This window comes from Thiocystis violacea (assembly GCF_016583575.1).
Taxonomy (GTDB): Bacteria; Pseudomonadota; Gammaproteobacteria; order Chromatiales; family Chromatiaceae; genus Thiocystis; species Thiocystis violacea.
The window spans coordinates 56908-113753 of record NZ_NRRG01000002.1; the positions used below are offsets into that span (position 1 = coordinate 56908).

Annotated in this window: 50 protein-coding genes and 6 tRNA genes (2 of these 56 only partly in view); 18 read left to right on the forward strand and 38 right to left on the reverse strand. The window is 64.8% G+C overall.

Annotated features, from left to right (window positions below; all coding sequences use genetic code 11):
• From rplK to CKO27_RS01495, 8 genes are all read right to left on the reverse strand, one after another.
• On the reverse strand, positions 1–262 hold the 5' portion of the coding sequence (gene rplK, locus CKO27_RS01460) for a 50S ribosomal protein L11 (RefSeq protein ID WP_200373065.1). The gene continues 173 nt to the left of window position 1, outside the view; the window shows 262 of its 435 coding nt (coding positions 1–262); its start codon is at positions 260–262; its stop codon lies beyond the left edge, outside the window.
• A 159-nt stretch (positions 263–421) separates the two neighbouring features.
• Entirely contained in the window at positions 422–955 is a 534-nt protein-coding gene (gene nusG / locus CKO27_RS01465) for a transcription termination/antitermination protein NusG (protein ID WP_200373067.1), read from the reverse strand.
• A gap of 2 nt (positions 956–957) precedes the next feature.
• Positions 958–1335 (reverse strand): preprotein translocase subunit SecE, encoded by a 378-nt coding sequence (gene secE / locus CKO27_RS01470; protein ID WP_200373069.1) that lies wholly within the window; start codon positions 1333–1335, stop codon positions 958–960.
• Between the two features lie 31 nt (positions 1336–1366).
• Positions 1367–1442: transfer RNA gene (locus tag CKO27_RS01475), tRNA-Trp, on the reverse strand.
• 66 nt (positions 1443–1508) lie between these two features.
• The gene (tuf, locus tag CKO27_RS01480) at positions 1509–2699 is read right to left on the reverse strand and encodes an elongation factor Tu (RefSeq protein ID WP_200373049.1); all 1191 of its coding nucleotides are present in this window, start codon (positions 2697–2699) and stop codon (positions 1509–1511) included.
• 67 nt (positions 2700–2766) lie between these two features.
• Positions 2767–2842: transfer RNA gene (locus CKO27_RS01485), tRNA-Thr, on the reverse strand.
• 26 nt (positions 2843–2868) lie between these two features.
• Positions 2869–2942, reverse strand: a tRNA-Gly gene (locus CKO27_RS01490).
• A 136-nt stretch (positions 2943–3078) separates the two neighbouring features.
• Positions 3079–3163, reverse strand: a tRNA-Tyr gene (locus CKO27_RS01495).
• Positions 3164–3385: 222 nt separating this feature from the next.
• Here CKO27_RS01495 and CKO27_RS01500 point away from each other — a divergent pair.
• A complete protein-coding gene (locus CKO27_RS01500; RefSeq protein WP_200373071.1) occupies positions 3386–4723 on the forward strand; it encodes a UDP-glucose dehydrogenase family protein in 1338 nt (445 codons plus the stop codon).
• A gap of 48 nt (positions 4724–4771) precedes the next feature.
• Here CKO27_RS01500 and CKO27_RS01505 read toward each other — a convergent pair whose 3' ends face one another.
• The 7 genes from CKO27_RS01505 to CKO27_RS01535 form a co-directional block, all read right to left on the reverse strand.
• A complete protein-coding gene (locus CKO27_RS01505; protein ID WP_200373072.1) occupies positions 4772–6253 on the reverse strand; it encodes an OmpP1/FadL family transporter in 1482 nt (493 codons plus the stop codon).
• A gap of 547 nt (positions 6254–6800) precedes the next feature.
• Positions 6801–7385: an aminoacyl-tRNA hydrolase gene (gene pth / locus CKO27_RS01510; protein WP_200373258.1), complete on the reverse strand. Its 585-nt coding sequence runs from the start codon at positions 7383–7385 to the stop codon at positions 6801–6803.
• 140 nt (positions 7386–7525) lie between these two features.
• Positions 7526–8131, reverse strand: a complete 606-nt coding sequence (locus CKO27_RS01515; RefSeq protein WP_200373073.1) for a 50S ribosomal protein L25/general stress protein Ctc — start codon at positions 8129–8131, stop codon at positions 7526–7528.
• A gap of 119 nt (positions 8132–8250) precedes the next feature.
• Positions 8251–9204, reverse strand: coding sequence for a ribose-phosphate diphosphokinase (locus CKO27_RS01520; RefSeq protein WP_200373074.1), 954 nt, complete (start codon positions 9202–9204; stop codon positions 8251–8253).
• A 43-nt stretch (positions 9205–9247) separates the two neighbouring features.
• A tRNA-Gln gene (locus tag CKO27_RS01525) sits at positions 9248–9322 on the reverse strand.
• A 43-nt stretch (positions 9323–9365) separates the two neighbouring features.
• Complete coding sequence (ispE, locus tag CKO27_RS01530; protein ID WP_242470673.1) at positions 9366–10268, reverse strand: 4-(cytidine 5'-diphospho)-2-C-methyl-D-erythritol kinase; 903 nt, start codon at positions 10266–10268, stop codon at positions 9366–9368.
• The gene (locus tag CKO27_RS01535) at positions 10265–12070 is read right to left on the reverse strand and encodes a tetratricopeptide repeat protein (protein WP_200373075.1); all 1806 of its coding nucleotides are present in this window, start codon (positions 12068–12070) and stop codon (positions 10265–10267) included. Before CKO27_RS01535 ends, ispE begins: the two co-directional genes overlap by 4 nt.
• A 308-nt stretch (positions 12071–12378) precedes the next feature.
• On the opposite strand from CKO27_RS01535, the gene hemA reads away from it, so the two are divergent.
• Genes hemA through prmC form a run of 3 tightly spaced genes read left to right on the forward strand, consistent with a single transcriptional unit; the run spans position 12379 to position 15598 of the window.
• Positions 12379–13656 (forward strand): glutamyl-tRNA reductase, encoded by a 1278-nt coding sequence (gene hemA, locus CKO27_RS01540; protein WP_200373076.1) that lies wholly within the window; start codon positions 12379–12381, stop codon positions 13654–13656.
• Positions 13653–14732: a peptide chain release factor 1 gene (gene prfA / locus CKO27_RS01545; protein ID WP_200373078.1), complete on the forward strand. Its 1080-nt coding sequence runs from the start codon at positions 13653–13655 to the stop codon at positions 14730–14732. Before hemA ends, prfA begins: the two co-directional genes overlap by 4 nt.
• Positions 14732–15598 carry a peptide chain release factor N(5)-glutamine methyltransferase gene (gene prmC / locus CKO27_RS01550; RefSeq protein ID WP_200373080.1) on the forward strand — a complete coding sequence of 289 codons (867 nt, stop codon included), beginning with the start codon at positions 14732–14734 and terminating at the stop codon, positions 15596–15598. The genes prfA and prmC overlap by 1 nt, the downstream gene beginning before the upstream one ends.
• Before the next feature lie 40 nt (positions 15599–15638).
• Here the strand turns inward: prmC and CKO27_RS01555 are convergent, their stop codons facing one another.
• On the reverse strand, positions 15639–16394 hold the full coding sequence (locus tag CKO27_RS01555; RefSeq protein WP_200373082.1) for a lysophospholipid acyltransferase family protein: 756 nt from the start codon (positions 16392–16394) through the stop codon (positions 15639–15641).
• A gap of 89 nt (positions 16395–16483) precedes the next feature.
• Here CKO27_RS01555 and CKO27_RS01560 point away from each other — a divergent pair, with 89 nt between their 5' ends.
• Positions 16484–16894, forward strand: coding sequence for a hypothetical protein (locus CKO27_RS01560; protein WP_200373084.1), 411 nt, complete (start codon positions 16484–16486; stop codon positions 16892–16894).
• A 113-nt stretch (positions 16895–17007) separates the two neighbouring features.
• Complete coding sequence (locus tag CKO27_RS01565) at positions 17008–17754, forward strand: HesA/MoeB/ThiF family protein (protein WP_200373086.1); 747 nt, start codon at positions 17008–17010, stop codon at positions 17752–17754.
• 89 nt (positions 17755–17843) lie between these two features.
• On the opposite strand, the gene CKO27_RS01570 is transcribed toward CKO27_RS01565, so the two are convergent.
• Positions 17844–18482 carry a transposase gene (locus CKO27_RS01570; RefSeq protein ID WP_200373088.1) on the reverse strand — a complete coding sequence of 213 codons (639 nt, stop codon included), beginning with the start codon at positions 18480–18482 and terminating at the stop codon, positions 17844–17846.
• 105 nt (positions 18483–18587) lie between these two features.
• Positions 18588–18956 carry an IS110 family transposase gene (locus tag CKO27_RS01575; RefSeq protein ID WP_200373090.1) on the reverse strand — a complete coding sequence of 123 codons (369 nt, stop codon included), beginning with the start codon at positions 18954–18956 and terminating at the stop codon, positions 18588–18590.
• 509 nt (positions 18957–19465) lie between these two features.
• On the opposite strand from CKO27_RS01575, the gene CKO27_RS01580 reads away from it, so the two are divergent.
• Positions 19466–19609: a hypothetical protein gene (locus CKO27_RS01580; RefSeq protein ID WP_200373092.1), complete on the forward strand. Its 144-nt coding sequence runs from the start codon at positions 19466–19468 to the stop codon at positions 19607–19609.
• A gap of 6 nt (positions 19610–19615) precedes the next feature.
• On the opposite strand, the gene CKO27_RS01585 is transcribed toward CKO27_RS01580, so the two are convergent.
• Together CKO27_RS01585 and CKO27_RS01590 are read right to left on the reverse strand one after the other, a co-directional pair.
• Entirely contained in the window at positions 19616–19963 is a 348-nt protein-coding gene (locus tag CKO27_RS01585; RefSeq protein ID WP_200373094.1) for an HVO_A0114 family putative DNA-binding protein, read from the reverse strand.
• Positions 19938–20171: a toxin-antitoxin system TumE family protein gene (locus CKO27_RS01590; RefSeq protein WP_207280550.1), complete on the reverse strand. Its 234-nt coding sequence runs from the start codon at positions 20169–20171 to the stop codon at positions 19938–19940. The genes CKO27_RS01585 and CKO27_RS01590 overlap by 26 nt, the downstream gene beginning before the upstream one ends.
• A gap of 394 nt (positions 20172–20565) precedes the next feature.
• On the opposite strand from CKO27_RS01590, the gene CKO27_RS01600 reads away from it, so the two are divergent.
• From CKO27_RS01600 to CKO27_RS01615, 4 genes are all read left to right on the forward strand, one after another.
• Positions 20566–21012, forward strand: coding sequence for a BRO-N domain-containing protein (locus tag CKO27_RS01600; RefSeq protein ID WP_242470674.1), 447 nt, complete (start codon positions 20566–20568; stop codon positions 21010–21012).
• A 21-nt stretch (positions 21013–21033) separates the two neighbouring features.
• On the forward strand, positions 21034–21330 hold the full coding sequence (locus CKO27_RS01605) for a hypothetical protein (RefSeq protein ID WP_200373098.1): 297 nt from the start codon (positions 21034–21036) through the stop codon (positions 21328–21330).
• 116 nt (positions 21331–21446) lie between these two features.
• Positions 21447–21713 (forward strand): helix-turn-helix domain-containing protein, encoded by a 267-nt coding sequence (locus CKO27_RS01610; RefSeq protein ID WP_200373100.1) that lies wholly within the window; start codon positions 21447–21449, stop codon positions 21711–21713.
• Positions 21656–22831, forward strand: coding sequence for a tyrosine-type recombinase/integrase (locus CKO27_RS01615; RefSeq protein WP_242470675.1), 1176 nt, complete (start codon positions 21656–21658; stop codon positions 22829–22831). The genes CKO27_RS01610 and CKO27_RS01615 overlap by 58 nt, the downstream gene beginning before the upstream one ends.
• Here the strand turns inward: CKO27_RS01615 and CKO27_RS01620 are convergent.
• Positions 22820–22896: transfer RNA gene (locus CKO27_RS01620), tRNA-Pro, on the reverse strand. The genes CKO27_RS01615 and CKO27_RS01620 overlap by 12 nt on opposite strands.
• 15 nt (positions 22897–22911) lie before the next feature.
• Complete coding sequence (locus CKO27_RS01625) at positions 22912–23880, reverse strand: polyprenyl synthetase family protein (protein WP_200373102.1); 969 nt, start codon at positions 23878–23880, stop codon at positions 22912–22914.
• 351 nt (positions 23881–24231) lie between these two features.
• Here CKO27_RS01625 and rplU point away from each other — a divergent pair, with 351 nt between their 5' ends.
• From rplU to proB, 4 genes are all read left to right on the forward strand, one after another.
• On the forward strand, positions 24232–24546 hold the full coding sequence (gene rplU / locus CKO27_RS01630) for a 50S ribosomal protein L21 (RefSeq protein WP_200373104.1): 315 nt from the start codon (positions 24232–24234) through the stop codon (positions 24544–24546).
• A gap of 13 nt (positions 24547–24559) precedes the next feature.
• Complete coding sequence (gene rpmA / locus CKO27_RS01635; RefSeq protein WP_200373106.1) at positions 24560–24817, forward strand: 50S ribosomal protein L27; 258 nt, start codon at positions 24560–24562, stop codon at positions 24815–24817.
• Positions 24818–24928: 111 nt separating this feature from the next.
• Complete coding sequence (gene cgtA / locus CKO27_RS01640; protein ID WP_200373108.1) at positions 24929–26047, forward strand: Obg family GTPase CgtA; 1119 nt, start codon at positions 24929–24931, stop codon at positions 26045–26047.
• 24 nt (positions 26048–26071) lie between these two features.
• Positions 26072–27196: a glutamate 5-kinase gene (proB, locus tag CKO27_RS01645; RefSeq protein WP_200373110.1), complete on the forward strand. Its 1125-nt coding sequence runs from the start codon at positions 26072–26074 to the stop codon at positions 27194–27196.
• A 74-nt stretch (positions 27197–27270) separates the two neighbouring features.
• Here proB and CKO27_RS01650 read toward each other — a convergent pair whose 3' ends face one another.
• From CKO27_RS01650 to CKO27_RS01670, 5 genes are all read right to left on the reverse strand, one after another.
• The gene (locus tag CKO27_RS01650; RefSeq protein WP_200373112.1) at positions 27271–27894 is read right to left on the reverse strand and encodes a transposase; all 624 of its coding nucleotides are present in this window, start codon (positions 27892–27894) and stop codon (positions 27271–27273) included.
• A gap of 248 nt (positions 27895–28142) precedes the next feature.
• Positions 28143–29045 carry a 4-hydroxybenzoate octaprenyltransferase gene (gene ubiA, locus CKO27_RS01655; protein WP_200373114.1) on the reverse strand — a complete coding sequence of 301 codons (903 nt, stop codon included), beginning with the start codon at positions 29043–29045 and terminating at the stop codon, positions 28143–28145.
• Positions 29046–29145: 100 nt separating this feature from the next.
• Positions 29146–30141 carry a HupE/UreJ family protein gene (locus CKO27_RS01660; protein ID WP_200373116.1) on the reverse strand — a complete coding sequence of 332 codons (996 nt, stop codon included), beginning with the start codon at positions 30139–30141 and terminating at the stop codon, positions 29146–29148.
• Positions 30138–31145, reverse strand: coding sequence for a peptidyl-prolyl cis-trans isomerase (locus CKO27_RS01665; protein WP_200373118.1), 1008 nt, complete (start codon positions 31143–31145; stop codon positions 30138–30140). Before CKO27_RS01665 ends, CKO27_RS01660 begins: the two co-directional genes overlap by 4 nt.
• 8 nt (positions 31146–31153) lie before the next feature.
• Complete coding sequence (locus CKO27_RS01670; protein ID WP_200373120.1) at positions 31154–33697, reverse strand: DUF3604 domain-containing protein; 2544 nt, start codon at positions 33695–33697, stop codon at positions 31154–31156.
• 423 nt (positions 33698–34120) lie between these two features.
• Between CKO27_RS01670 and CKO27_RS01675 the strand changes: the two genes are divergently transcribed.
• Positions 34121–37609, forward strand: a complete 3489-nt coding sequence (locus CKO27_RS01675; protein ID WP_200373122.1) for a PAS domain-containing protein — start codon at positions 34121–34123, stop codon at positions 37607–37609.
• Positions 37610–37690: 81 nt separating this feature from the next.
• Here the strand turns inward: CKO27_RS01675 and CKO27_RS01680 are convergent, their stop codons facing one another.
• From CKO27_RS01680 to CKO27_RS01700, 5 genes are all read right to left on the reverse strand, one after another.
• A complete protein-coding gene (locus CKO27_RS01680; RefSeq protein WP_200373124.1) occupies positions 37691–41068 on the reverse strand; it encodes a PAS domain S-box protein in 3378 nt (1125 codons plus the stop codon).
• Positions 41069–41195: 127 nt separating this feature from the next.
• On the reverse strand, positions 41196–42161 hold the full coding sequence (locus CKO27_RS01685) for an FAD:protein FMN transferase (protein WP_200373125.1): 966 nt from the start codon (positions 42159–42161) through the stop codon (positions 41196–41198).
• A gap of 9 nt (positions 42162–42170) precedes the next feature.
• A complete protein-coding gene (locus CKO27_RS01690) occupies positions 42171–43448 on the reverse strand; it encodes a DUF3570 domain-containing protein (protein ID WP_200373126.1) in 1278 nt (425 codons plus the stop codon).
• Positions 43435–43665 carry a DUF4266 domain-containing protein gene (locus CKO27_RS01695; RefSeq protein ID WP_242470677.1) on the reverse strand — a complete coding sequence of 77 codons (231 nt, stop codon included), beginning with the start codon at positions 43663–43665 and terminating at the stop codon, positions 43435–43437. Before CKO27_RS01695 ends, CKO27_RS01690 begins: the two co-directional genes overlap by 14 nt.
• An 8-nt stretch (positions 43666–43673) precedes the next feature.
• Entirely contained in the window at positions 43674–44168 is a 495-nt protein-coding gene (locus tag CKO27_RS01700; protein WP_200373127.1) for a TlpA family protein disulfide reductase, read from the reverse strand.
• A gap of 201 nt (positions 44169–44369) precedes the next feature.
• Here CKO27_RS01700 and CKO27_RS01705 point away from each other — a divergent pair, with 201 nt between their 5' ends.
• Complete coding sequence (locus CKO27_RS01705; protein ID WP_200373128.1) at positions 44370–45320, forward strand: acetyltransferase; 951 nt, start codon at positions 44370–44372, stop codon at positions 45318–45320.
• Positions 45321–45453: 133 nt separating this feature from the next.
• Complete coding sequence (locus CKO27_RS25235) at positions 45454–45756, forward strand: hypothetical protein (protein WP_207280551.1); 303 nt, start codon at positions 45454–45456, stop codon at positions 45754–45756.
• Between the two features lie 20 nt (positions 45757–45776).
• On the opposite strand, the gene CKO27_RS01710 is transcribed toward CKO27_RS25235, so the two are convergent.
• From CKO27_RS01710 to pgi, 6 genes are all read right to left on the reverse strand, one after another.
• Entirely contained in the window at positions 45777–46478 is a 702-nt protein-coding gene (locus CKO27_RS01710; protein ID WP_200373129.1) for a hypothetical protein, read from the reverse strand.
• Between the two features lie 122 nt (positions 46479–46600).
• Positions 46601–48442 carry a TIGR03768 family metallophosphoesterase gene (locus CKO27_RS01715; protein WP_200373130.1) on the reverse strand — a complete coding sequence of 614 codons (1842 nt, stop codon included), beginning with the start codon at positions 48440–48442 and terminating at the stop codon, positions 46601–46603.
• A 513-nt stretch (positions 48443–48955) separates the two neighbouring features.
• Positions 48956–50716 carry a sialidase family protein gene (locus tag CKO27_RS01720; protein WP_200373131.1) on the reverse strand — a complete coding sequence of 587 codons (1761 nt, stop codon included), beginning with the start codon at positions 50714–50716 and terminating at the stop codon, positions 48956–48958.
• A 4-nt stretch (positions 50717–50720) separates the two neighbouring features.
• The gene (locus CKO27_RS01725) at positions 50721–51860 is read right to left on the reverse strand and encodes a hypothetical protein (RefSeq protein WP_200373132.1); all 1140 of its coding nucleotides are present in this window, start codon (positions 51858–51860) and stop codon (positions 50721–50723) included.
• Positions 51861–52027: 167 nt separating this feature from the next.
• Positions 52028–56167, reverse strand: coding sequence for a DEAD/DEAH box helicase (locus tag CKO27_RS01730; protein WP_200373133.1), 4140 nt, complete (start codon positions 56165–56167; stop codon positions 52028–52030).
• A gap of 76 nt (positions 56168–56243) precedes the next feature.
• Positions 56244–56846, reverse strand: partial view of a glucose-6-phosphate isomerase gene (pgi, locus tag CKO27_RS01735; RefSeq protein WP_200373134.1) — the final stretch only. Its footprint extends 1047 nt past the window's final position; only the last 603 of its 1650 coding nucleotides appear in the window; the start codon falls outside the window, past its right edge; the stop codon is at positions 56244–56246.

Sequence of the window (56846 nt, forward strand, 5' to 3'; positions counted from 1 at the left end):
TGGCGAGCCCGACCGCCTTCTTGAGGAGGATGGACGCCGGCGGGGTCTTGGTAATAAAGGTGAAGCTACGATCCGAGTAGACGGTGATGACCACCGGGGTCGGCATTCCCTTCTCGAGTTCTTGCGTTCGAGCGTTGAACGTCTTGCAGAACTCCATGATATTGACGCCATGCTGACCAAGCGCGGGGCCGACCGGCGGGCTGGGAGTCGCCTCACCCGCCTTTACCTGCAGCTTGATGTAGGCATTGATTTTCTTTGCCACGATTGCTCTCCAATGGGTGCGAACGCCAGACGGCATTCGCCTGGCTCCCCGTGCATGGCCCCCGCAGGGGCGTTTCTTATAGAGACCGACCCGGAAACGGATTCGGCCAGAATCGATTCAGCGCCAATTCGGCGTCGACGGATGCGGATCCAACGGAACTCAGCCTTTCTCCACCTGGGAGAACTCAAGGTCGACCGGAGTCGAACGCCCGAAGATGAGGACGGACACCTTGACCCGGCTTTTGTCGTAGTCGACGTCCTCGACCACACCGTTGAAATCCGTGAAGGGACCATCGGTCACTCGCACCACCTCGCCCGGTTCGTACAGAACCTTCGGACGCGGCTTCTCACCACCTTCCTGAAGACGACGCAGGATGATTTCGGCTTGGGAATCCGGCACGGGCGCCGGCCTGTCGCCGGTTCCGCCAATGAAGCCCATGACCTTGGGAACACTTTTCACGAGATGCCAGGTCTCGTCGGTCAGCTCCATGTTGACCAGCACATAGCCGGGGAAGAACTTGCGTTCGCTTTTGCGCTGCTGACCGCCGCGCATCTCGACGACCTCTTCCGTGGGAACCAGAATCATCCCGAAGGAATCCTCAAGACCCGCGCGCTTGACGCGGTCTTCCAGCGAGCGCTTAACCTGCCCTTCGAAGCCCGAGTACGCATGGATAACGTACCAACGTTTGGACATTCTCAGCCCCCTTGGCCAGTCAAGAACCGCAAAATCGACATCAGGATCATGTCAAACAACCAGAGGACGATGCCGACGATCAGCACCATCACAACCACGACCAGTGTCGTTTGCAGGGTTTCTTGCCGCGAAGGCCAGACCACCTTGCGAACTTCCATCCGGGAATCAGAAGCGAACTGCCACAGCAACCTCCCCTTCTCCGTCTGGAAGGCAATGGCGGCGGCACCGGCTCCTATCACCAAGAGACCGATCACCCGCAGCAGGGTCGAGATGCCCGAGAAGTAATAGAAGGCAAGAATGCCACCAACCAGCAAGGAAACAGCGACAGCCAGCTTGACTACATCCAAGCTGGCGCCACGGGCCTCTACGCGTGAATTCATGAAATCGCCTGTTAACTAAGCGACGATAAAATGGCAGGCCAGGAGGGACTCGAACCCCCAACCTGCGGTTTTGGAGACCGCTGCTCTGCCAATTGAGCTACTGGCCTAAATCGGAACGACTTGCGATAAGCGGGGCCTGGGACGACCCCACATACCCGAGCCGTTGAACTACTCTACTCGATAACCTTGGAGACCACACCCGCGCCCACGGTCCGGCCGCCTTCGCGCACCGCGAACCGCAGACCCTCTTCCATGGCGATCGGCGCGATCAGCTTGATCGTCATCTTCACATTATCGCCCGGCATGACCATCTCGATGCCCTCGGGCAGCTCGCAGGCGCCCGTGACGTCGGTGGTGCGAAAATAAAACTGGGGACGGTAGCCGTTGAAGAAGGGGGTGTGTCGTCCGCCCTCTTCCTTGCTCAGCACGTATACCTCGGCCTCGAAATGGGTGTGCGGGGTGATCGAGCCGGGCTTGGCCAGCACCTGACCACGCTCGACGTCCTCGCGCTTGGTGCCGCGCAGCAGCGCGCCGATGTTGTCGCCCGCCTGACCCTGATCGAGCAGCTTGCGGAACATCTCGACGCCGGTGCAGATCGTCTTGACCGTGTCCTTGATCCCGATGATGGCGACTTCCTCGCCGACCTTGACGATGCCGCGCTCGACGCGACCCGTGACCACGGTGCCACGCCCGGAGATCGAGAACACGTCCTCGATCGGCATCAGGAAGGCGCCGTCGATGGCCCGAACCGGCTCGGGGATGTAGCTGTCGATGGCGTCCATCAGGCGGTCGATCGACTGGGTGCCGATCTCGGAGTCGACACCTTCCAGCGCGACCTTGGCCGAGCCGGTGACGATCGGGGTGTCGTCGCCCGGGAAGTCGTAGCTGGAGAGCAACTCGCGCACTTCCATCTCGACCAGTTCGAGCAGCTCGGCGTCGTCGACCATGTCGGCCTTGTTCAGATAGACGACGATGTAGGGCACGCCGACCTGACGCGAGAGCAGGATGTGCTCGCGGGTCTGGGGCATCGGGCCGTCGGCGGCGGATACCACCAAAATGGCTCCGTCCATCTGCGCCGCGCCGGTGATCATGTTCTTGACGTAGTCGGCGTGTCCAGGGCAGTCGACGTGGGCGTAGTGACGCTTGGTGGACTCGTACTCGACGTGCGCGGTGGCGATGGTGATGCCGCGCTCGCGCTCCTCGGGGGCGTTGTCGATCTGGTCGTACGCCCGCGCTACCCCACCAAACTTCTTCGCCTGATGCGTGGTGATCGCCGCCGTCAGCGTGGTCTTGCCGTGGTCGACGTGGCCAATCGTGCCGACGTTGACGTGTGGCTTGCTACGTTGGAACTTTTCTTTGGACATGAACGGCTCCCCGCATGTATCAAATCGACGGAACGCACCTCAGGGCACGCAAGACCTTAACATAAATTGGAGCCCATGACCGGAGTCGAACCGGTGACCTCACCCTTACCAAGGGTGTGCTCTACCAACTGAGCTACATGGGCTGAACAAACCTTCCACACGCAAGACTTGGAGCGGGTGATGGGAATCGAACCCACACCATCAGCTTGGAAGGCTGAGGTTCTACCATTGAACTACACCCGCGGGGCGTCAATTCACGCCAGAAACCCGCACAAGCCACAGGGCCACGACAAACATTGACCGACGATCCACGCTCGATGCAAATCACTTAAGCGGACCGGTCCACGCCAAAAGCCGCGCCCCGAAAACACCCTTGAAGTGGTGGAGGGGGGAGGATTCGAACCTCCGAAGGCTGAGCCGTCAGATTTACAGTCTGATCCCTTTGACCGCTCGGGAACCCCTCCAAACGAGCGGCGCAGTATAGAAGGCCGCGAAACCATCGTCAACCACTTCGTTGCACTCTGGGATCCGTCAGGAGCCAGCGCTCCGGCTCCGGAGCCGGCTCGCCACCCCAAAAGCTCTCATCCATCCGGGCGTCGCACGGCAAACCCAGGATCGGCGACTCTCAAGCTGATAACATTCCGTCTTCTATTCACACCCTATCGGCTTAACTCGAGAACCGAGAAATGGACGTAACGATTTTTGGCACGGGCTACGTCGGCCTGGTTACCGGGGCCTGTCTCGCGGAGGTTGGCAACAACGTTCTCTGCATCGACATAGATCCAAGGAAGATCGAGCTACTCAACAATGGCGGGATCCCAATCCACGAGCCCGGCCTGGACGAGCTGGTCCAGGCCAACCGCGCGGCGGGCCGGCTGAGCTTTTCAACCGACGCCGAGGCCGGCGTCAGGCACGGCCTGTTTCAGTTCATCGCCGTGGGCACCCCACCCGACGAGGACGGGTCCGCCGACCTCCAGTATGTGATCGCGGTCGCGCGCACCATCGCGGAACACATGGACTCCTATCGCATCCTGGTCGACAAGTCGACGGTGCCCGTGGGCACGGCCGACAAGGTGGCGGACAAGGTGCGCGAGACGCTGCAAGGCCGTGGACAGGCGGTGGAATTCGATGTCGTCTCCAATCCCGAGTTCCTCAAGGAAGGGGCCGCGATCGAGGACTTCATGCGCCCGGACCGCATCATCGTGGGCACCGACAACCCCAGAACGGCAGAGCTGTTGCGGGCGCTTTACGCCCCCTTCAACCGCAGCCATGACCGCCTCATGCTGATGGATGTGCGCTCGGCCGAGCTGACCAAATATGCCGCCAACGCCATGCTGGCGACCAAGATCAGCTTCATGAACGAGTTGTCCAACATCGCCGAGGCCGTGGGCGCCGACATCGAGAAGGTCCGTGTCGGCATCGGCTCGGATCCGCGCATCGGCTATCAGTTCATCTACCCTGGCTGCGGCTATGGCGGCTCCTGCTTCCCCAAGGATGTCCGGGCACTGGAACATACGGCACGCGACCTGGGTTACGAGGCCCAACTCCTGCAAGCGGTCGAAGCGGTGAATTTCCGCCAAAAGGACGTGCTCTTCACCAAGATCGAGGACTATTTCGGCGGGGAACTGGCGGGCAAAACCATCGCGATCTGGGGGCTCTCCTTCAAGCCCAACACGGATGACATGCGCGAGGCTTCCAGTCGAGTGTTGATGGAGTCGCTATGGGCGGCCGGGGCCAGGGTACAGGCCTACGACCCGGTCGCGATGGAGGAAACCCAGCGGATCTACGGCGAACGCCCCGATCTGATCCTGGCGCCAGAGGCCATGGCCGCGCTGGATGGAGCCGATGCCCTGGCGGTCCTGACCGAGTGGTCGCAATTCCGCAGCCCCAGCTTCGCCATCCTCAAGGCCAGGCTACGGGCCGCCGTCATTTTCGATGGCCGCAATATCCTCGACGGCCAGCTCGCCAAGGCGGCCGGCCTAACCTACATCTCCATCGGCCGAGCCCCCCTGAGCCCCGATTGAAACCGGCACCCCGGCCGGGAGCGCGCTCGACGCCCCCGGCCGTCCCGGTCAGAAGCGCCGACTCCAGCCGAGGCTGATCTCGTACTGCTCCATGTAGAGGCTACCCGATTGGGTCTGGGTTAGGGTTGGACTGGTTCCGTCGAAGGTCGCCTCCGGCATGTAGGCGAAGGACAGCGAGAACTCATCGGCCTTGGTCGCCTTGTAGGCCGCGCCCAGCGTCCAGTGCCAACGCACCGTCGCCGGGGAGAGGACATTGAAGAGACCCTGCCGATCCGACTTCAGAAAATCGGTGTTATAGCTCACGCCCGCCAGCAGGCTCAGACGATCGTTGGCGTCATAGCTCAGCCCCAGCTTGAGGATATCCATGCTCTCCCAGCCGAATCCAACGCCGCTGTTACCGCCGAGACAGTAGGAAGGCTTTGGACCGCCCCCCTGACAGGCCGTGAGATCCGCGTCGTTGGAGTTCGCGATCGAGTGGGTCTCGTCGTAGAAGATGTGCTGATAATCGAAGGCCAGCGTCAGATTCGGTTGAGCCCTATAAGACAGTCCCAGGTTGAACATCGCCGGGATATCGAAGGCGCCGCCGTCGGCGAACAGACCGGCGTAATCGTCGAATTTGGACATCCAGACCGTGGTTCTGTAGGAGGCACCCAAGGCAAGCTGGTCCGAGACCTGCCCGTACCAACCGAACTGAAGACCCGCCCCGTAACTCAAGTCCACCCCATTGTTGGTCACCTTGTCCGGCCGCAACGACATCTGCTTGAACGGCTCCAGTCCGGTCGCCTCGAAACGCTGGATCGCGAACACCGGGGCGATGCCAACGGACTGGCTTCCACCACCGAGTTTGACGGTATAGGGAATCTGGATGAAAAGCTGTTCGAGATTGATTCCGGTCGGCGTCGTGGCGCTATAGATACCATTCGGGTTGCCGTTGACCGTTCCCGCCACCGCCTCCGTGACCGGCGCCGGCTGCCCCGAGGAAAAATCGAAGAAGGGGCCGAAGCTACCGTCCGGATAGGCCCCTACGCGCTGATTGGGGTAAACGGAGAAATTCTCGAAGGGTGCCCGATCCTTGTAGCGCGTATTCATCCCTCCGTTACCGTAGACCGCGATACCGACGGTGCTGCGCTCATCGAGCTGCCGGTTGTAGCCAAAACTCGGAATCAGGAACCAATCATCACTGCTGTCGTATTCACCCGGCGTAACGAAACCACCCGCCGGCATGGTGAAATTGCCATTGGGCGACTGGACCTGCTGCGTCGCGTAATCGTTGTTCGCCGAGTATCCACGCGGCGATGGGCTGAACAAGGAAACGCTCGCATCGAAGCTGTTGCCGACAAAGGCCATGCCCGCCGGATTCGTGGCCGTGACCAGGGTATCCTGCGGCAAGGCCGTCGCGACACCCGCCATGGCCTTGGACCGGACACCCCAACCGTGGGCAAAGAAGCCATTGGTCGCGGAAGCCGTGACCGGAATCGCACTCGATGTCGCCAACGCGACAACCAGCACACGCCTGATGCTTGAATTCATGATTGGAATGTCCCCCTGCGGGTTTTTATGGGCTTATCAGCTCTTGTAATCATCGATCCAATCACGCGAATCCCTGTTGGATATCGCGCGACAAGAGCCTCGGCGGAATCCTCGAATGGTACCCGTCCAGGGCCAGACCGAGACATTGAAACAACCGTGGCATCTTTGATGCGATGTTCGACCGAGGAAGACATATTGTCAAAATGAATTCATATCAACAAATTCATTACATTAGAAATTTATAAAATACCGATAAATGGGCGCGAATACCGGAACGAAGCGCCCGCCTTATTCGACCTTGGGCGTCATCGGTCCGACGGCGGCGCGCCAATAGACCCGAAACCTCTAGGCATCACCCCACAACGGCACGAGACCAGGGAATCGAGGACGAGTGGATAAGCGGCAGGCGGTCAGGCGGAAAACCGATCGCTCGCCCGTGGCACGCTCGCCCGAAAGCCGGAAGGCTATCGCCTAACGGGGCCGGAAGCGGCTGACGGCCTTTTCCGGATGATGTAAGACTTGGAGAGCCGAAGGCTCGTGGGAGGCGCTAACGCTGGCTGTGCAGCTGATTCATGGCCGGCTGATAGCGGGAGACGACAAGATCGGGCAGAAGGCGCTCGGCGTCGTTCAGCGCATCACGGATGCGCCCGTCATCGTCGCGGGATGGACGCCCGAGGACATAGCCCGTCACCAGCGTTCGATCGCCTGGATGGGCGATGCCGATGCGCAGACGCCAGAAATCGCGAGAGCCCAGAGCGGCGATGGTATCGCGCAGACCATTGTGACCGGCATGGCCACCACCCTGTTTCAGGCGAATCACCCCAACGGGCAGGTCGAGTTCGTCGTGGGCCACCAGAATTTGCTCTGGGGCCACATCGAAGTAGCGCGCGACGGCCGCGACGGCCTGGCCGCTGCGATTCATGTAGGTGGAAGGCTTCAGCAAGCGGACATCGCATCCGCCAGCCGTGATCCGACAGAGTTCACCGTGGAACTTCGGCTCCAGCCGGAAGGGCTCGCGATAGGCACCCGCGACGGCCTCGGCGAACCAGAACCCGACGTTGTGGCGCGTCTGCTCGTACTGCGCCCCAGGATTTCCCAAACCCACGATCAGACGGATGCCGGTCTCTGCCATCGTCTCGGTCCATTCCGCGAAGAGGCGTCGGTGGTCGGCAAGAGCCCGTCTGGACATTGGTCCAGGATCCACCGACGGCGACCCAAGTAACCGGCGCGGGAGCGGCGCCAAACGACACCCGCCCCACGCCAATGGAGTTATCAGGCGCCCTCGCCTTCCTCTTCGTCCTCGCCACCGGCGTGCGCGCCATGGATCACGACCACGGGCTCGTCCGGATCCGGCGCATGCGCCAGCGTGACGCCGGTGGGCATGGGGATTTCAGACAGGTGAACGATACCGCCGATGTCCAGACCCGTCATGTCGATGCCGATGAACTCAGGCAGATCCTGGGGCAAGCAGAGGATCTCCACCTCGGTGAGATGGTGAGACACCTGACCACCCAGCTTGACACCCACGCTCTTCTCCTCGTTGAGGAAATGCAGGGGCACCGTCATGCGCAGCTTCTCGTCCTGGGAGACGCGCATGAAGTCGACATGCAGGATAAAGGGCTTGGCGGGATGCCGCTGCATGTCCTTCAAGACCACCTTGGTGACCTGATCGCCAAGCTTGAGATCGAGCACATGCGAGTAGAAAGCTTCGCTCTCCAGGTGCTTGAGCAGCTCGTTGTGCGAGACCGAGACCGTCTCGGGGTCTTGATGGGCACCATAGACGATGGCCGGGACCAGCCCCTCGCGGCGCAGGCGGCGGCTCGCACCCTTCCCTGCCGCCGCGCGAGGCTGGGCGTTGACGTCGAAATTTACGCTCATTGGCGTTCTCCAGTTAAACGGTTCTTGATACTTGTAAATGAATACGCCGGAATCCCGCGACCAGGATTCCGGCGCCATTGGCTTGGGGCCGCGCAAGGCCCCCTCATGGCTCGCGCGCGTCAGTCCACGAACAAGGAACTGACTGACTCCTCGTTCGAGACCCGGCGCATGGTTTCGGCCAGCAGTTCGCCGATGCTCAACTGCCGGATCTTTCCGCAGGCCTTGGCCGCCGGGGTCAGGGGAATCGTATTGGTGACCACCAGTTCGTCGAGCACCGAGCCCATGATATTGTCCACCGCCGGCCCGGACAGGACCGGATGGGTGCAGTAGGCCACCACCTGGCGCGCCCCATGATCCTTGAGAGCCTCCGCGGCCCGACACAGGGTACCGGCGGTGTCGACCAGGTCGTCGACGAGCACGCAGGAGCGTCCTTCCACATCGCCGATGATGTTCATCACCTGCGCCTCGTTGGCGCGCGGGCGACGCTTGTCGATGATCGCCAGATCCGCGTCGTCGAGCCGCTTGGCGAGCGCGCGCGCGCGCACCACGCCGCCGACATCGGGCGAGACCACCATGATGTCATCGTATTTCCGACGCCAGACATCCCCCAGGAGGATCGGCGAGGCATAGACGTTGTCGACCGGGATATCGAAGAAGCCCTGGATCTGGTCGGCGTGGAGATCCACGGTCAGCATGCGATCGGCGCCCGACTGACCGATCATCTTCGCGACCAGCCGGGCCGTGATCGGAACCCGGGCCGATCGTGGACGTCGATCCTGGCGGGCATAGCCGAAATAGGGCACGACGGCGGTGATGCGTTTGGCCGACGCCCAGCGCAGGGCATCGATCATCACCAGAAGCTCCATCAGATTGTCGTTCGTCGGCGCGCCGGTGGGCTGAACCACGAAGACATCGCGACCGCGGACGTTCTCCTGGATCTCGGCCATCACCTCGCCATCGCTGAACTGGCCGACGACGGCCTTGCCAAGGGGCAGACTCAGATGACTGGCGATTTCGGCGGACAGCTCCGGGTTCGAATTCCCGGAGAAGACCATTAGTTGGCTGGCAGGCATGGGTTCATTCCTGTCCGCGGGAACGCGAGATGAAGCTGGAGAATGGCTGGGGCGCCAGGATTCGAACCTGGGGATGCCGGGATCAAAACCCGGTGCCTTACCTCTTGGCGACGCCCCAAATGTGTGGATGACCGAAGCGACCTCGGGAACCGGCCCGAAGCCTAATCGCCCCCGGCCTGAAGCCCTTCTTGCAGCCGATCGAACAATGGCGAACGGTTCAGACCTTGGGCAACGAAACCGCGCATCCGTGCCGGCGATTGACGTAGCGCCTCCATCGCGCTTTCCTGATCGCCGAAAACGGCGAAAACGCAGGCACCCGTGCCCGTCAATCGACCACCACCCCAAGCCGAGAGCCATTCGAGTGCCACGTCGACGTCCGGATATCCGTGACGCACGACGGAGAGACAGTCGTTCGAGGCATCCCCGCTCAGGAAGTCCGCTAGTGTGATGACCTGTGAATCCCTTGTCAATTCAGGATGTGAAAAGACGTCTTTCGTCGACACGGCGCACGGCGGCGCCAGAATCAGATACCAGGGCTCCGGCAGCTCGACCGGAACCAACCGCTCACCGACGCCCTCGGCCCAGGCCGCCCGCCCTCGCACGAAGACAGGCACATCGGCGCCGAGCGGCAGCGCCAGCTCGGACAGGGCCTCCTCGTCCAGGCCGGTTCCCCAGAGGTGATTGAGGGCGACCAGCGTGGTGGCGGCATCGGAACTCCCGCCACCCAGTCCGCCACCCATGGGCAGATTCTTTTCACAGCGGATGTCGACGCCACTACGACAGCCCGTCGCCCGCTGGAGCGCGCGCGCGGCCCGGACCGTCAAGTCATCCCGCTCCTCGACGCCCTCGACCGGGGCGGGACGCCGGATCAAACCGTCATCCCGAACGTCGAACCAGAGGCGGTCGCAACGATCGATGAACTGAAAGACGGTTTGCAGCTCATGGTAACCGTCGGCGCGCCGACCAACGACGCGCAGCATCAGATTGAGCTTGGCCGGCGCGGGCCAGGCCAGGGCGGCATCCATGGCCATCACCCGCGCTTGCACGCTTTCGGCCAGACTCATCGGTCGCCCCCCTTCGGAACCGCCGGCGCCAGGCCATCGACACCAGACTCGGTCCTGGATACGCGGTAACGTCCGATGACCTCCCGCAGATACTCGTGCTCCGGGTACGCCTTGATCGCATCGTCCCAGACTGTCCAGGCCTCCGACCGTCGCTCCATCGCCCAGAGAACCTCGCCCAGGTGCGCGGCGACCTCGCCATCCTTGAGCTGGTCCTGGGCCTGGCGCAGGTACTCCAGCGCCTTCTCGAAATCGCCGAGCCGATAATGGACCCAACCCAGGCTGTCGAGGATCGCCGGCTCGTCGGGCTTCAGGACATGGGCGCGCTCGATCAGGACCAGCGCCTCCGCGTGGCGATCGGTCCGGTCGGCCAGGGTGTAGCCGAGCGCGTTCAAGGCGTCGGCGTGATTCGGATCGGAGTCGATGATCTGGCGCAGATCTCGCTCGCCCTGCTCGATGCGATCGCGCTTCATGGCGAACAGGCCGCGCGCGTACAGCAGCGTATCGTCGCCGGGGAAGAGGGCGAGCGCCGTGTCGTAGACGCTCATGGCCTCATCGGGCCGGCCGATCTCCTGGAGGATCTCGGACTCCACCATGAAGAGCGGGATCGCGTTGTCGGGAGAGCGATCCCGCAGTCGCTGGAGGATTTCACGCGCCTGCGCCACCTCGCCCGTCTTGGCGCGCAGGAAGGCCATGCGTACTTGCGCGTCGTCGAGGTTCGCGCCATCCACCTTCCCGTACCAGTCGAGCGCCGATTTGGTATCCGCGGCGCGTTCGGCGGTCTGACCAAGATAGAAAGCCGCCTCGTCCTTGCGCTCGCCGGTGTCGTAGAGACGACCGAAATGGAGACGGGCGCCTTCCAGATCGTCGAGTTGCAAAGATAGGATACCGACCGCGAAGAGTACATCGGGCGCCTTCGGCTGATTGCGCAGCAGGCGCTCGAAGACCGAGCGCGCGCTCGTGAACTCCTGCTCCTCGACCAGAAACTGGCCATAGAGCATGCGCAGGGCCTGGTCGTCCGGACTGGCGTCGACGAAGCCTTCAAGCAGGGATCGAGCCTCCGCGCGCTGACCATCCGACAGCAGCAGCCGGACCAGGAAGAGCCGGGGGGCGTTCCACTCGGGCCGCAACTCCAGCGCGCGCCGCGCCGCCTGTTCGGCGACATCCGTTCGCGAGGAACTGGCCGCCACCATCGCGAGCGATTGACGCGCCTCCGCGCTTTCGGGAAAGCGATCGACCAGGGCCTCCATCATGGAGACGCGATCATCCGGACTCGGCAGGCGCGCGATGATGGCCGCCGCCTTCGCGAAGGCCGTCTCCACCCCTTCGTCGGAAAGCTCGACCAGGCGCTGGAGATGATCCAACGCCCCGTCACGATCCTCAACCTTGATGCGCAGAAAGGCCGCTACCTGATAGGCGGCGGGCGAGTCTGGAGCGATCGCGAGCCAGAGCCGGATGCCCCGGGCGGCCGCTTCGTCGTCGTCGCCGCTGATGGCCGCGCGCACGGCCAGTTCCGCCATCCGCTCGGAGCGGGTCAGCTCGGCCGCTTCCAGGTAATGGGTGAAGGCGGTCGCCATGTCGCCCCGCCGTCCCGCGATCTCGCCGACCAGCACGGCATAGATCTGATCCGGCGCGAGCCCAGTGACCGGCACCGGGACCGCCGCCGCGGGCGCCGATTGAGCGCCGCCCGCGGGGCTCTCGGGCGGTGGCGAGGCGGGCTCGGTGAGGGCCGAGGCCAATCCGACCTGGAGAAGCAGACCGGCCAGAAGACCAACCGATCCTAGGCGCGAAGATAAAGAAGGCATGACTTGGAGTCCGAAAGTAGCTGCGACGATGACCGACCTTGAATCTGGGATTTCAGTATACCCAAGTGGTTCCGTTGGCTTGAAGCGCCGTGACGACGCCCACCAGTCACGGGGGCGCCAGATGACGCGGGAACCATTGAGTCAAAAAAATTGGTAACATTAGCCTGTTTTGCATCTCATGGGTGCGTCATTGAAGTCAAGGCGGCGCGGGTCGACACGGGACTCGCGCCGAGTCCAGCACCGTCTTGCGGACGATGTTCGCCAACGTCGCCCTTTTCATTCAACAATCAGAACGACACGACATCAACATGAAGCTGCTTGTCCTCGGACTCAACCATAAGACCGCCCCGATCGATATCCGCGAACGACTGGCCTTTGGTCCGGACATCATGGCCGGTGCGTTGCGTGACCTGACCAAGTGCGACGGCGTTCTCGAAGGGGTCATCCTCTCCACCTGCAACCGCACCGAACTCTACGGCGCCGTCCAGGACGGCGCGGAGGAGAGGATCCGCCACTGGCTGAGCGGCTTCCACGGCATCGAGCACGAACGGGTCAACCCCTTTCTCTACGCGCACGCCGACCGCGATGCCGTCGTTCACCTGCTGCGCGTCTCCAGCGGTCTGGACTCGCTGGTGCTCGGCGAGCCCCAGATCCTCGGTCAGGTCAAGACCGCCTACCAGACCTCGACCGACTGCGCCGCGACCGGCAAGCTGCTGGGGCGACTCTTCCAGCATGCCTTCTCGGTCGCCAAGACGGTGCGCACCGAGACGGCGATCGGCAGCAGCCCGGTCTCGGTGGCCTTCGCCGCCGTCAATCTGGCGCGCCAGATCTTCAGCGACCTATCCCAGCAGACCGCGCTCCTGATCGGCGCCGGCGAGACCATCGAGCTGGCGGCCCGTCACCTGCACCATAACGGCGTCGGGCGCATCATCGTCGCCAACCGCACCGTCGAGCGTGCGCACGACCTCGCCGCCCAGTTCGACGGCTTCGCCATCTCGCTCACCGAGATCGCCAATCACCTGCCCGAGGCCGATATCGTCATCGCCTCCACCGCCAGTCCATTGCCGGTGCTCGGCAAGGGCACGGTGGAACGCGCGCTCAAGAAGCGCAAGCACCGCCCCATCTTCATGGTCGACATCGCGGTTCCGCGCGACATCGAGCCCGAGGTCGGCGAGCTGAGCGACGTCTATCTCTACACCATCGACGATCTCCAGGGCGTCATCGACGAGGGGCTGCGCTCCCGTCAGGCCGCCGCCGAGCAGGCCGAGGAAATCATCACCTTCCACTCCGGCGAGTTCATGGCCTGGCTGCGTTCGCTAGACGCCGCCGGACTCATCCAGGATTATCGCCAGCGTGCCGAGGAGTTGCGCGACGAGGTGCTGTCGCGCGCCAAGCGCCAGCTCGACGCCGGCAAGCCCCCGGCCGAGGTTCTGAGCTTCCTCGCCCACACCCTGACCAACAAGCTGCTGCACGCGCCCAGCTCGCGACTGCGGCAAGCCGCGCGCGAAGGCGATGCCAGCATCCTTGAGGCCGCCAACGAGCTGTTCCAACTCGACCAGACCCGAATCCAAGCCGACAACCCATGACCCCATCCATTCGCGGCAAGCTTGAGCGCATCGCCGAGCGCTTCGGCGAGGTCATGGCCCTGATGGCCGAGCAGGAGATCCATTCCGACCAGAACCGCTTCCGCGATCTCGGGCGCGAATACGCCCAGCTCGAACCGCTCATGCATTGTTACGAGCGGTATCTGACGGCCGAGCGCGACGTGGCGGCGGCCGAGGAGATGCTTGGCGACCCCGAGATGGCCGCCCTGGCCAAGGACGAGGTCACCGCCGCGCAGGCGCGACAACAGGCCCTTGAGCCGGAACTGCAACGCCTGCTGGTACCGCCCGATCCCAGCGACCAGCTCAACGTCTTTCTGGAGGTCCGGGCCGGAACCGGAGGCGCGGAGGCCGCCCTGTTCGCGGCCGATCTGGTGCGCATGTACATCCGTTACGCGGAGATCATCGGCTGGCGCACCGAGCCCGTCTCGGAGAGTGCCGGTGAGCTGGGCGGCTACAAGGAGGTCGTGATCCGCGTCACCGGCGCCGGGGTCTACTCGCGACTGAAATTCGAGCCCGGCGCCCATCGCGTCCAGCGCGTTCCGGAGACCGAGTCGCAGGGCCGCGTCCATACCTCGGCCTGCACCGTCGCGGTACTCCCGGAGGTCGAGTCGATCGACGCCATCGACATCAATCCCAACGATCTGCGGATCGACACCTACCGCGCCTCGGGCGCCGGCGGACAGCACATCAACAAGACCGACTCGGCGATCCGCATCACGCACATACCCTCTGGAATCGTCGTGGAGTGCCAGGAGGAGCGCTCGCAGCACAAAAACCGCTCCCGCGCCATGTCGCTGCTGCATGCCAAGCTGCTGGCCGGGGCGCGGGAGACCCAGGCGTCCGAGCAATCGGAGTCGCGCAAGCTCCAGGTCGGTAGCGGGGACCGCTCCGAGCGCATCCGCACCTACAACTTCCCCCAGAATCGGCTCACCGATCACCGCATCAACCTAACGCTCTACAAGCTCGACGAGATCATGACCGGGCAGCTCGATCAGGTCATCGAACCGCTGCTGGCCGAATATCGCGGCGAACAGCTCGCGGCCATGCTGAACGGCTGATGCCGGAGCGGGAATCCCGGCGAGAACGCACCGTCGGCGACCTGCTTCGCTCCGCCACCACCCACCTGGCGGAGCGACCGGAAAGCACGCCCAGGTTTGAGGCCGAACTACTGCTGAGCCAAGCCACCGGTCTTTCACGCTCGCACCTGTTCGCCTGGCCGGAACGGCTGGTCGGTTCCGCCGAAGGCGCCGCCTTCGACGCACTCCTCGCCCGTCGCCTGGACGGCGAGCCCATGGCCTATATTCAAGGCCGGCAAGCCTTCTGGACCCTGGACCTGAAGGTCTCCAGCGCCACGCTCATCCCACGCCCGGAGACCGAGCTACTTGTCGAGATCGCGCTAGAACGGCTCGCGCCCGCCGCGCCCCTGGCGGTCGCCGACCTCGGCACCGGCTCTGGCGCCATTGCGGCGGTGCTGGCCAGCGAGCGTCCCAACTGGCGACTCATCGCCACCGATCGCTCGGCGGCGGCCCTGGCCATCGCCAGGGAGAATTTCCGGACACTGGACCTGGACCGGATCGCGGTCCTTCAAGGCACCTGGCTCGATGCCTTCGCCGACGGCCGCCTGGACGCCATCGTCAGCAATCCGCCCTATATCGCCGGGGGCGACCCGCATCTCGCTCGGGGCGATCTGCGTTTCGAGCCGCCCTCGGCGCTCTCGCCCGGAGGCGACGGACTGGACGCGATCCGCGCCATCGCCCGCGAGGCCCGCCGCTGTCTGCGCCCTGGCGGAGTGCTTATCGTCGAGCACGGCTTCGACCAGGGCGCGGCGGTCAGAGTCCTCTTCCGCGAGCGGGGCCTGGGCGATCCGCGAACCTGGAAGGATCTGGCCGGCCAGGAGCGCGTCACACTGGGCGTCGCCACCTGATCCGATCGCGCCGCTCGCCCCCGGAGCCAGGACTCGCCGGCTATCCTCGGCCGTCCGCCGGAGTGGACATCAAGGTCGTCGCCGTCTCGCGAATCCACTCCTCGGTCCTGGTGATCAGCGCCTCGGGACCGGCGTCGCAGTCGATCGGCTCGCCGATCACCAGCCGGATCCGTCCCGGCCGGCGCAGCAGCGAGCGCGCCGGCCAACAGTCGCCAGCGTTGTGAGCGATGGGGAGCACCCGCTTTCCGGCATGACAGGCGAGCTTGGCGCCACCGGCATTGAAGCGCCCGATTCGCCCTGGCGGCTGCCGCGTCCCCTCGGGATAGATGACCACGCTGACGCCCCGATCGAGCCGGCGCTTGCCCTCCCGCAGCAGGGTCTTCATGGCCGACACCGGCCGGCTCCGGTCGATCGCGATCGGCTGAAGCAAGGCCAGCGCCCAGCCGAAAAAGGGAACCCAGAGCAGTTCGCGCTTGAGCACCGTCGCCTGCGGCGAGATCAGCAACTGGAGATAGAAGGTTTCCCACTCGCTCTGATGATTGGACATGACCACCAGGGCCTCGCCGCGCGGCAGGTTCTCCAGTCCGCTCACCTCGATCTCGATCCCGTTCAGACGCCGCAGCAGCCAGAGGCTCGCCCGCGTCCAGAGGTTGACGAAGCGATAGCGTTGCTCGAAGGTCTGAAAGGGCGCCAGGGCGAGACTCAGGAGGCTATGGGCCATACCCATCAGATTGTAGAGGATGAAAAACAACAGGCTCCGCAGCCGGATGCCCAGGGTGGCTTCGCGATGGGTCATCGTGCGTCCCCGCTAGAGATGGATGGATCATGTCGTAAGGGCAAAATTCGGCTTGATTATTTCGGTTCCCGGATTAGCATAAAGAAGCTATGGACATTGACGACGCCGAGCGCATCAAGCACCGCGAAATCGCGTTTCACCGGATTCATCCGAATCCCGACCAGGCGCGAACGGCGGCCCTGTTCCTGATCGAGGTGGATGGCATCCTCAGCGCCGATCCGGCCTCTCCCTTCCTGCTGCGTGTCCGCTACGACGTCCTCAAGACCACGCTGCTGGAGATCGAGGAGGCGTTGAGCGAGTTCGGTCTGCATCTCGACACCAGCCTCTTCAACCGTCTCAGGCGCGCGCTTCATCACTATACCGAAGAGACCCTGCGCGCCAACAGCGGCCTGCCGGAGGACGAAATCAACTCGACCCGTAAACTCTTCGCCAGGCGTTACGAACTGATCGAGCACGGCTGCCGCGACGAACGCCCCGAGCATTGGCGGCGCTATTTGTAGGCGCCAGCCTTGAACCGCCAATGACGGCCGGATCCCCCGTCATCCCGCCATGACCTCCCGCGCGGCGCTCCGCGATACCATGGGCGCCTCCAAGGCTTGAGTCCCCAACGACGATGAACGACCAAGAGCTACTGCGCTACAGCCGACAGATTCTCCTGCCCGGATTCGGCGTCGAGGGACAGGCGCGCCTGAAAGCGGCGCGCGTGCTCATCGTCGGACTGGGTGGACTGGGCTCGCCCGTCGCCATGTATCTGGCGGCGGCGGGCGTCGGTCGGCTGCTGCTCGCCGATTTCGATGCCGTGGATCTGTCCAATCTGCAACGCCAGATTCTTCACACCACGGACCGGATCGGCCTGCCAAAGGCGGACTCGGCGATCAGGGCGCTCAGGGCGCTGAATCCGGAGGTCGAACTCATCGCGATCAAGCCGAGCCTGACCGAGGGACGGCTGCCGGAACTGGTCGGGCAGGTGGATCTGGTGGTCGACGCCAGCGACAACTTCACGACCCGCTTCGCCGTCAACGCCGCCTGTTTCGCGGCGCGCGTCCCGCTGGTGTCCGGGGCGGCCATTCGACTGGAAGGCCAGGTGACGGCCTTTTCGGGACAGCCCGGCGGCCCCTGTTATCGCTGTCTCTACCCGGATGATGGGAGCCAGGAGGAAACCTGCTCGACCACTGGCGTACTGGCACCGCTCGTCGGCATCATCGGCAGCATTCAGGCGACCGAGGCGATCAAGATCCTGAGCGGGCTCGGCACCCCACTGTTCGGACGTCTGCTGCTGCTCGACGCGGCCGGCATGGAATGGCGCCGTCTGCGGCTTCCCGCCGATCCAGCCTGCCCGGTCTGCGGCCTCACGGCCTGAGAGGTTCAACCCGGCCTAGGCTCGACCCGTAGATACTCTGTTCCGATGCCAGTCCTTTTTGCCTCCTGTCCATCAAATTCATGAATGAGTCAGGCCGCTTGTGGAAGGACATAGAAGCGTGGCCCGTCGAACGGCTTTCCGGTCTTGAGCAGGCCATGGATGGCGTGCAGGAGCTGACGCATGACGGCGCAGATGGCCTGGATCTTCTTCAGTCCCCGGTCCTCGATGAGATGACGATAGTATCCCTTCACATGTTCGTCATGGCGCGTCGCGCTCAAGGCCGGCATGGACAGGGCGCCGCGCAGATAGCGGTTGCCGGCCTGGCTCAAGCGCGGCTTTTTATTGACGCTGGTACCCGAGGTGGCGTGACGGGGGTCGAGTCCGGCCATGGCGACCCATTGCTTGGCGCGCCGCTCGGGGGGGAGCACCAGCCACTCGCCCATGAGCTGGATGGCGCTGGTGAGCCGGTCGAAAGCGTCTTGCAACGCCGCCTCGGTGGCGATCAGGGCCAGTGCCGCCGTGCGCAGACGCTCGATGCGCGCGTTGGTCTCGTCGATGGCGAGTTGGACCTCCTCCAGAATCAGAGCGGGGGGGGTGGTGCTCTGCGGCAACGCATGGAGCTGGTTCTTCGCCTGAGTGCGAGCCTCGGTCAGGGCGTTCAAACGCCGCGCATAGGCGCGCAATTCCAGCGCCGCGCGGTCGCGGCGTGGCCAGGGCTCGAACGGCATCCGTTGGGCGGGTAGTGCCTCGACTCGTAGGATGACGACAAAAACGAGCCCACCCGTGGGAGCGGCTTACAGCCGCGAACAACCTCGCGTCGGCGCTTATCGCGGCTAAAAGCCGCTCCCACGAAATCCTATCGATTGGGGCGCCACCCGTTGGGCGAACTCGGCCAACACCGCCGCATCGACGGCATCGCTCTTGGTGCGGGTCATCAGCGCCTCGGCTAAGCGTTTGGCGGCTTTGGGATTGACGACCATCAGGGCCAGACCGCCGGCGTCCAAGGCCAGCACCAGATCCAGGTGATAGGCTCCCGTCGCCTCCAGGCACACGCGCTCCACGCCGGCGTGTGTCAGGCGTGTCAGCAACGCCTGATGCCCGCTCGGGGTGTTGGCGAATTCCTCCGACTTGGTGGTGTTCTCGCCCGTGCGAATTGCGACCGCGAGGGTGTGGTGGGCGACATCAATTCCAGCCACCGTCATCGTTCTGTTCCTCGATTAAGGCCGGCGTTAGACTGTGATCCGGTTCCCCGACCCTGGACCCTCGCCTCCCGACCTTGTGTAGGCAGGCTCACGAGCGACGCTCACGGCCTCGGATACTCTTCGGGATCGGCGAAGAGGGCGGGGAGCCAATCTACGTACAGGCTCAGGGCCTCAGGATGGGACGGCTTCCCCAGATCACTCTCCATAAGTTCCCTTTATCAAAACTCCTTTGTCAATCCGTTGGAACAGAACATACAAGGATGGGTAGAGCGAAGCGAAACCCATCGAACCCCGCGCCGTCTCGGAACCGCGCCACGAAAAACGCCCCCGGTTGCACGGAGGCGTTTTAGTCAAGCCTTGGAGCGGTGGTCGATGGGTTTCACGGCCAGTCGGCGTCGGTGCCAAACTTCAGATTCATAGCGTGGCCGTTCTACCCATCCTACCTGGCTACCTGGCTGGTTCATTCATCCGTGATGCCGAAAGGCGTTGAGCATTCGAAGGTGACAGAGATGGACTTGAGACAGATCGCCGAAGCGTTGAATGTCCCGCGGCCGATCCTGCTGACCGGGCGCCAGGGGAGGCCGGTGTTGACGCTGGTCAAGCCCGCGCCCAAACCGACCGAACCGAAACAGCCGGAGCCGCAAGGCCAATAACATGCCTCAAGCCGCCGCGCGCCACCCAAGCTCGATGTGTACCCCGTCATACGGGAAATGCAGCTTGCCGTCCTCGGTCTTGTCGATCAACCCGATCGAGGCGAGCTGCTGCGTGTCGGCGTGGACCGCGCGCACATCGCGCCCCACCCGGCGCGCCAGCTCACGCACGCCGATCGGCCCCGCTCCAGCCAGCGCCTTGAGGATGGCAAAGCGGTTGCCGGTCAGGGTGTCGAGCAGTTCTTCCTCTGTTTGGAACGAATACCCCGGCGGCTGCGGCTCGTCGCGCTCAACGGCCTGCACAATCCGCGCGCTCCAGTCGGCCTCGCTCTCAACGCGAATCATCAGTGTAGTCATGGGCTCGTCTCCAGGCATGGATGTCACGATGGAAGTCCGCGAGCAGGGTCTTCAGGTCCACGAACACCACCGGCGCCTCGACGCCGTCGACGTGCTTGTGGTCACCCTTGCCGCGCTCGTTGTCGTAGCGCAGCACACACTGATCGTTCGCGATCAGCGCCAGGCGGTACTTGAACCGATGCGCGCATCCCAAGACCGGCTCCGGCAACCGCCAAATCTTGGCCTCCTTGAACAGGCCATCGGCCAGCGGTTGGCGGTTGGCGTTCGTCGATCAAGATCAGGGCCTTCATGTTGCTATCTTAGCAACACTTAACGCTGTTGACGATGGAGCAACATGGTTGACAAGCCGAAGACGCCGGAGTAAATCTAGGCCTGTCGCCCCTCATGGGCGGCCGGGATTCGAACCCCGGAAACCACGGCGCAACCGCGCCCCCATGCGAAACAGGCGCTTTTTTCATGCCTGTCCGCTTCTATGGTGGGCTGTGCGAGGCACCCTCACGGGTGGCCGGTTCCCGTGGCCGGTAGTTCGAACCTCGTACAGTCCGCCACCATCTCCTCGAACTTTGATGCTGGCGGTCTCCAATCTTCACACGGAGACTGTTATGTCTAGCCATGCCCAAGGTGCGTCCGCACCGCTGACCTTCTCGTTCGATCAATCCTTCAACGTCCGTGTCGTTATGCTTGACGGAGATCCGTGGTTTTACGCCATGGATGTCTCCGCAGCGCTGAGCATTGACCCTACGCAAGTACGGAAGCTTGACGAAGACGAGAAGCGCCAAGTCGTTGATTCTTCCACCCTGCATTCAATACAGGGTGGCGAAATCAATAACTTGAGGAACATCATCAACGAGTCCGGTCTTTATACGATGATCCTCCGCTGCCGCGACGCCACCAAGGCGGGGACCATCGCGCACAAGTTCCGCAAGTGGGTCACCAGTGAGGTGCTCCCCAGCATCCGCAAGACCGGCGGCTACCAGCTCCCCGAGATCCCCGCGCCCCTGGAGACGGTCAACAGCGCCGATCTCGGCCGGCTTTCCCACATCGTCTAGCTGATCCGGAGCAACTTCCACATGGAAGGCAGCGCCTCGCATGCCGCCTATGCCCATCTGCGCAAGGAGTTCGGGCTGCAAACCGGCATCGCCAGTTTGCCCACCGCCTACCTGGAGCAGGCGATTCAGATCCTCACCGAACGGCAACGCCTGTCGTTCGCCTTCAAGGGCATCGTGATTGACGCCGGGCGCAAGTTCTTCCGCCAGGTGCTGCGCTCTGGCAAGCCACTGGATGACGCCGAATTCAATGCGCTGTTCGATGCCGAGTTGCAGCGGATGATGGAGAACCATCGCGACTCATTGAAGCTGTTGAACTGATGAACCGGGCCTTTCCCGACTGAGGGATTGAGATAACCACGGCCAGGGACGGCCTTGATGAATGAACGCGGGCCGTCTGCGAGGGCCGCTTGAAGCGAGCGAATAGAGAGAGTCGGATGCTACTGACACTGAATGAAGCCGGGGAATCGCTGCGGGTATCCGGCCGGACCGTGCGCCGCCTGATCGCGAGCGGGCAGATCCGCTCGACGCGCGTCGGTGGATCGGTGCGGGTGAGCCGGGTCGAGCTGGAGCGGCTCATCGCGAGCGGGACAGAGATCGTCGATACTCATGCCGGGGCTGCGGCGTGCGAAACAGGAGATGGTGCATGCCAAAGCGAGAGCAAAAAAAGCAGCAGGATCGAGACGGGGTCTACCAGCGGCTAGACTCGCCGATCTGGTGGGCGAGCTACTCCGACGGACGGGGCGGCACGACTCGCCGCTCTACTGGCGTTTCCGTCGCCGCCGATCCGGAAGGGCTGAGGGCGCGGCAGGTCCGCGCGTCTTGGATCGCTGGCGACCAGGTAGAGCGGACAGGCAGCGGCTCGACATTCGATGATTTGTTGGCCCTGTACCTGGACCAGGTCACGCCGACGAAGCGGTCGCCGGATCGGGACAGGTGGAGCGCGCGGGCGCTCTACCCGGCGTTCACCGGCCGACGCCTGGATGATATCCGCGCGCCAGAGGTCCGCGCCTACATTCAAGGTCGAACCCCGGAGGGGATCGCTCCGGGGACCGTCAACAAGGAGGTCGGGCTGATGAGCGCGGCGATCAACTGGGCAAGGAAAGAGCTGGAGTGGGCGGTCGACAACCCGTGGCAGTCGCGGCGGATGACGGAGCCAGCGGGCCACGACCGGTGGTTGACGCATGATGAGGCGGATCGACTGCTCTCGGCGGCGGCCGACAGGTCCGCTCGGTATCCGTGGCTTGAGGACTTCATCCGGATTGGTCTGAACACAGGCATGAGGCCGGGCGAGATCCTCGGTCTCGAATGGGATCGGGTGAGCTTCGACGGCTCGGTGATCTCATTCGGGATCGGTGATCAGAAGAGCAACCGGCGCGGGCGGATCCCCGCCAACGCCGACGCCCGCGCGACGCTCCAGCGTCGTCGGCAGTATCGCGCGGAGCATTGCCCTGGATCGCCATGGGTGATATGTCGTCGCGACGGGTCACGGATCGCAAGCGTCACGAAAGGTTTCGCGGGGTGCGTCGCGGATGCCGGGCTTGAGGATGTCCATCCGCACGATCTGCGCCGGACGTGCGGCTCGTGGCTGACTCAGGCCGGCGTCGGAATCGAGCGAGTCTCAGCGATTCTGCGGCATGCGGACGTAGCGCGATCACGGCTCGGGTCTACGCTCATCTGCGTCCTTCTGACCTGGCGGATGCGGTCGAGATCCTGGAGCAGTCTTCACGCAACTCTTCACGCCAGAGACAAGAGCGATTCGCCGGCAAGAAAAAGCCGCTCAGAAGCGGCTGATTTATATCGGGAAATTTGGTCGGGGTGACAGGATTCGAACCTGCGACTTCTGCCTCCCGAAGACAGCGCTCTACCAAGCTGAGCTACACCCCGTGAAAATCGCGATCCTCAGTGCGTGCGGCTGACGGCGAAATCGGCCAGCATGGCAAGGGATTCGGTCGCCGCAGACGACGGTAAGGCTTGCATGGCCTCCTTTGCCCGTGTCGCGTAGGACTGCGCGAGCTGCGTAGTATAGGCAATCGCATCCGTGGAGGCAATGGCCGCCGTCACGACGTCGATCCGGTCACGGCCGCCGTGCTCGATGGCGTCGCGCAGCAGCGCGCGCTGTTCCGCCGTGCCGACGGCCATGGCGCGAATCACGGGCAGGGTGGGCTTGCCCTCGTCCAGGTCGTCGCCGACGTTCTTGCCCAGTTCGGCGTTGTCGATGCTGTAGTCGAGCGCGTCGTCGATCAGTTGGAAGGCGATTCCGAGGCAGAGGCCGTATTCCCTGGCGGCCTCCTCGACTTCCGGTGGGGACTCGGCCAGCACGGCTCCCAGTCGGACCGCCGCCTCGAACAGGGTCGCCGTCTTGCGGGTGATGACCTCCATGTAGCGCCGCTCGTCGGTATCGGGATCGCGCTCGTTGAGAAGCTGCAAGACCTCTCCCTCGGCAATCCGGTTGGTCGCGTGCGCCAGCACCTCCATCACGCGCATGCTGCCGACGTCGACCATCATCTCGAAGGCGCGCGAATAGAGGAAATCGCCGACCAGTACGCTGGCGTCGTTACCCCAGACGACATTCGCGGTTTCGCGATTGCGGCGCAGCTCGGAGCCATCGACCACGTCGTCGTGCAGCAGGGTAGAGGTGTGGATGAATTCCACCACCGCGGCGAGGTCGATGTGACGCTCGCCGCTGTAGCCGCAGGCGCGCGCGGCGAGCAGCACGGAGAGCGGGCGCAGCCGCTTGCCGCCGCTGTTGACGATGTAGTGCCCGATCTGGTTGATCAGTACCACGTCGGACTGGAGACGGCGCAGGATCAAGGCGTCCACGGCCTTCGAATCCTCCGCGACTGGGTATCGAATCCTGGAGAGGTCCATGCGTATGTCTGGGGTCTACCGATAGTGGCCGCGGATGCTAGGTTTGGGGGCGGATGACTGTCAAGCCAGGCTCCCCCGAGGTTTCAGGTCTCCAAGATTACGCAATTTGGCGGTTCTGGTCGACTCTTGCGGTGCATTGGGCCAGGTCTATCGTCCGGGTGGTGGGCGAGAGGCGCCGGAAGAGGTCGATCGGGAAGGTCGGGGGCGAGGCGCCGCGCGTCCGGGGAGTGGCCGACGCGCGGCGCGCCCGGATTCGGCGTTGACCTTACCTGGATTTCCTGATTAAATTCCGCTTCTTTGTTCCGGCGCGGAGCGTCGGCCATTCCGAACACTCCTGGGGATCTTCAGAACATGTACGCGGTCATTTTAACCGGTGGAAAGCAATACCGGGTTTCCGAAGGTGACACTGTCAAGGTCGAGAAGCTTGCCGCCGAACAGGGGGCGAGCATCGATATCGATCAGGTCTTGATGGTGGCCGATGGCGACGACATCAAAGTCGGGAAGCCCTATCTCGCCGGTGGCAGAGTCACCGCGACGGTCGAGGCCCATGGCCGCGCCAAGAAGGTCAAGATCGTCAAGTTCCGTCGGCGCAAGCATTATCTGAAGCGTCAGGGCCACCGTCAGTGGTTCACGGCCCTCAAGATCACCAGCATCAGCGCCGGTTGAGGAGTAGAGACCCATGGCACATAAAAAAGCAGGCGGCAGTTCGCGCAACGGCCGCGATTCTGAATCCAAGCGACTTGGCGTCAAGATCTTCGGCGGTCAGAAAGTGACGGCCGGCAGCATCATCGTGCGTCAGCGCGGAACCAGGTTCCACAACGGCGTCAATGTTGGCCTGGGTCGCGACCACACGCTCTTCGCGCTCGCCGATGGCGTCGTGAAATTCGTGGTCAAGGGTCCGAAGAATCGCAAATTCGTCACTATCGATAACGCCTGATCCCGCCCTTGGCGGTGATCGGCTGCTGTTCGCGCAAGGCGTGAAGCCTCGTCCCTTGGGCGGGGCTTTTTCGTTTGGGCGAGACGCTCCCCACCGGATCGAAACTATCGCATGAAATTCGTCGACGAGGCATCCATTCGGGTCGAGGCCGGTAATGGCGGGCGCGGTTGCGTCAGCTTCCGACGCGAGAAGTACATCCCCAAGGGTGGACCGGACGGCGGCGATGGCGGCAATGGCGGCAGCATCTATCTGCTGGCCGACAATAACATCAACACCCTGGTCGATTTCCGCTACAAGCGCCGGCATCGCGCCGAGAGCGGTCAAAGCGGCCGGGGCCGGCAGATGACCGGGCGCGGCGGCGAGGATCTGACCATTCTGGTTCCGGTGGGCACGCGGGTGTTCGACAAGGAAACGGAGGAGCTGATCGGGGAGCTGCTGGAATCGGGACAGCGTCTGCTGGTCGCGCAGGGCGGCTTCCACGGCATCGGTAACGCGCGCTACAAGTCCAGCACCAATCGCGCGCCACGCCAATTCACGCCGGGGACGCCGGGCGAGCAGCGCGATCTCTTTCTGGAACTCATCCTGCTGGCGGATATCGGTCTGCTCGGCTTCCCCAACGCGGGCAAGTCGTCCCTGATCCGCAAGGTCTCCAGCGCGCGACCCAAGGTCGCCGACTATCCCTTTACCACCCTCTACCCGAATCTGGGCGTGGTCCGGGTTGGCGAGCATCGCAGCTTCGTGATCGCCGACATTCCGGGCGTCATCGAGGGCGCGGCGGAGGGGGCCGGCTTGGGGATCCATTTCCTCAAGCATCTGTCGCGGACGCGACTGCTGCTGCATCTGGTGGACATCGCGCCCCTGGACGCGAGCGAGGATCCGGCCGATCAGGTGCGCAAGATCGAGGCCGAGATGGACGCCTTTGGCGCCGATCTCATGGGTAAGGAGCGCTGGCTGGTCCTGAACAAGACGGATCTGATCGATCCCGAGGACTACGCGGAGCGTCGCGCGGCCCTGATCGAGGCGCTCGACTGGCAAGCCCCGATTTACGGGATCTCGGCCCTGAACGGGGAGGGCACCCTGGACCTGATCAATGATCTGATGCGCCGGCTGGAAGCCTTGAAGGCCGAAACGAGCGCCGCGCTTCCGGAGGTCGTCTCCTCCGAGTCGCCAGCGAGCGATCCGGATGACACGGCCGCGCCCGACACGGGCGCCTGGCACCCGCTGGATTGATCTTCTTTTTGTTACAAACCTGAAATGATTTCGCGAGATCGGATTCCCGGTACCCGTCGTTGGGTCGTCAAGATCGGCAGCGCGCTTCTGACCCGCGATGGTCAGGGGCTGGAGCGGGGTCTGCTGGCTCCCTGGGTCGAACAGATGAGCGCGCGCCGCTTGGCCGGCAACGAGGTGGTGCTGGTGTCCTCCGGCGCGGTCGCGGAAGGCATGGCGCGCATGGGCTGGCACCGTCGGCCCAAGGCGCTGCACGAGCTTCAGGCGGCCGCGGCGATCGGGCAGATGGGCCTGGTGCGCGCCTATGAGGATGGCTTCCAGACGCATGGTCTGCACACCGCGCAGGTTCTGCTGACGCGCGACGATCTCGCCGATCGCGCGCGCTATCTCAATGCCCGCAGCACCTTGCGCACGCTTCTCAAGCTGGGCGTGATTCCGGTCATCAATGAGAACGACACGGTCGCGACCGATGAACTGCGTTTCGGCGACAACGACACGCTGGCGGCGCTGGTCGCCAATCTGATCGAGGCCGATCTGCTGATCCTGCTGACCGATCAGGACGGGATCTTCGAGGAGGATCCGCGCGCCAATCCGGATGCCCGTCTGATCCTGGAGACCTGGGTCGACGACCCCCAGCTCGATCTGGTCGCTGGCGGTAGCGTGACCGGACTTGGCACCGGCGGCATGGTGACCAAGGTGCGGGCCGCGCGGCTGGCGGCGCGCTCCGGGACGCCAACCATCATCGCGCCGGGTCGTGGGGAGCGGGTGTTGAGCCGGATCGGCGCCGGCGAGCCGGTCGGAACCCTCCTGATTCCCTTTCAAGGTCCACAGGCGGCGCGCAAGCAATGGCTCGCCGGTCATCTACAGGCGCGTGGGCGGCTGGTGCTGGACGCGGGCGCGGTCAAGGCGCTGCGCGAGAAGGGGACCAGCCTGCTGGCGGTCGGCGTGAAGGCGGTGCAAGGCCGCTTCAATCGCGGCGAGGTGGTGATCTGCGTCGACGAGGCCGGGAGCGAGGTCGCCCGCGGCCTAGTCAACTATGACACCGAGGAGGCCGCGCGCATCCAGGGTCGGTCATCGTCCAGCTTCGAGTCCATTCTGGGCTATCTGGACGACGAGGAGCTCATCCATCGCGACAATCTCGTCTTGATCTGAGGCCGATCGATCCTCGGACTCCCGGCCCGAGCCGTCTCTCGGGCCGGACGGGGCATTCGCCCATAGGCGCCAACTTAAGCAACTATTTGATTTAATAGGGTATTCAGGAGTGCTATGACGGCGACCGGGAGGGTTTGCAAGCGGCGGCGGCGCGGGCGTTCCGCGATGACCTCCAGGCACGCCGCCCAGCGATCCGGGCGCCAGCGGTGGACTTCGAGAATCCAGGCATCGACCTGGCGGCGGGCGAGCGCCACCAGGCGCCAGGGGGTGACCCGGCGGGGTTGGTCCAGACGGTCCCAATCCAACGGACTCTGGCGCTGAATGTGTCGTTCGATCACCAACGCATACAGCCACTTGCCGAGAATCCAGACGGAGCCCAACACACTGTTCCGCTGGGTGCGTAAGTGGTCCAGGTCGAGTAGACTTTTCAGCCGCTTGAACATCAACTCCACTTGCCAGCGGCAACGATAAAATGCCAATACGGCGGGACCATCCACGGCCTCCGGCGGCACGGCGGTGAACACCATCATCCAGCCCGTCAGGAAGAGGGTCGCCGCGCTCGGCGTCCAGCCCTTGCGCTTGGCGACCTTGCGGCAGCGCTGATGCGCCGCGGCGGCAGCGGCCGGTGGCAAGCGCACGGCGTGTAGCCAGCCCGGTCCGCTCGTCTGCTGGGCGCGCAGCCACACGGGCACCGTCACCGGGTAGGGCTCTAGACATGGCGCCTACACGGAGCGCCCAAAATCATATCGATTGATAAAAAATCCGATGACAATATAGCCATCGTATTAATCATCCAGACGTTTACTGGACAAAAAATGGATCTCTAACGAAGCATTGATTTTAGCCGATAATCCACGTCTGAAGCACTACCCGAATCCGCACGCCGAAATCCTCCCGGAGGAGGCGCCAGCGGGGCCTGTCTCATGAGACGACCGCCGGCCTCGATTCACGCTAGGGCATAGTCCAGCACTAGCCCGAGAAAGACCGCCAGGCCGAGATAGTTGTTGTTCAGGAACGCCTGAAAGCAGCCTGACGGGTCTCGATTGCGGATCAGGTACTGTTGATAGACCGCGAACGCGGCGGCGACGGCCAGGCCCGCGTCATAGACGGGACCACGCCCCGTCTCTTGCCCGATCCAGAGCAAGAGCCCAAGCATGACCAACTGCAAGCCACCCACGATCGCCCGATCCCAGCGTCCGAACAGGATCGCCGTCGACTTGATGCCGATCCCGAGGTCATCCTCGCGGTCGACCATGGCGTACTGGGTGTCGTAGATCAGCGCCCAGATCAGGGTCGCGATGAAGAGCACCCAGGCATGACCGGGAATCGAGCTGGTGACGGCCATGAAGGCCATGGGGATGGCCCAGCCGAAGGCGGCCCCGAGAAAGAGCTGCGGAACATGGGTGAAGCGCTTCATGAAGGGATAGATCAGGGTCAGCAGCAGGGCCACCACGGAGAGCGCCACCGTCGACCAGTTCAACTGGAGCACCAGTCCGAAGGCCATGAGGCTGAGCACCAGGAAGACGCCCACCGCCTCCGCGGGCCTGACCTGCCCGGTCGCCAGTGGACGCTGATTGGTCCGGGCCACATGGCCATCGAAATCGCGGTCGGCGTAATCGTTGATCGCGCAGCCGGCCGAACGCATCAAGACCACGCCAAGCACGAAGATGAGCACCACCCGCCAGGGCGGCTGACCCTCGCCCGCCAGCCAGAGCGCCCACAACGCCGGCCACATCAGCAGGAAGATGCCGATGGGGCGATGCAACCTCACCAGCAGGTAATAGTGGAACAGGCGATCACGCCAGGTCGCTGGCGGCGGATAGGAGACTTTCAGCTCGGGCAGGCTCATGTCGCGGGTCTGACTCGGATGGACGGATGTTCGCGCGGGTCGATGCCGGGGATTATGGCATAGGGGCCATTGGGCGTGGTCGTCGAGGATCCCCGGCCGTTCAGAGCATCGCCACCGTGCGTTCAGCCACCCAGAAAACCGCCAGCGAACCAATGACGTAGGCGGGGAGGCGCGCGACGGCGTCCGGCCAGCGCAAAGGAATCCGGCGCAGACCGGCCCTGACCGCCAGGATCGCCGCCACGCACAGCAGCTGTCCAAGCTCGATGCCGAGGTTGAACCCGAACAGCGCCAGCGCCGCCGCGTCCCCCGGCACCCCGACCTCGGCCAGCGCGCCCGCGAAACCGAGCCCGTGCAGCAATCCGAAGGTGAAGGCCATCGCCCAGGGGAAGCGCTGGATCCAGGTCTCGCGCCCGCCCCCGGCCAGCTCCGCGGCAAGGATGAGGATGGTCAAGGCAATCAAGACCTCGATCGGCCCCGGGGGAAGGGCCACGACGCCGAGCACGGCGAGGGCGAGCGTGACGCTGTGTCCGGCCGTGAAGGCGGTGACGGTCCAGACCAGTCGCCGCCAGCCGCGCACCAGCAGCACCAGCCCGAGCACGAAGAGGAGGTGATCGGATCCGCTCAGGATGTGCTCGAAGCCCAGCTCGAGATAGTCGCGCGGCACGTCGAATCGACCGGAGCGTTCGGGAATGGTCAGCGCGGGGGCATCGGCGCGCAGAACCGTCTGAATCAGCCGCCCGTCCGCCAGGTGCAGACGCAGCAGGGCATCGGTCTGGCGTTCGCCCAGGCCGGCGACGCCGATGCCCTGGCCCGCCAGTCCACCCGCGCCGCACTGGGCGCGCCAACGCTGCGTCACCCGCGCGCCGGTTTGGGTGAGCGAGGGCTCGGACAGCGACCGGCAGGCATCGGGGAGGACGACCTTTAGCGGGGAGTCACCGGTTCGCGACAGCGGCCAGCGCCACAGCACCTCAAGCGCGCCCGTCGGTGACTCCTGGATCTCCAACAGCGCCGGGTCGAGTGGATGCGCGAGGACGGGCGAAGCCGCGCCCAGAACCCCGGCAAGGATCGTCCAGAGGAACCCGCGCCAGGCGGTCATCGCGGCCGCGACGCCAGCGTCGCGGCCGGCCGGGAGAGATCGTCGGGCTCGTCGATGCGAATCTCATATCGCTTGCGCAACCGCTCCATGCCCCTCGCCAAACGCGCCGCCGCCTGTTCCTTCAATACGCCTTCCGTGACCGTCCGCCGAACCGACGCAAGTTCCGGCGGACGTGGCGCGCTCTTCTCCTCGACCCAGACGAGATGCCGTCCATAGGGCGAGGCGATGGGGTTCGACCAGGCACCGAGCGGCAGGGCGAAGACCTGTTCGGCGAAGGACTTGCCGAACCGCGCCGTGAGGCGGCCTTGGGAATAGGCGCGCATCCGCGACCCCAGCAGGAACGGATCCGAGGACACCAGCGCGGCGGACGCGGACGGGGACATCGAGCGCACCCGCGCGAGCGCCTCCAGCGCGTCCGGCCCGAGATCCGCGCCGCGCGCGCTCGCGCTGAAGAAGAGATGCGAGAAGGTCAGCTCGGCCGGCGACTCGAAGCGGTCGCGGTGTCGGTCGAGATAGTCCAGCAGATCCGTCTCGCTCGGTGGAGGCGCCATCGGATCGTGCGCCAGAACCAGGCGCATCTTCTCGATCAGCAGGCGGCGGATCACGATATCGTCGTCGAGCCCGAGCGCCAGGGCCTCGCGCACCAGTTCGTCGGGATCGCGCCCGGGTCGATCGCTCAGGGCACTCATCTTCTCGACGAGCCGCCGGCGCACGCTGCCATCCTCGAAGTCGAGCGCGAGCACCCGCGCCTCGCGATAGAGCAACTCATCATCGATGGTTCTCGCGATCAGGGCCGAGGTCTGTTCCGGGGTCGGCCAGGCGCCCCAACGGCGCGCGAAGTCCGCTTGCAGCGCCTGGCGGCGCTCCGCCGAGACCAGGATCGGCTCGCGCTCGACGGTCGGCCGCTCGGGTTCGGACGGCGTCAACAGCAGGCTCGCGCCATAGAGGGCGATCCCGATCAGGGTGAAGTGCGCGACCGGATGCCGGAGCCAGCCCCACCTCATGGAGACATTCACTCGGCGGCGACCTCGCCTCTAAACCCCGACCGTGGGGGAGGGACGAAACCGGACGGAGGCGCCCCAGCCGGGGTGTACCAGATCGGCGAGGTCCAGGCGCGCTGCTGCACGGTGCGCGGCACGAGGCCGCTGCAACACTGGCTGTACTCGTATTCCTCGTACGTGTCCGGAAGGGTGCAGACCCCGCCACCGCATTCGGCATCGCCGCCGCAGCCTTGACCGTCGAACGCCGGATCCTGGCCGCGACAGACACCCATCGGCCTGTCGCAGTCGACGCCGCGGGCGTTGCAGTAATACTGAGTCCAGCGGCAGCTCGGGTTTTCAAGGACGCGCACGTAATAGAAGGCGTGCTGGGAGGGATCGAAGCTCGGGTCCGTCCAGAGGGTGCAGAAGTCCGTCATGCCGCCACCCTTCGGCTGGCAGGTACGCAGGTCGACCCGGCTCTCCGGGGCTGGCTCATCGGCCTCGCCAGCGACCTCGTAGACCGCTTCATGGGTTTGACCCGCAGCGTCCACCCAGCCCTTGACGATCTGCGCCCGTTGCAGCGGTGTGCCGGGATGGCCCGACCAGCCGGGGTCCATGAGCGCGCTGATGGCGATACGCGGGGCCTGGCCGCCACCCGTGCCATGCAGGGTGCCGCCCATGGGCACGCCGTTGGCGTACCCGCGTTCGGCGAAGCCGCCGCGCTTGCAGATGTTCCTCGGCAGTCCGAAGCCGCCGAAGACGCGCACGATCGGACGGGTACCGCTGGTGGCATAGGTTTCGCGGTTCTTGAGGGCGGTGAAGATGGCGTCGCGCGAATTCTCCTCGGCCCAGACGACGGCCAGGCCGCCGGCGTTGGTTTCGAGGCCGAGGAAAAAGCGTTCGTTCAGGGCCTCGGCGGAGGTGGCGAAGCTCTGGATGCCGTGCGCGCCGCTCTTCGCATATTGCTGGGCGTCAGTCTGTCCGGGCGTGCCGTTGTGGTTGTCGAGGGCGCCGACGAAGCCGAGCTTGAAGGGATTGACCCCGTTCTCGGCGGCGTAGGCAAGGCCGTTCTGGAGCGTGTTGCGCACATAACCGCGCGGCGGAATGCTGTCGGTGGTCTGCATGGCGTCGGTGAGGTAACCGTCCGCCGATCCGCCCAGCCGCGCCCAGCCCTGGTTCTCGAAGTCGCACAGCTCGTCCGGCGGATTCGTCCAGGCCATCCCGGTCCTGGCGTTGTAGCGGCATTCCGATTGACCCTTGATCTGCGTGATCTCGACCAGCGGCTCCAGTTGATGCCGCAGTCGCGCCTCCGTCAGCCCGTCGGACGTAGTGTCAGGGAGGATGAAGAGACTGCCCCGGCTCATGTTCGGATTGTGCGGGATGGTCAGGACATCGCAGCGGGGTTTCGCCGGATTGTCGATGCAGTCGTCCTTCAACGCCTGGAGCATGGCCGCGGGGGAGGCGACCGGCCAGCCCGGTGTCGATGTACAGGCCGCGCCAAAGCCGCATCCGAGCGGACGCTCGATGTTGCTGATCGGCTGGTCGAGCACCTCGTCGTTGCGGAAGATCACGTTGCGATGCAGGTTGTCGGCACCGGAGCTGCCGGTGAAATTCATGAGGCAGGCCGCGCCGCTCGGACAATCGGCGGATGGCGTCGCGGTGTCGGGTACGTCAGGGGTTCTGTTGCTCTGGGCGGCATCCCAGCAGGGCAACGCCGAAACGTCCGCGCAGCGGCCGTTGGCGGCCATCGCCGTGTATTCGTAGGCGACGAACGACGTAAAGGTGCAGGCGGAGGTCCGATCGTAAGCCTCCTCCGCGTCGGCGCGAATCCGGTCCCAGACCAACTCGGCCTGGCGTGCGCAGAGCGACCCGTCCGGGCCGCAGAACGGCGGGCGTGACGGGTTCTGGCTGACGTTTTCGAATCCGGCCATGGCGCTGGCCACGGCCCCCTGGCGAAGGCGCGAGAATTCATCGCGGGCGGCAAGGCAGGTGGCGCTGTCATAGCCATTCGGCCGGCACAGGCTGTCCGAGAAACACTGTTGTCCAGTGACGACCGGATTGCAGTCGCTGTCGCTCGTACAGGTCTGGGTGGCCTCGAAGGTGCAGATGTTCGACTCGCCGAACTGCTCCGCGTGGTCGGTGATCGCCGCGAAGTCGAGGGCGCGCCCCTCGGGGAACTGGATGGTGCGGGTGGCCATGAACTGGCAGTGCTCGCCGGGCAGACAGTAGGGATGCTCGGTCGCCAGCGTCGGCCGGCTGGCCGGCGGAATGTCCTCGGCGGTGCGCGTGTCCGCCCAGGGCGGCAGGCCGACCCGCCCACCCTTGGCATACCAATAGGCATCCGCCGGGGTGTTGCGCGTGTCCAGCGCCACGGAATCGAAGGAATAGGCCGTGTGCAGATGGGTTTCGCCAAAGAAGGGTTGCTTGGTGGGCACGAAACTCGCGCACGGCTCACGCTCCTCGGTGCGCTCGAACGGCGGATGCCCGCCCGCCGGGCCGGCCCAGGCGGCTCCAATCGGCGCCAGCACGGCCAGCAGCAGCCCCAGGGCGCGGGTCTTGAGCGACCTTGATCTCATCGAAGCCGACCTCCTCGTTTGGTTTTCGCAACCGAAACAATCATCGGCCGCGCCGAGAAGGCGCGCTCGCCGCCGTCCAGCCACATCCCGTTGCTCCGAACTCCTGTTCGGAGTGGCGCAAGTATAGTCTCGTATCCGACTATTCTTCTGCGTTTATCCGGTCCAAGGTCGGCGACCAGGTTTCGCGAACCGACGAGTGGGGTCGACCGGCCATTTGTTTCAAGCGAGATCGCCGCCATTTAATTGGCGCAACTGGCTGATCGACTCTGACTCAGGCACCGCCTCCTCTCGCTCTCGGCGGTCCTGTCCAGGCTCAGGGCACCCTTCCTCGCGCTGAAAAACTACAATCGTTCATGAGTGATCCACGGCTGTCCGTCGAGCGCGACAGGCCAAACCGCAAGTCATCACCATCAAGAAACCACCATGCCGTATGAGGCAACCTTGAACCCACTCGCGCGCGATGCCGCCTATTTCGCCCAAATCCTTGAGGCCAGCGCCCTCGGTCTCTGGGAGTACGACCATGTCACCGGCGATTCGCGGTGGAGCCCCCAGATGGCCGCCCTGCTCGGCCGATCCCAGGAGGAGGGGCTCGCCAGCCCAGAGGGTTGGCTTGGGCTGGTCCATCCGGAAGATCGATCCGAGCTGCGGGCGCGCCTGGACACGACGGCCCTAGCGCCGGACAACCCACTGTTCGAGGCCCAGTTTCGGATGTCGCACCAGGATGGTCGATGGCGCTGGATGCAGGCGCGGGGACGGGTGATCGAGCGCGATCCAACCAGCGGCCAAGCGCGGCGCTCGGCCGGCACATGCCGCGACATCAGCGACTGGAAAACGACCGAGCTGGATCTGGCCAACCGCGACCAGCACCTGCGGCTGATCCTGGACACCATCACCGCTGTCTTCTGGATGGCCGATCCCACCACCCGGCGGATGCGCTACGTCAGCCCCGCCTACGAGCGGATCTGGCAGCGCCCCGTGGCCGAGCTCTACGCCAACCCCGAATCCTTTCTAGAGGCCGTCCATCCCGAGGATCGAGATCGGATCCAGGCCGAGTTGGGCCGACGGCTTGACGGCCAACCGCTCGATCACGAATACCGGATCCTGCGAGCCGACGGATCGGTGCGCTGGATCTGGAACCGCGGCTTCCCGGTCAGCGACGCCGAGGGCCGATTGACCCACTATGTCGGACTCGCGCGCGACATCAGCGCGCGCAAGGAGGCCGAGCATGAGATCCGCCGGCTCAACACCGAGCTGGCGGGCCGAGCCAACCACTGCGCCACCGAGCTGGAGGCCAGCGAGGCCCGTTTCCGCTACGCCGTCGAGGCCTCGAGCGTCGGGCTCTGGAACTGGGATCTGCGCCGCGACACCATCGCCGTGAGCGCCGCCCATGCCGCCCGGTTGGCCATGCCCCCCGAGGGGCGGCCGCTGCGCTGGGAAGACCTGCTGTGCCCCGAGGATCGGAAATCCGTGATCGCCGCGGCCAAGCAGCAGCTCCAGCGCGACGGCCGTTGCGAGCAGGAACTCAGGCTGTGCTTTCGCGACGGCGGGAAGCGCTGGGTACTCAGCCGCGGCCAGGTCAACGAATGGGGACCGGACGGGGAGCCGCTGCGCGCGATCGGCACCCACACCGACATCGACGCGCGCCGGAGCGCCGAGGCGCGCAACCGCAAGCTGGCCACCATCCTGGAAGCCAGCAGCGATCTGATCGCCACCGCCACGCCGGAGGGCCAGGTGGATTACATCAATCAGGCCGGGCGCACCCTTCTCGGGCTCGAGCCGCTCCAATCGCTGGAGCCCTCGCGCGTCGAGGACTATCACCCGGAAGACACCCGCCGGCGCCTGAGCGAGGAGAGTCTGCCGATGGCGCTCGCACAGGGACAATGGCTGGGCGACAGCGCGCTGCTGCGCCGCGATGGCTCCGAGGCGCTCGTCTCGCAACTCATCCTCGCCCCGCGCGACCCGGTGACCGGCCAGGTCGAGTTCCTCGCCACCATCTGTCACGACCTCTCGGAGCGCCACGCGGCCGAGGAGCGACTGCGCCAGTTGCAGGAGGAGCTGGAGCTGATCCTGGACAACGTGCCGGCGCTGATTTTCTATAAGGACACCGCCAACCACATACTGCGGGTCAATGCCGCGGTCGCCCGCTCGCTGGGCTTGCCCAAGGCCCTGATCGAGGGCCGGCACAGCTCCGAATGCTATCCGCAAGACGCCGAGCGCTATTACCAGGACGACCTGGCGGTGATTCGCGCCGGCGAGCCAAGGCTCGGGATCGAGGAACCTTACCGCCTGCCGTCCGGCGAGCGGCGCTGGATCCGCACCGACAAGGTGCCCCTGAAGGATGCGTCCGGCCAGGTGACCCGAATCCTGGTGATGTCATCGGACATCAGCGCGCATAAGGAGGCCGAGAAGGCCCTGCGACTCAGCCAGAACGATCTCAACCGGGCGCAGGCGGTGGCCAGGGTCGGCAGTTGGCGGCTGGACCTGCACAGCAACCGCCTGACCTGGTCGGCCGAGGCCCATCGGATCTTCGGTATCTCGGAGGACGTTCCCGTGACCTATGAAACCTTCATGGGCGTGGTGCATCCCGAGGATCGGGATCTGGTCGACCGATCATGGCGAGCGTCACTGCTGGGCGAGCCCTACGACATCGAGCATCGGCTGATCGTCGACGGACAGCTCAAATGGGTGCGCGAGAAGGCGGAGCTGGAATACGACGAGGAAGGCGTCCTGCTGGGGGGCTTCGGAACCACCCAGGAGATCACCGAGCGCAAGGCGGTCGAGCAGACCCTGCGCGACGCCGACCGCCACAAGGATGAATTCCTCGCCATCCTCGGCCATGAGCTGCTCACGCCCTTGGCGCCGATCCGAAGCGCGGCCGACATCCTGCGGCTGGCGGGCGGGGACGAAACCACGCGCGAACGCGCGCGGGCGGTGATCGAACGCCAGGTCGACCACCTGAAGCGCCTGGTGGACGATCTGCTGGACCTCTCGCGGATCAGCAAGGGCACGATCCCGCTGCGTCCGGAGCGACTGGCCGTGGCCGAGGTCGTCGAGCGCGCGGTGGAAACCAGCCGTCCGCTGATCGACGCCCGCCGGCATGAACTCAGCCTGCGGTTGCCGCCGGACGCGCTCTACGTGACGGGCGATCCGATTCGGCTGGCCCAGGTGGTCTCTAACCTGCTCAACAACGCCGCCAAGTACACCGAGCCTGGCGGCCAAATCCAATTGACCGTCGCACGGGAGGAGAACGAGGCGGTCATCTCCGTGAAGGACTCGGGCAAGGGCCTGCCCGCCGAACTGCTGGAGCACATTTTCACGATGTTCGTCCGGGGCCAGCACACGCGCGACAACGCGGACTCCGGACTCGGTATCGGGCTCAGCCTCAGCCGACAGCTCGTCGACCTGCATGGCGGCACGATCACGGCCCGGAGCGCGGGGGATGAACAAGGCAGCGAATTCATCGTGCGCCTGCCACTCAGCCCACCACCAGTCGCGGCGCCCGCCCCGCTCACCGCCCAGAAGCCAGGTTCCGCGTCCCGGCATCGGATCCTGGTCGCGGATGACGACAGGGATATCGCCGACAGCCTGTCACTGCTGCTGGATCTGCTCGGGCAAGAGGTGCGGATCGCCCACGACGGACTGGAAGCGGTCGAGCTGGCCGCCGCCTTCCAGCCCGACCTGATCCTGCTGGATCTGGGCATGCCCAGGCTGGATGGCTATGACGCCTGTCGGCGGCTGCGCCAGGTGTTACGCGAGCGCGACACGACGATCGTGGCGCTGACCGGACTGGGGCAGGCGCGGCACAAGGCCGCGACCAGCGCCGCGGGATTCGATCAACATCTGGTCAAACCGATCAGCCTGCCGCAACTCCAGTCACTGTTGGCGGCCTTGCCCGAAGGGGTGCGACCATGACTGATGTCGCGGGAGGCCGCCAGGCATCACTTTTGGTCGCCTCCCATCACGCAAGCCTCGGCGCGATTTTCAGAACCTCGACTACTCAGGACCGAAGAGGCGGAAGCCGTTGCGCCCGGCCTGCTTGGCCTCATACATCGCCAGGTCGGCGTGGCGCAGGAGCGTGTCCGCGTCCGACTGATCGAGCGGGTAGAGCGTGACCCCGAGACTGACCGTGACCGCGACCGTCCGACCAGGCGCGATCGCATAGGGCTCGGCGATCGAGACCAGCAGCCGTTCAAGCAGGCCCTGGCCTTGCGCCTGACTGGCCAGATCGCCAAGCAGCAGGACGAATTCGTCGCCACCCAGGCGGGCCGCCGTGTCCTCCCCGCGCAGATCGCGGGTCAGACGCTTCGCGATCTCGACCAGCAGACGATCGCCCGCCGCATGACCATGGGTATCGTTGACCGGCTTGAATCCGTCCAGATCGAGGTAACAAACCGCCAGCAGCCGATCCTCCCGGCGGGCATGGGCCATGGCCATGCGCAGGCGGTCCGCCAGCAAGACCCGATTGGGCAGACCGGTCAAGGCGTCGTAGTGCGCCATTCGCTCCAATCGACGCTGTTGCTCCTTGATCAGCGAGATGTCCGTGAGCATGGCGAAGGAGCCCCCGAAACCGTTCTCTTCGCCATGAACGGGATCCGCCGATACCAGTGTCCACAGCTCCGAGCCATCCCGGCGGCGAAAGCGTCGCTCGTATTGCTCGTTCCCGCCGGAGCGACGTACCCGCATCCGCTCGCGGTGATCGTCCAGATCCTCCGGAAACATGAAATCCTCGACCGGGCGGCCCAGCATCTCGGAGCGTTCGTAGCCGAGCAGCGCGGTCATGCGCGTATTGACGAAGGTCGTTCGATGCTCGCCGTCCATGGTCCAGATCCCTTCGCTGGTGGTCTCGACGATCCGCCGATAGCGCGCCTCGCTCGCGCGCAGGGCTTCCTGGTCGCGCTTGCGCTCCACGAGATCCCAGGCCAGATCGGCGAAGTTCGAGACGATGCTCACGTCATCCTCGACATAGTCGCGTGGCTTGTTGCCGACCCCAAGGATCCCGACGATGCGCTTGTTGCGGAAGACCGGGACCACCAGCTCGCGGATGACCTCCGCGTGGCCCTCCGGCAGGCCATGCCGATGGGCGATCGATGTGTAATCGTTATGGATGACCGCCCGACCCTGCCGCACGCAATCCGCCCAAACCCCAGCCTTCGACAGCGGATAGTGGAGACCCGCCCCCTCGGCCAGGCAGAACTCCTTCATGGTCCGCGTCGACCAGGTTTGAAGCCGCAGGGTCTCCTGGTCCGGCTCCAGGAAATGGTAAAAACCGACCAGACTGCCGGTCAGGGCCACCGCCTCGTCGATACTGGCCCTCAGGATCTCCTCCAGCGACCGATCCTCGACCATGTCGAGCAGACGCAGACGCCCTTGCAGCATGTCGGTGATCCGCTTGAGCGCGGTCACATCGCGCGCGGCGGCGAACACCTGCTCGACGGCGCCCTCCGAATCGCGATAGACCGAGGCGTTATAAAGAACCGGAGTCGCCCAGCCGTCGCGATGCACGAGATCCAGGGCGTAATCACGCACCTCGCCCTGCTCGAAGGCCGCTCGGTAACCCGCCCGCGCCTGGTCTGGATCGGAGAAATAGACCGCGAATTCGGTTCCGAGCAGTTGCTCACGGGACCGCCCGGTGGCGGTCTCGGTGGCGCGGTTCAGATCGCTGATCCGACCCGCCGGATCGATGACGATCAAGGGGTCCAGACTGGCTTCCAGCAGGGCGCGGTTATGCCGGTTGGCTCTACTCAGGGTCTCCTCGGCCTGCTTGCGCTCGCTGATGTCCTCGGTAAAGACGACGATTCCACCAACGCGGCCATCGCTCCCCTGCCAGGGGCGCACCGACCAGTGCAACCATTGCACGCGACCGTCCGAGCGTTCGAACCTGTCCTCGTCGGCCTGTACCACCTCACCCGCGAGCCCGCGGCGATGCACCGCCTTCCAGCGTTCCGGAATCTCGGGAAAAATGGCGTAGTGAGAACGGCCAATGATGTCGGTGTCCGCGAGGCCATAGTCCAGAAGCCAACGCCGACTGACCGCGAGATAACGCATGTCGCGGTCGAACATCGCGAGTGCGGCCGGGGCATGGTCGATGAACAGACGCAGGCGCTCCTCGCTCTCGCGAAGCGCCAGCTCCGCCCGCTTGCGCTCGCTGATGTCCTGGGTGGTTCCGAGGGCTCCCAGCAGTTTCCCGTCGCCGTCGAATTCCAGCTCCGCGTGCTCACGCACCCAGATGACCCGTCCATCGACGATCAGCCGATGCTCGATGCCATAGGGCTCGCCGCGCAGACCCGCCTCCCAGCGTCGATTGACCATGTCCCGATCCTCGGGATGGACGGCGGCCAGAAAGGTCTCGTAAGTCATCGGCTTGTCTTGGGGAATGCCGAAAAGACGGCGGGTTTCCTCGGACAAGGTCATCCGCTTATCGCGCGCATTCAGCCGCCAGCTCCCAATTCTGGCCACGGCCTGGGCGCGATTGAAATCCACCTCGCGATCGCTCAATTCCCGCGCAAGCTCCGTCAGCTCGGCGGTACGCTTGGCGATCCCTTCCACCAGGGCCTCGTTGAGTCGCCGGATCTCCCCCTCGGCCTGGGTGCGCTCGCTGATGTCGCACGCCAGCCCGATGCAGCCTCTAACCGCCCCATCGGGATCGAAAACCGGGAAGGCGCGCCCCCGGATCCAGCGCACGGAACAATCGGGGCGCAGGATCCGGTATTCGTGATCCAAGGACAGACCCTCGCCCAGTCTGGCTAAATTCGCCCGGAAGGCATCCAGATCATCGGGATGGATCGATTCGAGGAAGGATCCGGGATTGGCCTCCAGCCAGGCCACCGGTCGTCGCCAGATCCGCTCATAGGCGGGACTGACATAATCGATCGTCTCGTGGCCGACATCGGCCAACCAGAACACATCGGTGATGCTGTCGGTGACCAGACGCAAACGTTCCTCCGTCTCGGCCAACCGCCGTTCGAGGGCCTGCCGCTCGCTCAGGTCGGACAGCGTACCCAGCAGGCGCCGCGGCTCCCCGGCCGCGTCGCGCTCGACCACTCGGCCCAGCACCCGAATCCAAAGCCACTGGCCATCGGAGTGACGAAAGCGACAGGGCAGATCGATCTCGGGGCCGTCGCGACCAAGCGCTGCCTCCAGTCGCGTCCGCGCGCCCGGGGCCTCGTCCGGATGGATCAGGTCAAGCCAGCCAGCCCCCTTACCGGGGCCGGCATTCGCCGCTAGGCCCAGCCTTCTTGACATCCAGGCGTTCCAGCACACCAGCCCCGTCCTCGCCTCGTAGGCCCATACACCGATCCCCGAGGCTTCCAGAAGCTCCGCGAACACCAGCTCGACACCCGCGCTAAAACCCAATGATTTGATGTTTTTCATCGATGAATCGAGAGGCGTCGTCGAGACCTGATGGCTTACAGCATTATCGATTGATCATGCTGTGAACCTAGGGCGCCGAGAAATCCGCACAACTACCTGCACGGGATGGATCCGGGATCCGCGCGGCCTAGTCGGACTCGGCGGATCGAGCGGGCGCGGCGGCACGGAACGAGGCCCGCCGCGCCTCCAGCAGATCGGCGAACACCCCGGAACCGCCCTGGCGTCCGTCGACATCGACCCAGAGATGCGGCACCCCCAGCGCTCCCAGCCAGGGGATCCCGTCGCGCCCCTTGAGCATGGCGATGGTGCTCAGGCTGCCGGCGACCACGCAGGTCGCGGCGATGACGCTGACCGCCGCCAGACCGCGCGCGGGCCAACCGGTGCGGGGATCAAGGATATGGCCGTAACGCTTTCCATCGATCACCAGGCAGCGGGCATAGTCGCCGCTGCTGGCGATGGCGCCGCCAGTGAGCAGCACGCCGCCGAGCAGGGTCTCCGGGCGCAGCGGATCCTGGAGGCCGACCCGCCAGGGCGCGCCGTCCGGTTGGGGGCCGATAACCCGGATATCGCCGCCCAGATTGACCAAGCCATGATGGAGGCCCGCGTCGGCGCAGAGCGCGGCGGCCCGATCGGCGGCGTATTCCTTACCGATGCCACCGAAATCGATCTCCATTCCGGGCACGCCGAAACTCAGCCTGGGCCGTTCCCAGACCACCTTGTCCCAGCCGATCCTCGCCAGCAGGGGCGCGATCTCGCCAGGCTCGGGCAAGCGGCCGGAGTCGAAGCGCCAGGCGCGCCGGAGCAGGCCGGAGGTAATGTCGAACAGCCCCCCGCTCTCGCGGTAACAGGTGTGCGCGTAGTCGAGCAGGGCGGCGGTCTCCGGGTCGACCTCGATGGTCCCGGCCGCGGCGGCGGCCCGGTTGATGGCGCTGGTCAGGCTGTCCTCGCGATAGCGCGAGTAGGTTTGCTCCAGGCGAAGCACGTCCGCTCTCGCCCGCGCGCCGATCGCTTCGGTCTCGCGGGGATCCGCGCCGAACAACTGAAGCTCGCAGGGCGAGCCCATGGCGCGAAACGCGAGCCGATGCGATTGCATGGCGGCGACTCAGAACTTGAGGTTCAGGCTCAGGCTGTAGATGGTGAAGCCGTAATCCGCGAAATCGCTATCCGCGTGCCCTTGCAGTCCATAGTCGGACTGGCGATCGTAGAATTCGACGCCGAGATCCAGGCGGGCCTGATCGGTCACCTGCTTGGTCAGCTTGAGCCCGCCACTGATGGCGCCGAATCCGGCCAGACGATAGTCGCTGCTGTAGTGCCCGTTGGCCGGCAGGCTCTCGAAATAGCTCCGGTAGAAATCCGCCTCGCCCTGGCTGTAGTAGCGCAGCCGGGGCACCAGTTGCCAGCCCTGGCCGAGCGGCTGTATCCAGAAGGTCTCCAGGGTGTGGGCGTCGATGCCCCAGTCGCTCATGGAATAGCGGTAATCCAGATGCAGGGCGGCCTTGGGACCGTCGAAATAATGGACATAACGGGTGAGCAGATTCCATTGGCGGCGCGCGTCGGGTCGAACCTCCTCGACCGCCGCGTTGGTCGAGAGCAGATAGACGTTCTTGTAGGGATCGGTGAGATAGCCCTGGTCGTATCCGAACGTCAGGTTGGTTTGCAGCAGGTCGTTCTTGCCGAGCACCTGGGTCAGGCCGAGCAGGAACTGATGCGATTCCTTGTCCTCGGAGAAGTTCGTCTTGTTGAGCGGGGTGAAGGTATCCGAGGCCAGCCCGTAACCCAGGGTCAGCGTGCTGAGTTTGTCGTTCAGCTCCTGGCGCCAGTCCAGGCTCATGAAGTTCGAGTCGTAGTCCTTCTCGCGCGACAGACCGGCGCCGAAACCGAGCGTGGTCTCGCCGCGATAATAATTCAGCTTGAAGTCGCCGGCGGTCCGCACGTCCTGGAAGGTACCATCCAGCATCACCTGACGCGCCCCATCGATCCGGCAGTCGCCTGCGTTGAGGGCCGGACGCTCCGGGCGCGGACCACCCGCGGCGGTGGTGCCGGAGGCGCCGCTCACGCTGATGACCGGCGGCGTGATGACGGAGCCGTCCCGACAGCGGATCTCCGGGAGGTTGTAGATGGGCGAGGCGCCGGAGATACTGTCCCGGACGCCGTTCAGGGTCAGATCGAGCTGGTCGCCCAGGGGCAGCACCAGGCTCTGCTTGAGGCTCTCGACCCGCATCCGATCGTCGCCTTCCTCGTAGTAGAAATAGCCCACATCCCATTGTCGCTCGGTCGGCGTGGCCGCCTGGCTATCCGGCACCAGGCCGGGAAGGGCGAGCGCCGCGCCGGTCAGGGCGGTGAGTGTCCTCCCGGGTAGGCCGTGATCAGTTACAGCCACAACCGCCACCTCCGATGCCATAGCCGCCGCTGACGGACTCCTTCGAGAAAAAGGCGTGCTGGCGGAACCCGGCCTCCAGCGGATAGGGTTCGAGCGCCATCTCGGGTCGCGCCAGGTTGCCGCGTTCCCAGGCCGCGACCGGCTGGATCGCGCAGCCGGTCAGGGCGGGAAGAATCAGGAGCGGACAGCACATCATGAGGGGATTTCGTATGATCATGGCGCTGACTAGGGCTCCGACAGCAACGATTCGATCCGGGCGCGCAGGGCGGGGGCGTCGCCGGTCTTGAAGCCCTCGTGGACCTCCCTGATCTGGCCTTTGCGATCGATCAGATAGGAGGTGGGCATGCCCTTGACCTGGTAGAGCCTCGGACACTTTCCCTGGGGATCGGCCCCGATGGTGAAACCAACCGGATGCTTGTCCAGGAATCCGAGCGCATCCTGGCGCTCCTCGTCCAGATTGATGGCGATCACCTCGAATCCCCGCGCCTTGAGATCCCTGTGCATCTGGTCCAGGAAGGGAAAGGACTTGGCGCAGGGGACGCACCAGGAGGCCCAGAAATCCAGATAGACCACCTGACCCGCGCGCGCGGCCGGATCCACGATCCCACCACCCGCGAGGCTGTCCACCGGACAACCGGGAGCGGGCGAACCGACGCCGGCGGCCTGGATCGACGCGCACCCAAGGACGCCCCAGAGCAGGAGCGGAAGTTTGAAGTTCATCGGACACCCCATGTTGTGTGGCTGGTGAAGCGAATGGACGGACTCGCCGGTCGGATCCTCGGCAGACAGGACCATTTCGGAGCCCCCCGACGCCCGATTCTATTGGAGAATGAACGCCTGGAAACAGATATTTCACCGCCGGACGGCAAGCCTTTCCGCCTCCGATCCCGTCAACGCCTGATTCAGAGCGAGCGACACAGCATGAGCCACTACGACGTCTTCAATGGCGATGCCGACGGCATCTGCGCCCTGCGACAACTGCGGCTGGTCGAGCCGCTCGACAGTATTCTGGTGACCGGACCCAAGCGGGAGATCGACCTGCTCGCGCGCGTGCCCGAGGACGCCACGTCCGTGACCGTGCTCGACATCTCGCTCGACAAGAATCGCGCGCCACTGGAGCGTCTGCTGAACGCGGGCGCGCGGGTGCGCTACTTCGATCATCATTTTCCGGGAGAGATTCCGGTGCATCCGGGGCTCGACACCCATGTCGAGACCCTACCGGACAAGGGCACCAGCCTGCTGGTCGACGACTATCTGGGCGGACGCCAGCGCGCCTGGGCGGTGGTCGGCACCTTCGGCGACAACTTCGACCCCTCGGCGCGGCGGGCGGCCGAGCCATTGGGACTCGACGAGACCGCCATCGCCAGCCTGCGCGAGCTTGGGATCTACATCAATTACAACGGCTATGGCCCCACGATCGAGGATCTGCACTTCGCCCCGGACGACCTCTATCGCCGCCTCCTGCCCTACGCCGACCCACTCGCCTTCATCGCCGAGGATCCGGCCTTCGCCGCGCTCCGCGACGGCTACGCGGACGACATGGCCCGAACGCGCGCCCTGAGGCCCGAGTACGAGGATCCCGCCCATCGTCTCTTCATCCTCCCGGCCGAACCCTGGGCGCGACGCGCGAGCGGCGTCTACGCGAACGAGCTGGCCCAGGAGGCACCCGACCAAGCGCACGCCATCCTCACCCGCTTCGCGGAAGGCGGCTTTCTGGTCAGTGTGCGTGCCCCATTGACCCGCCCCGACGGCGCCGACGTACTCTGTCGCGCCTTCCCGACCGGCGGCGGACGCAAGGCGGCGGCCGGCATCAACGACCTGGCGGAAGACAGCTACGACGCCTTCCTGAACGCCTTCCGCGCGGCCTTTTGATCGTCACGCCTGGGTCAGGCCACTTTCCCAAGCCCCGCGAGCACCGCGCGACCGCCCGTCGAGCGGTCGCTGCAATGATCGGGGTTCTGGTTCCAAGGAAGGGACGCCGATCTGGGGGAACCGCGACTTCGTCATGGCCAATCCGCCTTTCAAGATCGAGGACGGACTCAAGGCTTTTGCTGATGGGCTCGGCCAACACCGTTGCCCACAGGCATCCACCCTCGGGCAGGGCTCGGTGCTTGGGGCGCAGCCGCCAGTCGGCGGGGTTCTTGAGGTCGTGGGCGCGTACCATCAGGTCCAGCAGGTCGGATTCGCGATCGGCGACATAGATCAGGCGCGTCCGCAGCCACTCGGCGGCCAGCTCCGCCACCCGCGCGCCTCCCTCGTCCCAGCGCACGCTCTCCTTGATCCCTGGGCGCGTGCCGTCAGGGCCTGATCAAGGATGCCTCGCCAGCCTCAATAACGCGTAAAGGCAAAATCGCCGACTTCGTTGCGGTACTCCTTGTGCCAATCGCCATCGATGAAAATCCAGGTTTCATCGACCTGGGTGGAGGTCGGCGGTCTGGAATAGCGGCCGCCGCGCGGCAAATTCAGAACCGGGATCTCATAGGTGAAGCGCACCGCCACCTGGGCGACATGACCCTCGACCCTGACCGACTCGATGGCGAACGCATGATGCTGGACGCGCCCGGACTGTCCGACGTAATCCTCCTGGCGCATGCGGCGGCGAAAATAGGGATCGAACAGCTTGTAGGCGCTGGCATGGTCGGCCTTCACCAAGGCGTTCCAGAAGGCGGAAACACGGGTTTCGAGAGCCGCCTTATTCTCGGGAGCGCCAGGGTCATTCAAGTCAGTCGGAGGCGGTGCCGAAGGGCTCGCCGGTAGTCCGTGAAGGTAGAGGTCGGCCACCCCCAGACCGTCGTCGCGATAGCGCGAGGCGAGTAGATGATAACGGCCATCGGAGGCGCGAAGCTGGCTGACGAAGGGGAAGAGCACATCCTCGAAGACGCCCGGCTCGTCCAGCGGCCGATCCTGCTCCAGCCAGGTGGCGCCCGAATCCGTCGAGACGTTGTAGTAGAGATCGCCGCGCAGATTCCGGTAATCGTTCCAGGCGATCACGACCTCTCCGTCCCGCCCGAGGGCCGTAGGCTGGGGCATCTGCTGGGGTTCGTTCCTCACCCCAGCCTACCACCGCTACAGCCCTCCTCTGGCAGGTCGCGGTCCGGAGGGGCGCGCGGCCATATAGCCGCTTTGCGCCTTTCCGCCGGATCCGCAGGGATTTACTCCAATGGCGATCCAAGATTAGCCATCTCCGCCTGCATCTCGGGCGTCAATTGCTTCACCAGTTCCGCGTTGTAGGCGTGGGAGGTGGTATCGGCAAGCACGGCATCGGTGGCGCCGAAGATCCGCGCGGCTCCGATGGCGTAACCTCGGGATTTCTCCGCCGGCGATCCATCCGCGACCGCCGGATCGACATCGGTGACCAGAATCGACAGGGTGTTATCACTGTTGCGGCGGATGTCGAAGGTGCGGAACTGCTGGGGGAAATCGCGAAGCGAGGACGTTTCGACCTCCCAGAAGCTATTTTGCGGCCCCTGTCCCGCGATCGATGGATCATAGGGTTGAGGGGTGACGACATTGACGTGACGATGCCCCGAGATCCATAAGATGAGATTGGGATACTGGTGGAGGATGGCGAGAAGGGAGGCATCGTCCACGATTGATGTGTTGGAGAATAAGGGATAGTTCCCGGAATTGGGATCCTGGGTTTGCTGTGGATGGATCGGGACATGGGCCGCGATGATCATGAGTTTGTTGTTGTCCTGACCCTCTTGAAGCTCGGCCTGGAGCCAGCCGAGCCGGGTTTGGTCAAGACAGGCGCGCGCATAGTTCGGCTGGCCCGCACCCTTGCAGGTGTCGTCGAGCGCAATCACCTTCAGCGGGAGCGTTGATTTCGGTTCGAAGCTATAAGAGGTGAAGTCATTCGTGAGGTTGCTCTGAGTGAATCCATGGCCGACCGGGTTGGATGTTGTATTGAAAAATTCACCCATCCAATTCAGGCTTGATGAATACTGAGTCGAGAGCGAGTGACGCATCCAGTCCGCAACGACCGTGGGAGGAGTGGTGAAAGTCTCTTGCAGCCCTACGCCAACAACGTCACCGTAGTAGGTCGATCCATCGACCACGCCCATATAGGCACCGGTTTGATCGATGCAACCCGCCGAGGCATCTGGACAGGGGTTCATATTGAGGACGGTGTTGCCAACGTGCGCCTGCTGGGTTTTTGCGTCCTCATAGGAGGAGCCCATCCAGAACTGATCGTGATTACCGATGACCTGAAACCAGGGAATCGACTTTTCGAGCCCGCCGGCCTTATAGGGTTTCTGATAGTCAATGCTGCGCGCGCCGGCATGCGCGCCGGAGCTGGGAATGACGACATTACCGTCAAGGACATCGATATACCATCTCAGTTCATTGTATTGGCTGTTGTTAACGGCATCCCCAAGCGCGATACCGAAGTCGAACGGTTTTTTATTATGCAGTGCGTTAATCGTCTGGACAGCGGCATCCAGGACTTGGGTGGTCGAGAGAATGACTGGTGAATAGGCCGAAGAGAGACCGGCCGAGCTTGGACCAAACACGGCGCTCCAACCGATGTAGATCGGCTGAGCCGGAGATTCCTTGTCGGCGATATGAATGTCGCTGATGGAGAAGAATGACAACAGTCGTGCCACATTGGGTGCGTCGCCGTACTCGGGTGCCAGCTCCGTGCGCTTGACATGGGGCAGGCCAACCCCTACCCGCCAAAGACTGTATCCGTAAGGCTCGTAGAGCGGCACGTCAGCCGGATTGATCGGCGGGGTATCCACCGACGAGAGTCCGACGGGGAGGACTTGCTGCTCGGCGGTCGTGAAGACCTCATTGGCGATTGGCCATTCCACGAGCGGCGGAGAGTGAGGGTGTCGCGGGTGATGTGGGGGATGCGGAAAACCCAGGCGATCGGGAAAACCATGTCGGAAACCATCGTCGCCCGGATCTGCGTAGGTGCTACCTGAGAGAAGGATAGAGCCCATTAAGGCGAGCTGTCTGACGCGGCGATGCGATAAGGAACCGATGTTCATCTCAATGTCCTTGTTGGTGCGAGCGATCTTCTGGCTTTCAGACGTGGTTGGAAGCCGATGATCGCCTCAGGCATCACGATTTGGCGCTTACCGCGCTGGGTGACGATTGAGGCGAAACATCCCTGGCTTGCTGGCAGGGTGGTGGGAGGAGACTAGCGGTTCAGACGGCCTATTTCTGCCAAGCACTGCGCATTTATCGGGGCTATCGGGGCGGATTTTCGGCTGGATCGAGGCGCGGCTGGGGTGGATGACCAACATCGTCCGACGCCGAAGCGATCGAAAAGGGTCTCGTTGCCGAGCGAGGTCGGATTCTTAGGCAGACACCGCGCCGTGAGCATGCGCTCGAAGGGGTCGTGTTGCTCGCCAGGCTGGAATCTGACGCAGCCCATCGTACCGGACTTGAAGCACGGCTTCGGTCAAGGGCTCGAAGTACCGCTCATCTACCCCACACCGGCCGAATATGCCGCCCAGCCGACGCCCCGAGGACATGGATAGGATGGAGCCTCGCCAGCCTCAATAACGCGTAAAGGCAAAATCACCGATCTCGTTGCGGTACTCCTTGTGCCAATCGCCATCGATGAAAATCCAGGTTTCATCGACCTGGGTGGAGGTCGGCGGTCTGGAATAGCGGCCGCCGCGCGGCAAATTCAGAACCGGGATCTCATAGGTGAAGCGCACCGCCACCTGGGCGACATACCCCTCGACCCGGACCGACTCGATGGCGAACGCATGATGCTTGACGCGCCCGGACTGTCCGACGTAATCCTCCTGGCGCATGCGGCGGCGAAAATAGGGATCGAACAGCTTGTAGGCGCTGGCATGGTCGGCCTTCACCAAGGCATTCCAGAAGGCGGAAACACGGGTTTCGAGAGCCGCCCTGTTCTCGGGAGAGCCAGGGTCATTCAAGTCAGTCGGAGACGGCGCCGAAGGACTCGCCGGCAGTCCGTGAAGGTAGAGGTCGGCCACCCCCAGGCCGTCGTCGCGATAGCGCGAGGCGAGCAGGTGGAAGCGCCCGCCGGAGGCGCGAAGCTGCCTGACGAAGGGGAAGAGTACGTCCTCGGAGACACCCGGCTCGTCCAACGGCCGATCCTGGTCCAGCCAGGTGGCGCCCGAATCCGTCGAGACGTTGTAGTAGAGATCGCCGCGCAGATTCCGGTAATCGTTCCAGGCGATCACGACCTCTCCGTCCCGCCCGAGCGCGACCTGGGGGAAATTGGCCTGGGTCGACTTGGAGGAATAGTGCCGAAAGGGCCGGATCGGCTCCCAACTGATCCCGCCGTCCGCCGAGCGGGTGAAGTAGACCTGGTTCTTGCGCGGCTGATCGGTCGCCCGCGCGCTACGGGCGCTGAAGACCAGATAGACCCGGTCGCCCTGCGCGGCCAGATCCATTGAGCCGATATCGTAGGCTTCGCTTCCAGGAAAGGCGTGGGTCTTCCACTGTCCGTCCTGTCGCACGGCCGATTCCAGACGGTACTGGTTCCCCTGGGTGGCGAACCAGACGACGAGCGGCTCCTCGCGGGCCTGGGTCGCGGAGATCAAGAGCACGCCGCCCGCCGGCGCGACCGGCTCCGCCGCCGTCCAGTCCAGCACCTCGTCGCCCTGGGCATGCACGATAAGGGTCTCGCCGTCCCGACGGGCATCCGCGAAGAGGTGCACACGACCACCCGCCATGGTCAAGGCCGGCCAGAAACCGCCGTCATATCCTGCGGTCAAGCGTCGCGTTTCGCCCCAGGTGAGCCCCCCATCCCTGGAACGACGACCGTAGAGATGATAATTCGGCGCCGGGGTCGCGTCGGATTCGGCCGAACCCGAATCGCCCGCGTCCGGGGCATCGCCAAGCCAGACCGCCGACACCTGGCCCTGCCCGTCTCCGCTCAGGCGGATCCGCGGGAGCGGTCGGGACGAACTGTCCAGCAAGAGCGCCTCCGACCAGACGCCATCGTCCCGAAGGGCACTCATCCTGATCGCCGGAGGCACGCCCTGCCCTCCTTCCAGCCAGGCGGAATAGACCTGTTCCCCGAACGCCTCCAGCACCAGCCCGGACGCCGGCCGCTGGGGCGTCGTCAAGGTCTGGATCCCGCCCTCGGCTTGACGCACCAGGAGCCGTCCTTCCTGGTCGGCGAAGGCCACATGGACCTGGCCGCTGTCCGTCGCGGCCAGCCTGGGTGTCTGTCTGGGATTGAAGCTATCCGGATTGACGCGCCAGGGTGACGCCTCGGCGAGAAGCGGCGGCGAGATCAACAATCCCGCCGCCAGGATCAGAACGGGAATCATCGGCCTAGAAGCTGCTCGTGCCAGGCGTTCCATTGTTACGCAGCCATACGCCATTGTTCACCGTGCCCGTGAAACTCCGGGAATTGTCGGGCGAGATCGTGGAGGTCGCGAAACCGTCGACGAGATTGAATTCCAGCTTGAGAACGACGGCCGAATCCTCGCTATGCCCGGAGGTGCCCGAGCGGATCTGCACATAGCCCCAACCGCCCTGGGTGGAGATCTGATTGACGACGGATTGCGGAAGGATTTCGGTCATGTCGACCGCGCCCGTGCAAACGATGTTTCTGGCGGAGGTCGGCAGCGGCGCCGGGGCGAATGGCTCGGCGCGCATCAGCGTATCCCGGTCGAACAGGCCCGCCATGGTTCCGGGCTTGTCCGGCGAGAGATAGATGCTGACGCTACAGGTTTCGCAGTCGCGCTGACTGGTGGCCGTGCCCGTCCCATCCGCGACTGGGGTGACGAAGAAGCGGGTCGTCCATTCGCTCGGCGGCATCAGGGTGACACCCGCGTTCCCCATGCCGATCCCGTTGTCCAACACCTCGCCCAAAAAGGCCGTCAGTCCGCCCTGATTACCGAGCAAGGCCCCTGGGGTCGCCGAATCCTGCGCTGGATTGAGCGCGCGATAGCCGAAAGCGGCGCCACCGGCGATTTCGAGCATGATCGCCTCGCCGTAGAGATCGGCGCCGGTTCCGCCCTCGCTGGTATTGTCGCCATCGTCGACGATCAGGAAGCCACGCGCGACACCCGAATTGGTGGTGCCGAACTGGGCGGCGCCATAGGGGGCGAGCGTCTCCGGATCGTTGAAGAGCGGACCGGCCCCTTCGCTGGCGAGAAAGACGCCCGAGGCATCGAAGGTCAACATATCGTTGGCGCGCCCCGAGGCGGCCACCTGCCTGACGCCCTCGTCGATGCAGGGCGAGGTCAGATCGGGCGACTTGGTGAAGTAGTTGAGATTCACGATCCCTTGCGGATCCTTGTTGACCACGGACACGATGGTGGCGACCGATGGACTTCGGGTCATGACCGGAAACAGCATGGCGTCCGCGCTTGCCGTTTGGCAGGCAAGGCCACCCATGACCGCCAGGCCCGTCGCGCCGAGCGAGCCGATCATCGTCGAGCGAAGACTGCGATCCAGTGTTCTCATTGGTAGTAACCACCCTGGAATTGAAGTCGATTGGGAACCGAAACAGCCCGTCACCCCGGATACCTGAAGGGGTCCATCAAGCATAGCAGGCCACTGCCTCCTAACCAGCGGGCGGACCGCTGAACATCCGGCTCATCGGAGGCCACGCCCACAAGGGCCGTAAATCGTTACGTCTGGTCCCGAATCAAGGCCAGCATCTCCTCGTAGCCAAGCCGTCCGCCATCGCCCGTCCCTTCGAGTAGACCGTCGGCGAGGTCGCGCTTGGCGGCGTGCAGAGCGAGGATTTTTTCCTCGATGGTGCCCTTGGTGACGAGCCGGTAGATGGTGACCGGGCGCTCCTGGCCAATGCGGTGGGCGCGGTCGCTGGCCTGATCCTCGACCGCCGGGTTCCACCAGGGATCCATGTGAATGACGTAATCGGCGGCGGTGAGATTGAGCCCGGACCCGCCAGCGCGCAGGCTGATGAGAAAGAGGTCGCCCTCCCCGGCCTGGAAGGCGGCGACGGCGCTCTTGCGCTTGGCCTCCGGGGTGGAGCCGTCGAGATACTGGTAGCGGATGCCCTTGGCCTCCAGATGGGCGCGGATGAGGCTCAGATGGTCGACGAACTGGCTGAAAACCAGCGCCTTGTGCCGGTTGTCGAGCAGTTCGTCGAGGATCTCGGCGAAGGCATCCAGCTTGGCGCTCGCCAGCTCGCTGTCGGGCATCACCAGTTTGGGATGGCAGCAGGCGCGACGCAGCCGCATGATCTCGGCCAGCAGTTGCATGCGCTTTTGGCCGGGGTTGCCATCGTCCTCCGCCAAGCGTTCCAGCGCCTGACGGCGCAGCGCCTCGTAGAGCGCGGCCTCGGCCGTGCCCAGTTCCAGTTGCAGGGTGATCTCGGTGCGTGGCGGCAGCTCGCTCAGCACCTCGCTCTTGAGACGACGCAGGATGAAGGGTCGCAGCAGTTGGCGCAGCCGCTGGCGCGCGCCCGAGTCGCGATGCTGTTCGATCGGGACGGCGAAGCGCTGGTTGAAGGACTCCAGCGAGCCGAGCAGTCCGGGGTTGATGAAGCGGAAGAGGTTCCACAGCTCGCCCAGATGGTTCTCGATCGGAGTGCCGGTGGTGATGAGACGAAAGCCCGCTTCGAGCTTCATGATCGCCTGGGAGCGCTTGGTCAGGGCGTTCTTGAACGCCTGCGCCTCGTCGGCCACGATGGTCGACCAGGCGACGCCGGCGAGCCGCTCGCCCTGGGTCTGCAAGAGTCCGTAGCTACAGACGATGAGATCGAAGGGACCAGCGGACTCCAGCATGCGGTCGCGGTCCCCCTCGCCGAAGCGCTTGGGGTTGAGGGTCGGCGCGAAACGGTTGGCCTCGGTGACCCAGTTGGAGCAGACCGACATGGGCGCGAGCACCAGGGTCGGCCCCTCGGGGGCGCGCGACAGGATGAGCGCGAGCGCCTGGACCGTCTTGCCGAGCCCCATGTCGTCGGCCAGACAGGCGCCCGCGCCCCAATGGGCCAGACGCGCCAGCCAGCGGTAGCCTTCGCTCTGATAATCGCGCAGTTCGGCTTGCAGGGTGGACGGCAGGACCGGCTCCAGTTCGCGGATCTCGGCCAGGCGCTTGAGGGTGTCGCGCCAGTGCGCGGAGCGCTTGACCTCCATGCCCTCCAGATTCTCGTCGATGAGCCCGGCGGCCAGGGGATGGAAGTGTCCCCGATCGGTCAGTCCGCGCAGATTCTCCAGCCGTCGGCGCAGCGCCTCGCTCAGCACCAGGAACTCGCGCTCGCCCAGTCGCATGAAGCGACCCGGATGCTCCGCGATCAGGGCCAGCAGTTGCTGCATGTCGAGCACCCGACCGTCGTCCAGGGTCAGTCCGCCATCCAGCCCGAACCAGTCGCGCTGCTTGGTCACGCTGACGCTCATGCGCCCAACGCCGACCTCGGAGGTGAGCCCGATCCGCTTGCCCTCGGGCCATTGCAGGACGACGTCCTCCCCGAGGGCGTGCAATTGCTCCAGGGCGGTCAGGGCGGTCTCCGTCTCCAGCAGCGACCAGCTCCAGCCGGCGTGACCCGCCAGGGCTGGACAGGCCTCGACCAAAGCGCTCACGCGCCGGCGTTCCCCGGCCAGGTCGCGGGTGGTCTGGACCGCGCGTCCCTCGACCTCGGCGAACAGGGTCGCCATGCCCTGCCCCGGTTGCAGACGCGGACCCTTGGCCCCGAGCGGCTGCATGAAGAGTTCCAGGGTTAGGCCATCCTCGACGGGATTCAGATGCAGATAGGGGCGCGCGTCGGCCTCGACCGTCTCGGCCAGATGCTCGGTCCCGCCGATGGCCGAATGCACCGTCAGCAGCGGCGCGACCGCGGCGATCCCTTCCAGCACCCGATCCTTGCCGCCGGGCGGAACCTTGAGTCCGTCCGGCCCGAGGATGGTCGCGATCCGCCGATGCGCGGCCTCGAACCGAATCAGGCGCAGACGCTGCGGCCCGTCCTCGACGATCAGCAAACTGGTTCCCTCGGGCGGAAAGGGCGTGAGACGCACCAGGATGTCGCCCTTGCGCTGTAGCACCTCCAGCGCCGGACCCGCCGGAACCAGTTCGATCGGGGCGTCCATGAGGCCGGCGCGATACAGCCGCGGATGCCCGACGGCGGCGAGCAGGGCGTGGTCCGAATCCAGACTGTAGTAGACCCGCTCATAGCCGCCGTACCAGCCGCGCTCGTGCTCCTGGGTCACGCAGGCGAGGATGCGCCGATCCTCCTCGATCAGATAATCGAACTCCTCGCGCGCCTCCGTGAGTCGCTGCAGGGACACCGCCCGACCCTGTGTCCAGCCGCCCCGCTTGGTGCGTTTCTGCTCGCGCGGCTCCAGACTGGCTTGACCGGCGTAGAGATTGATCACCCAGCACATGCGGCGATCCGGCCCCGTCTCCTCCGGGGCCGCGCCCGCCGGCGTGTCCGCGCCGCTCACCCCGAGTCCCTTCAGGGCGTCCAGGGCGATCTCCCAGGCCGATTTGGGCGCGAGCAGCCCGGCGAGGACCGGCATGGTCTCGGGCCGCGGCGCCAGGGCGTCCCCGGCGCGGGTTCGACCCCAGGCGACCAGCAGATCGTCGCTCTCCCAGGCATACCAGAGCACGCCGGACTGGATGGCCAACTGGCGCTGAGCCGCCAACGCGTCGAGACTCCTGGAGTGCGGACGCTCTCCCAGCCAATGCAGGGCTAGACACTGAAACAGGAAATCGAAGGGGTGATCCACAACCGCGCGCTGGATCCAGACCGACTCCCCAAGCCGCATGGCGCCGGACAGCATGGCGGACAGATCGGCGAGCATTCGGAAGCTGGACGCGAAGGGATCCGTGACCGTGGCGCGCAAGGCGATCTGAGCCTGGCCGCGCACCCGCTCCAGATCGCCCGCCGCGCCTCGGCGCAGTAAGAGGAGCAGATGCAGAAGGCCCGGCAGACCGGCGACATGGAGATTGCGCTTGCGGGTCTCGCGCCGCAGGGTCGTCAGGTTGAGTTCGAAGACCCCGAGGGCCTCCTCGAATCGCCCCTGGACGAAATGCAGCCAACCGATCAGCGGCAGGGCCGAGGTGCTGACCCGTTCGGCCAGCAGGGCTGCCGCCTGGTCGGCGCGCCCGCGCAGCAGGTACTGCTCGGCGAGCGCCAGGGCCAACTCGGGATGCTCATCCATCAAGGGCGTCAGGGCGCGCGAGGCATAGGCGTCCAACCCTGGGATCGAGCTCAGGCGGTAGCTGGCCTCGGTCAACTTGGGCGCCAGCGCGAGAATGCGCAGGCGTGGCGGGAGCCTGTCGAGCCAGTCCGGATCGAGCGGCGAGGTACAGACGGTGGCCAGACCCTCGACCGCCGCGTAGCCGATGGGCAGCAGGGGACTGTTCGGAAGCAGGCCGAGCAACCGCAGAACCTCGGCCTCCTGGCCAGCATAGAGGGCATTGCGCAGCCGTCGCGTCTGGCGTTGCGGGCTGACGGTCTCCCAGCTATTGCGCGCCCGCGAACCGAACGCCGCCTCCGCCGCCGTGACGATCACCGCGAAGGTGCCATCGCTCACCGTCTCGCGGGTCAGGATCTCGACCAGTTCGGGGGCGCAGAGCAGTCCCTTGTTCACCGGCGCCAGCAGACCCTGGGTCAGCAGGCGCTCGCGCAACGGCCCCACCATCCGCTCGGCCAGTGGCCGGCCCGCGCTGTCGCGCCACTTCAATTGTCTGAGAATGGCCTGGAGCGTCGTCTGATTGACGGGCTCGTAGACGACCGAAAGGACTTGCAGGATACGGCGCTCGTCGTCACCGAGCGCCCGATAGGCTTCGATTGGATGGCTCATGAGGGCGAGAGGATTTCAGGTGGGCCTAAACAAGCTGTTCCAGACCTAGCCGGATGGCCTTCTGTTCATGGCTCGCTCAGGCCCCCCGATGACGGATGAAGTATTCCAATAGAGCGCGTGTCGATGGATCATGATCCGCCATCACCTCGCCTGCCTGGATCTCGTCCAGGATGACATTGGCAAGCTGCTTGCCAAGCTCCACACCCCATTGGTCGAATGAATTGATGCCCCAGATGACGCCCTGGGTGAAGATGCGATGCTCATAGAGCGCGATCAGGGCGCCCAGGGTGCGGGGCGTCAGCCTCTCCATCAGGAGGCTGTTGGTCGGACGATTGCCGGGGAAGGTTCGGTGATGGGCCAGGAACCGCGCCCGCTCGGCGCTCATGCCGGTCGCGCGCATCTCGACCAGGGCTTCCTCGTAGGTCCGCCCGCGCATCAGCGCCTCGGTCTGGGCGAAGAAGTTGGCCATGAACTTGGGGTGATGGTCGCCCAGCTCGTTGTGGCTGTGAATGGCCCCGATGAAATCCGCCGGGATCATCTGGGTGCCCTGGTGGATGAGCTGATAGAAGGCGTGCTGACCATCGGTGCCGGGCTCGCCCCAGACCACCGGGCCGGTGCTGTAGTCGACCGCGACGCCCTCGCGGGTCACGCCCTTGCCGTTGCTCTCCATGTCGCCCTG

Excerpts from the sequence above, each read along its gene's own strand:
- nusG (WP_200373067.1), bottom strand. The coding sequence starts at position 955 with ATGTCCAAACGTTGGTACGTTATCCATGCGTACTCGGGCTTCGAAGGG.
- secE (WP_200373069.1), bottom strand. The coding sequence starts at position 1,335 with ATGAATTCACGCGTAGAGGCCCGTGGCGCCAGCTTGGATGTAGTCAAG.
- tuf (WP_200373049.1), bottom strand. The coding sequence starts at position 2,699 with ATGTCCAAAGAAAAGTTCCAACGTAGCAAGCCACACGTCAACGTCGGC.
- CKO27_RS01500 (WP_200373071.1), top strand. The coding sequence starts at position 3,386 with ATGGACGTAACGATTTTTGGCACGGGCTACGTCGGCCTGGTTACCGGG.
- CKO27_RS01505 (WP_200373072.1), bottom strand. The coding sequence starts at position 6,253 with ATGAATTCAAGCATCAGGCGTGTGCTGGTTGTCGCGTTGGCGACATCG.
- pth (WP_200373258.1), bottom strand. The coding sequence starts at position 7,385 with ATGGCAGAGACCGGCATCCGTCTGATCGTGGGTTTGGGAAATCCTGGG.
- CKO27_RS01515 (WP_200373073.1), bottom strand. The coding sequence starts at position 8,131 with ATGAGCGTAAATTTCGACGTCAACGCCCAGCCTCGCGCGGCGGCAGGG.
- CKO27_RS01520 (WP_200373074.1), bottom strand. The coding sequence starts at position 9,204 with ATGCCTGCCAGCCAACTAATGGTCTTCTCCGGGAATTCGAACCCGGAG.
- ispE (WP_242470673.1), bottom strand. The coding sequence starts at position 10,268 with ATGAGTCTGGCCGAAAGCGTGCAAGCGCGGGTGATGGCCATGGATGCC.
- CKO27_RS01535 (WP_200373075.1), bottom strand. The coding sequence starts at position 12,070 with ATGCCTTCTTTATCTTCGCGCCTAGGATCGGTTGGTCTTCTGGCCGGT.
- hemA (WP_200373076.1), top strand. The coding sequence starts at position 12,379 with ATGAAGCTGCTTGTCCTCGGACTCAACCATAAGACCGCCCCGATCGAT.
- prfA (WP_200373078.1), top strand. The coding sequence starts at position 13,653 with ATGACCCCATCCATTCGCGGCAAGCTTGAGCGCATCGCCGAGCGCTTC.
- prmC (WP_200373080.1), top strand. The coding sequence starts at position 14,732 with ATGCCGGAGCGGGAATCCCGGCGAGAACGCACCGTCGGCGACCTGCTT.
- CKO27_RS01555 (WP_200373082.1), bottom strand. The coding sequence starts at position 16,394 with ATGACCCATCGCGAAGCCACCCTGGGCATCCGGCTGCGGAGCCTGTTG.
- CKO27_RS01560 (WP_200373084.1), top strand. The coding sequence starts at position 16,484 with ATGGACATTGACGACGCCGAGCGCATCAAGCACCGCGAAATCGCGTTT.
- CKO27_RS01565 (WP_200373086.1), top strand. The coding sequence starts at position 17,008 with ATGAACGACCAAGAGCTACTGCGCTACAGCCGACAGATTCTCCTGCCC.
- CKO27_RS01570 (WP_200373088.1), bottom strand. The coding sequence starts at position 18,482 with ATGCCGTTCGAGCCCTGGCCACGCCGCGACCGCGCGGCGCTGGAATTG.
- CKO27_RS01575 (WP_200373090.1), bottom strand. The coding sequence starts at position 18,956 with ATGACGGTGGCTGGAATTGATGTCGCCCACCACACCCTCGCGGTCGCA.
- CKO27_RS01580 (WP_200373092.1), top strand. The coding sequence starts at position 19,466 with ATGGACTTGAGACAGATCGCCGAAGCGTTGAATGTCCCGCGGCCGATC.
- CKO27_RS01585 (WP_200373094.1), bottom strand. The coding sequence starts at position 19,963 with ATGACTACACTGATGATTCGCGTTGAGAGCGAGGCCGACTGGAGCGCG.
- CKO27_RS01600 (WP_242470674.1), top strand. The coding sequence starts at position 20,566 with ATGTCTAGCCATGCCCAAGGTGCGTCCGCACCGCTGACCTTCTCGTTC.
- CKO27_RS01605 (WP_200373098.1), top strand. The coding sequence starts at position 21,034 with ATGGAAGGCAGCGCCTCGCATGCCGCCTATGCCCATCTGCGCAAGGAG.
- CKO27_RS01610 (WP_200373100.1), top strand. The coding sequence starts at position 21,447 with ATGCTACTGACACTGAATGAAGCCGGGGAATCGCTGCGGGTATCCGGC.
- CKO27_RS01615 (WP_242470675.1), top strand. The coding sequence starts at position 21,656 with ATGCCAAAGCGAGAGCAAAAAAAGCAGCAGGATCGAGACGGGGTCTAC.
- CKO27_RS01625 (WP_200373102.1), bottom strand. The coding sequence starts at position 23,880 with ATGGACCTCTCCAGGATTCGATACCCAGTCGCGGAGGATTCGAAGGCC.
- rplU (WP_200373104.1), top strand. The coding sequence starts at position 24,232 with ATGTACGCGGTCATTTTAACCGGTGGAAAGCAATACCGGGTTTCCGAA.
- rpmA (WP_200373106.1), top strand. The coding sequence starts at position 24,560 with ATGGCACATAAAAAAGCAGGCGGCAGTTCGCGCAACGGCCGCGATTCT.
- cgtA (WP_200373108.1), top strand. The coding sequence starts at position 24,929 with ATGAAATTCGTCGACGAGGCATCCATTCGGGTCGAGGCCGGTAATGGC.
- proB (WP_200373110.1), top strand. The coding sequence starts at position 26,072 with ATGATTTCGCGAGATCGGATTCCCGGTACCCGTCGTTGGGTCGTCAAG.
- ubiA (WP_200373114.1), bottom strand. The coding sequence starts at position 29,045 with ATGAGCCTGCCCGAGCTGAAAGTCTCCTATCCGCCGCCAGCGACCTGG.
- CKO27_RS01660 (WP_200373116.1), bottom strand. The coding sequence starts at position 30,141 with ATGACCGCCTGGCGCGGGTTCCTCTGGACGATCCTTGCCGGGGTTCTG.
- CKO27_RS01665 (WP_200373118.1), bottom strand. The coding sequence starts at position 31,145 with ATGAGGTGGGGCTGGCTCCGGCATCCGGTCGCGCACTTCACCCTGATC.
- CKO27_RS01670 (WP_200373120.1), bottom strand. The coding sequence starts at position 33,697 with ATGAGATCAAGGTCGCTCAAGACCCGCGCCCTGGGGCTGCTGCTGGCC.
- CKO27_RS01675 (WP_200373122.1), top strand. The coding sequence starts at position 34,121 with ATGCCGTATGAGGCAACCTTGAACCCACTCGCGCGCGATGCCGCCTAT.
- CKO27_RS01680 (WP_200373124.1), bottom strand. The coding sequence starts at position 41,068 with ATGAAAAACATCAAATCATTGGGTTTTAGCGCGGGTGTCGAGCTGGTG.
- CKO27_RS01685 (WP_200373125.1), bottom strand. The coding sequence starts at position 42,161 with ATGCAATCGCATCGGCTCGCGTTTCGCGCCATGGGCTCGCCCTGCGAG.
- CKO27_RS01695 (WP_242470677.1), bottom strand. The coding sequence starts at position 43,665 with ATGATCATACGAAATCCCCTCATGATGTGCTGTCCGCTCCTGATTCTT.
- CKO27_RS01700 (WP_200373127.1), bottom strand. The coding sequence starts at position 44,168 with ATGAACTTCAAACTTCCGCTCCTGCTCTGGGGCGTCCTTGGGTGCGCG.
- CKO27_RS01705 (WP_200373128.1), top strand. The coding sequence starts at position 44,370 with ATGAGCCACTACGACGTCTTCAATGGCGATGCCGACGGCATCTGCGCC.
- CKO27_RS25235 (WP_207280551.1), top strand. The coding sequence starts at position 45,454 with ATGGCCAATCCGCCTTTCAAGATCGAGGACGGACTCAAGGCTTTTGCT.
- CKO27_RS01710 (WP_200373129.1), bottom strand. The coding sequence starts at position 46,478 with ATGCCCCAGCCTACGGCCCTCGGGCGGGACGGAGAGGTCGTGATCGCC.
- CKO27_RS01715 (WP_200373130.1), bottom strand. The coding sequence starts at position 48,442 with ATGAACATCGGTTCCTTATCGCATCGCCGCGTCAGACAGCTCGCCTTA.
- CKO27_RS01720 (WP_200373131.1), bottom strand. The coding sequence starts at position 50,716 with ATGATTCCCGTTCTGATCCTGGCGGCGGGATTGTTGATCTCGCCGCCG.
- CKO27_RS01725 (WP_200373132.1), bottom strand. The coding sequence starts at position 51,860 with ATGAGAACACTGGATCGCAGTCTTCGCTCGACGATGATCGGCTCGCTC.
- CKO27_RS01730 (WP_200373133.1), bottom strand. The coding sequence starts at position 56,167 with ATGAGCCATCCAATCGAAGCCTATCGGGCGCTCGGTGACGACGAGCGC.